This window comes from Nocardia sp. CC213A (assembly GCF_030766805.1).
GTDB classification, from domain to species: Bacteria; Actinomycetota; Actinomycetes; order Mycobacteriales; family Mycobacteriaceae; genus Nocardia; species Nocardia otitidiscaviarum.
In genome coordinates this window covers 284331-342001 of sequence record NZ_JASFXA010000008.1, presented here as the reverse complement: position 1 = coordinate 342001, position 57671 = coordinate 284331, and the positions used below count along the sequence as shown (strand labels likewise).

General features: G+C 69.3%; 54 protein-coding genes (1 of these 54 only partly in view). 35 read left to right on the top strand and 19 right to left on the bottom strand.

Annotation, left to right across the window (positions count from 1 at the left end):
* Positions 1-167: 167 nt before the first annotated feature.
* Complete coding sequence (gene glp, locus QJS31_RS17750) at positions 168-1373, bottom strand: gephyrin-like molybdotransferase Glp (RefSeq protein WP_306357192.1); 1206 nt, start codon at positions 1371-1373, stop codon at positions 168-170.
* Positions 1374-1460: 87 nt separating this feature from the next.
* Here glp and moaA point away from each other — a divergent pair, with 87 nt between their 5' ends.
* Both moaA and QJS31_RS17740 read left to right on the top strand, forming a co-directional pair.
* Positions 1461-2522, top strand: coding sequence for a GTP 3',8-cyclase MoaA (gene moaA / locus QJS31_RS17745; RefSeq protein WP_282785244.1), 1062 nt, complete (start codon positions 1461-1463; stop codon positions 2520-2522).
* Positions 2515-2757 carry a MoaD/ThiS family protein gene (locus QJS31_RS17740; RefSeq protein WP_306357191.1) on the top strand — a complete coding sequence of 81 codons (243 nt, stop codon included), beginning with the start codon at positions 2515-2517 and terminating at the stop codon, positions 2755-2757. The genes moaA and QJS31_RS17740 overlap by 8 nt, the downstream gene beginning before the upstream one ends.
* An 18-nt stretch (positions 2758-2775) precedes the next feature.
* Here the strand turns inward: QJS31_RS17740 and nadE are convergent, their stop codons facing one another.
* Both nadE and QJS31_RS17730 read right to left on the bottom strand, forming a co-directional pair.
* Positions 2776-3615, bottom strand: coding sequence for an ammonia-dependent NAD(+) synthetase (gene nadE, locus QJS31_RS17735; RefSeq protein ID WP_306357190.1), 840 nt, complete (start codon positions 3613-3615; stop codon positions 2776-2778).
* 10 nt (positions 3616-3625) lie between these two features.
* On the bottom strand, positions 3626-4339 hold the full coding sequence (locus QJS31_RS17730; protein WP_282785246.1) for a TetR/AcrR family transcriptional regulator: 714 nt from the start codon (positions 4337-4339) through the stop codon (positions 3626-3628).
* A gap of 101 nt (positions 4340-4440) precedes the next feature.
* Here QJS31_RS17730 and QJS31_RS17725 point away from each other — a divergent pair, with 101 nt between their 5' ends.
* From QJS31_RS17725 to QJS31_RS17705, 5 genes are all read left to right on the top strand, one after another.
* Complete coding sequence (locus QJS31_RS17725; RefSeq protein ID WP_306357189.1) at positions 4441-5010, top strand: NAD(P)H-dependent oxidoreductase; 570 nt, start codon at positions 4441-4443, stop codon at positions 5008-5010.
* Between the two features lie 509 nt (positions 5011-5519).
* Positions 5520-5753: a redoxin NrdH gene (locus QJS31_RS17720; RefSeq protein WP_029927314.1), complete on the top strand. Its 234-nt coding sequence runs from the start codon at positions 5520-5522 to the stop codon at positions 5751-5753.
* Positions 5754-5828: 75 nt separating this feature from the next.
* The gene (gene nrdI, locus QJS31_RS17715; protein WP_282785248.1) at positions 5829-6290 is read left to right on the top strand and encodes a class Ib ribonucleoside-diphosphate reductase assembly flavoprotein NrdI; all 462 of its coding nucleotides are present in this window, start codon (positions 5829-5831) and stop codon (positions 6288-6290) included.
* A 62-nt stretch (positions 6291-6352) separates the two neighbouring features.
* Positions 6353-8434, top strand: a complete 2082-nt coding sequence (nrdE, locus tag QJS31_RS17710) for a class 1b ribonucleoside-diphosphate reductase subunit alpha (protein WP_228814853.1) — start codon at positions 6353-6355, stop codon at positions 8432-8434.
* A gap of 97 nt (positions 8435-8531) precedes the next feature.
* Entirely contained in the window at positions 8532-9230 is a 699-nt protein-coding gene (locus QJS31_RS17705) for a DJ-1/PfpI family protein (RefSeq protein WP_306357188.1), read from the top strand.
* A gap of 21 nt (positions 9231-9251) precedes the next feature.
* Here QJS31_RS17705 and QJS31_RS17700 read toward each other — a convergent pair whose 3' ends face one another.
* Positions 9252-9767, bottom strand: a complete 516-nt coding sequence (locus tag QJS31_RS17700) for a nuclear transport factor 2 family protein (protein ID WP_282785762.1) — start codon at positions 9765-9767, stop codon at positions 9252-9254.
* A 213-nt stretch (positions 9768-9980) separates the two neighbouring features.
* On the opposite strand from QJS31_RS17700, the gene QJS31_RS17695 reads away from it, so the two are divergent.
* From QJS31_RS17695 to nrdF, 3 genes are all read left to right on the top strand, one after another.
* Positions 9981-10424, top strand: coding sequence for a MarR family winged helix-turn-helix transcriptional regulator (locus QJS31_RS17695; RefSeq protein WP_195147209.1), 444 nt, complete (start codon positions 9981-9983; stop codon positions 10422-10424).
* 585 nt (positions 10425-11009) lie between these two features.
* The gene (mgtE, locus tag QJS31_RS17690; RefSeq protein ID WP_306357187.1) at positions 11010-12818 is read left to right on the top strand and encodes a magnesium transporter; all 1809 of its coding nucleotides are present in this window, start codon (positions 11010-11012) and stop codon (positions 12816-12818) included.
* A gap of 296 nt (positions 12819-13114) precedes the next feature.
* Complete coding sequence (nrdF, locus tag QJS31_RS17685; protein WP_372341783.1) at positions 13115-14080, top strand: class 1b ribonucleoside-diphosphate reductase subunit beta; 966 nt, start codon at positions 13115-13117, stop codon at positions 14078-14080.
* 72 nt (positions 14081-14152) lie between these two features.
* On the opposite strand, the gene QJS31_RS17680 is transcribed toward nrdF, so the two are convergent.
* Positions 14153-15262, bottom strand: coding sequence for an iron-siderophore ABC transporter substrate-binding protein (locus QJS31_RS17680; protein WP_306357185.1), 1110 nt, complete (start codon positions 15260-15262; stop codon positions 14153-14155).
* Between the two features lie 270 nt (positions 15263-15532).
* Between QJS31_RS17680 and ctaD the strand changes: the two genes are divergently transcribed.
* Positions 15533-17263 (top strand): cytochrome c oxidase subunit I, encoded by a 1731-nt coding sequence (gene ctaD / locus QJS31_RS17675; RefSeq protein WP_280357651.1) that lies wholly within the window; start codon positions 15533-15535, stop codon positions 17261-17263.
* Positions 17264-17426: 163 nt separating this feature from the next.
* Here ctaD and QJS31_RS17670 read toward each other — a convergent pair whose 3' ends face one another.
* Positions 17427-17864 carry a nitroreductase family protein gene (locus tag QJS31_RS17670; RefSeq protein WP_306357184.1) on the bottom strand — a complete coding sequence of 146 codons (438 nt, stop codon included), beginning with the start codon at positions 17862-17864 and terminating at the stop codon, positions 17427-17429.
* A complete protein-coding gene (locus QJS31_RS17665; protein ID WP_306357183.1) occupies positions 17855-18052 on the bottom strand; it encodes a nitroreductase family protein in 198 nt (65 codons plus the stop codon). Before QJS31_RS17665 ends, QJS31_RS17670 begins: the two co-directional genes overlap by 10 nt.
* 143 nt (positions 18053-18195) lie before the next feature.
* On the opposite strand from QJS31_RS17665, the gene serB reads away from it, so the two are divergent.
* The 10 genes from serB (at position 18196) to QJS31_RS17615 (ending at position 27816) form a co-directional block, all read left to right on the top strand.
* The gene (serB, locus tag QJS31_RS17660; RefSeq protein WP_306357182.1) at positions 18196-19497 is read left to right on the top strand and encodes a phosphoserine phosphatase SerB; all 1302 of its coding nucleotides are present in this window, start codon (positions 18196-18198) and stop codon (positions 19495-19497) included.
* Positions 19498-19575: 78 nt separating this feature from the next.
* A complete protein-coding gene (locus QJS31_RS17655) occupies positions 19576-20058 on the top strand; it encodes a protease inhibitor I42 family protein (protein WP_306357181.1) in 483 nt (160 codons plus the stop codon).
* A gap of 93 nt (positions 20059-20151) precedes the next feature.
* Positions 20152-20916 carry a peptidyl-tRNA hydrolase gene (locus QJS31_RS17650; protein WP_282785338.1) on the top strand — a complete coding sequence of 255 codons (765 nt, stop codon included), beginning with the start codon at positions 20152-20154 and terminating at the stop codon, positions 20914-20916.
* Positions 20917-21086: 170 nt separating this feature from the next.
* Positions 21087-21293 carry a hypothetical protein gene (locus QJS31_RS17645; protein ID WP_282785337.1) on the top strand — a complete coding sequence of 69 codons (207 nt, stop codon included), beginning with the start codon at positions 21087-21089 and terminating at the stop codon, positions 21291-21293.
* Positions 21294-21347: 54 nt separating this feature from the next.
* Entirely contained in the window at positions 21348-22181 is an 834-nt protein-coding gene (locus QJS31_RS17640) for an ABC transporter ATP-binding protein (protein WP_282785336.1), read from the top strand.
* 372 nt (positions 22182-22553) lie between these two features.
* Positions 22554-23393 carry an NUDIX hydrolase gene (locus QJS31_RS17635; RefSeq protein WP_372341782.1) on the top strand — a complete coding sequence of 280 codons (840 nt, stop codon included), beginning with the start codon at positions 22554-22556 and terminating at the stop codon, positions 23391-23393.
* Positions 23394-23553: 160 nt separating this feature from the next.
* A complete protein-coding gene (locus QJS31_RS17630; protein ID WP_306357180.1) occupies positions 23554-24519 on the top strand; it encodes a DUF5996 family protein in 966 nt (321 codons plus the stop codon).
* A gap of 277 nt (positions 24520-24796) precedes the next feature.
* Positions 24797-25564: an enoyl-CoA hydratase-related protein gene (locus QJS31_RS17625; RefSeq protein WP_306357179.1), complete on the top strand. Its 768-nt coding sequence runs from the start codon at positions 24797-24799 to the stop codon at positions 25562-25564.
* Positions 25565-25611: 47 nt separating this feature from the next.
* Positions 25612-26586: a class I SAM-dependent methyltransferase gene (locus tag QJS31_RS17620; RefSeq protein ID WP_282785233.1), complete on the top strand. Its 975-nt coding sequence runs from the start codon at positions 25612-25614 to the stop codon at positions 26584-26586.
* 3 nt (positions 26587-26589) lie between these two features.
* The gene (locus QJS31_RS17615; RefSeq protein WP_306357178.1) at positions 26590-27816 is read left to right on the top strand and encodes a class I SAM-dependent methyltransferase; all 1227 of its coding nucleotides are present in this window, start codon (positions 26590-26592) and stop codon (positions 27814-27816) included.
* Positions 27817-27846: 30 nt separating this feature from the next.
* Here QJS31_RS17615 and QJS31_RS17610 read toward each other — a convergent pair whose 3' ends face one another.
* Positions 27847-29208 (bottom strand): PQQ-binding-like beta-propeller repeat protein, encoded by a 1362-nt coding sequence (locus tag QJS31_RS17610; protein WP_282785235.1) that lies wholly within the window; start codon positions 29206-29208, stop codon positions 27847-27849.
* A gap of 161 nt (positions 29209-29369) precedes the next feature.
* Here QJS31_RS17610 and QJS31_RS17605 point away from each other — a divergent pair, with 161 nt between their 5' ends.
* The 4 genes from QJS31_RS17605 (at position 29370) to QJS31_RS17590 (ending at position 33301) form a co-directional block, all read left to right on the top strand.
* Positions 29370-30116: an acyltransferase gene (locus QJS31_RS17605; protein WP_282785236.1), complete on the top strand. Its 747-nt coding sequence runs from the start codon at positions 29370-29372 to the stop codon at positions 30114-30116.
* A 30-nt stretch (positions 30117-30146) separates the two neighbouring features.
* Positions 30147-30686 carry a DUF1697 domain-containing protein gene (locus QJS31_RS17600; RefSeq protein WP_306357177.1) on the top strand — a complete coding sequence of 180 codons (540 nt, stop codon included), beginning with the start codon at positions 30147-30149 and terminating at the stop codon, positions 30684-30686.
* A gap of 122 nt (positions 30687-30808) precedes the next feature.
* Positions 30809-32983 carry a hypothetical protein gene (locus QJS31_RS17595; protein ID WP_306357176.1) on the top strand — a complete coding sequence of 725 codons (2175 nt, stop codon included), beginning with the start codon at positions 30809-30811 and terminating at the stop codon, positions 32981-32983.
* Positions 32984-33133: 150 nt separating this feature from the next.
* On the top strand, positions 33134-33301 hold the full coding sequence (locus QJS31_RS17590; RefSeq protein WP_282782270.1) for a hypothetical protein: 168 nt from the start codon (positions 33134-33136) through the stop codon (positions 33299-33301).
* Positions 33302-33334: 33 nt separating this feature from the next.
* Here the strand turns inward: QJS31_RS17590 and QJS31_RS17585 are convergent, their stop codons facing one another.
* Genes QJS31_RS17585 through QJS31_RS17575 form a run of 3 tightly spaced genes read right to left on the bottom strand, consistent with a single transcriptional unit; the run spans position 33335 to position 36920 of the window.
* Positions 33335-34597, bottom strand: a complete 1263-nt coding sequence (locus QJS31_RS17585; protein ID WP_282782272.1) for a glycosyltransferase family 4 protein — start codon at positions 34595-34597, stop codon at positions 33335-33337.
* A complete protein-coding gene (locus tag QJS31_RS17580; protein ID WP_282782274.1) occupies positions 34597-36126 on the bottom strand; it encodes a glycoside hydrolase family 57 protein in 1530 nt (509 codons plus the stop codon). Before QJS31_RS17580 ends, QJS31_RS17585 begins: the two co-directional genes overlap by 1 nt.
* A complete protein-coding gene (locus QJS31_RS17575; protein WP_282782276.1) occupies positions 36123-36920 on the bottom strand; it encodes a bifunctional 2-polyprenyl-6-hydroxyphenol methylase/3-demethylubiquinol 3-O-methyltransferase UbiG in 798 nt (265 codons plus the stop codon). Before QJS31_RS17575 ends, QJS31_RS17580 begins: the two co-directional genes overlap by 4 nt.
* A 184-nt stretch (positions 36921-37104) precedes the next feature.
* Between QJS31_RS17575 and QJS31_RS17570 the strand changes: the two genes are divergently transcribed.
* The 3 genes from QJS31_RS17570 (at position 37105) to QJS31_RS17560 (ending at position 39513) form a co-directional block, all read left to right on the top strand.
* A complete protein-coding gene (locus tag QJS31_RS17570) occupies positions 37105-37890 on the top strand; it encodes an electron transfer flavoprotein subunit beta/FixA family protein (RefSeq protein WP_282782278.1) in 786 nt (261 codons plus the stop codon).
* 38 nt (positions 37891-37928) lie between these two features.
* The gene (locus tag QJS31_RS17565; protein WP_029927372.1) at positions 37929-38888 is read left to right on the top strand and encodes an electron transfer flavoprotein subunit alpha/FixB family protein; all 960 of its coding nucleotides are present in this window, start codon (positions 37929-37931) and stop codon (positions 38886-38888) included.
* 316 nt (positions 38889-39204) lie between these two features.
* Positions 39205-39513: a hypothetical protein gene (locus tag QJS31_RS17560; RefSeq protein ID WP_306357175.1), complete on the top strand. Its 309-nt coding sequence runs from the start codon at positions 39205-39207 to the stop codon at positions 39511-39513.
* Positions 39514-39562: 49 nt separating this feature from the next.
* Here QJS31_RS17560 and QJS31_RS17555 read toward each other — a convergent pair whose 3' ends face one another.
* Both QJS31_RS17555 and QJS31_RS17550 read right to left on the bottom strand, forming a co-directional pair.
* Complete coding sequence (locus QJS31_RS17555) at positions 39563-40441, bottom strand: dioxygenase (protein ID WP_306357174.1); 879 nt, start codon at positions 40439-40441, stop codon at positions 39563-39565.
* A gap of 96 nt (positions 40442-40537) precedes the next feature.
* Complete coding sequence (locus QJS31_RS17550) at positions 40538-40945, bottom strand: DUF1707 domain-containing protein (protein ID WP_282782285.1); 408 nt, start codon at positions 40943-40945, stop codon at positions 40538-40540.
* Between the two features lie 56 nt (positions 40946-41001).
* On the opposite strand from QJS31_RS17550, the gene QJS31_RS17545 reads away from it, so the two are divergent.
* Complete coding sequence (locus tag QJS31_RS17545; RefSeq protein WP_282782287.1) at positions 41002-41940, top strand: aminoglycoside phosphotransferase family protein; 939 nt, start codon at positions 41002-41004, stop codon at positions 41938-41940.
* A 65-nt stretch (positions 41941-42005) separates the two neighbouring features.
* Here the strand turns inward: QJS31_RS17545 and QJS31_RS17540 are convergent, their stop codons facing one another.
* Positions 42006-42863 carry a LysR family transcriptional regulator gene (locus tag QJS31_RS17540; RefSeq protein ID WP_306357173.1) on the bottom strand — a complete coding sequence of 286 codons (858 nt, stop codon included), beginning with the start codon at positions 42861-42863 and terminating at the stop codon, positions 42006-42008.
* Positions 42864-42976: 113 nt separating this feature from the next.
* Between QJS31_RS17540 and QJS31_RS17535 the strand changes: the two genes are divergently transcribed.
* The 3 genes from QJS31_RS17535 to QJS31_RS17525 all read left to right on the top strand — a co-directional run bounded on the left by QJS31_RS17535 (position 42977) and on the right by QJS31_RS17525 (position 46625).
* Positions 42977-44269 (top strand): NAD(P)/FAD-dependent oxidoreductase, encoded by a 1293-nt coding sequence (locus tag QJS31_RS17535; RefSeq protein ID WP_282782290.1) that lies wholly within the window; start codon positions 42977-42979, stop codon positions 44267-44269.
* A 439-nt stretch (positions 44270-44708) separates the two neighbouring features.
* Positions 44709-45557, top strand: a complete 849-nt coding sequence (locus tag QJS31_RS17530; protein WP_282782291.1) for a GNAT family N-acetyltransferase — start codon at positions 44709-44711, stop codon at positions 45555-45557.
* Between the two features lie 6 nt (positions 45558-45563).
* Positions 45564-46625 (top strand): 1-acyl-sn-glycerol-3-phosphate acyltransferase, encoded by a 1062-nt coding sequence (locus QJS31_RS17525; RefSeq protein WP_306357172.1) that lies wholly within the window; start codon positions 45564-45566, stop codon positions 46623-46625.
* Positions 46626-46723: 98 nt separating this feature from the next.
* Here QJS31_RS17525 and QJS31_RS17520 read toward each other — a convergent pair whose 3' ends face one another.
* Both QJS31_RS17520 and QJS31_RS17515 read right to left on the bottom strand, forming a co-directional pair.
* Positions 46724-47134, bottom strand: coding sequence for a PRC-barrel domain-containing protein (locus QJS31_RS17520; protein WP_282778485.1), 411 nt, complete (start codon positions 47132-47134; stop codon positions 46724-46726).
* Between the two features lie 143 nt (positions 47135-47277).
* Positions 47278-50241, bottom strand: a complete 2964-nt coding sequence (locus tag QJS31_RS17515; RefSeq protein ID WP_282778520.1) for an FAD-binding and (Fe-S)-binding domain-containing protein — start codon at positions 50239-50241, stop codon at positions 47278-47280.
* Positions 50242-50400: 159 nt separating this feature from the next.
* On the opposite strand from QJS31_RS17515, the gene QJS31_RS17510 reads away from it, so the two are divergent.
* Entirely contained in the window at positions 50401-52182 is a 1782-nt protein-coding gene (locus tag QJS31_RS17510) for a thiamine pyrophosphate-requiring protein (RefSeq protein WP_282778487.1), read from the top strand.
* A 53-nt stretch (positions 52183-52235) separates the two neighbouring features.
* Here QJS31_RS17510 and QJS31_RS17505 read toward each other — a convergent pair whose 3' ends face one another.
* The 3 genes from QJS31_RS17505 to QJS31_RS17495 all read right to left on the bottom strand — a co-directional run bounded on the left by QJS31_RS17505 (position 52236) and on the right by QJS31_RS17495 (position 56097).
* Positions 52236-53645, bottom strand: coding sequence for a glycoside hydrolase family 15 protein (locus QJS31_RS17505; RefSeq protein ID WP_282778488.1), 1410 nt, complete (start codon positions 53643-53645; stop codon positions 52236-52238).
* A gap of 68 nt (positions 53646-53713) precedes the next feature.
* On the bottom strand, positions 53714-54733 hold the full coding sequence (locus QJS31_RS17500; RefSeq protein ID WP_282778489.1) for an SDR family oxidoreductase: 1020 nt from the start codon (positions 54731-54733) through the stop codon (positions 53714-53716).
* Positions 54734-54996: 263 nt separating this feature from the next.
* Positions 54997-56097: an enolase C-terminal domain-like protein gene (locus QJS31_RS17495; RefSeq protein WP_282778491.1), complete on the bottom strand. Its 1101-nt coding sequence runs from the start codon at positions 56095-56097 to the stop codon at positions 54997-54999.
* A gap of 151 nt (positions 56098-56248) precedes the next feature.
* Here QJS31_RS17495 and QJS31_RS17490 point away from each other — a divergent pair, with 151 nt between their 5' ends.
* Both QJS31_RS17490 and mnmA read left to right on the top strand, forming a co-directional pair.
* Entirely contained in the window at positions 56249-57487 is a 1239-nt protein-coding gene (locus QJS31_RS17490) for a cysteine desulfurase family protein (protein WP_282778493.1), read from the top strand.
* Positions 57488-57489: 2 nt separating this feature from the next.
* Positions 57490-57671, top strand: partial view of a tRNA 2-thiouridine(34) synthase MnmA gene (mnmA, locus tag QJS31_RS17485; RefSeq protein WP_282778495.1) — the 5' end (the start) only. The gene runs 943 nt beyond the window's last position; only the first 182 of its 1125 coding nucleotides appear in the window; it begins with the start codon at positions 57490-57492; its stop codon lies beyond the right edge, outside the window.

Below are 57671 nucleotides of genomic sequence, written 5' to 3'. Positions count from 1 at the left end.
ACCGCGCGCGGCGCGGACGGCCAGCACATTCGCGGCGACTGTGTCCCACAAGATCCGCATCGGCGGTCGGCCCTGGCGAGGCCGGTACCGACGACACGCGTCGAGGTCGGCCAACGGCCCTGAGGTGTCGAGCGTGGCCGAGCTGTGGTTTCTCGGGGGCGGCAGGGTCAGAGGTGCCGCACTCGCACCGGCGTCCCCGCGGGCAGTTCGGTGACCTCGGCCGGAATGTCGATGAGCACATCGGCGGCGGCCATGGAGGCGATCAGGTGTGAGCCCGGACCGGCGACCAGGGCCACGCCGCCGTCGGTGCGGCGGCCGCGCAGGAACTGGCGGCGACCGGCGGGGGAGCGGACCGATTCCAGCAAGGCCAGCTCCGTGGTGTCGACCGGTGGCAGTCCGGCCAACTCCCGCAGGATCGGGCGGGCGAAGACCTCGAACGAGACGGCGGTCGACACCGGATTGCCGGGAAAGCTCACCACCGTCACCCCGTCCACCACCGTCACGCCCTGCGGTCCGCCGGGTTGCACCGCGACGGAACCGAATTCGCCGCCCAGCTCGGCGAGCACATCCTTCACCACCTCGAAGTCCCCCTTGGACACGCCGCCGGAGGTGAACACCACGTCGGCGGCGGCCGCGGCGGCGGTCACCAGCGCGTGGAACTCGGTCGGATCGTCGGAGCTGTGCCCGACCGACACCACCTCGACATCGTTGTCCGCCAACGCCGTTGCCAGTGTGAGCCCGTTGGAGTCGTAGATCTGACCCGGCCGCAGCGCGCTGCCCGCGGGCATGAGTTCGTCACCGGTGGTGAGCACCGCGGCCCGCACCCGCCGTGCGACCGGGACCTCGGCCAGTCCGACCGCCGCCAGCGCCGCCACGTGCCGGGGCGCGAGCCGGGTGCCCGCCGCGACCAGCAGTGCCCCGGCCCGCACGTCGGTGCCCGGTTCGCGCACGAAATCGCCTGCGGCGCGCCCCTTCTCGATGGTCACGGTGGAGCCGTCGGCGCGGGTGTCCTCGACCGGCACCACACAGTCCGCGCCCGGCGGCAGCGGTGCGCCGGTCATGATCTTCACGGCCGTCCCGGTGGGCAGTTCCGCGTCACCGGCCATCCCGGCCGCCACCACACCGGCGAGCGGCAGCGTCACCGGTACCGTCGCCACCGATTCGGCCCGCACCGCGTACCCGTCCATGGACGAGTTCCGAAAGACCGGCAGATCCAGGGGGGAGTGCAGATCCTCGGCCAGCCGCCGTCCGAGCGCGCGCGCCATCGGAATCCGCTCGGTCTCCCGGTCTGCCAGCGGACGCAGCAGACTTTCGATGCGTTGCCGGTGGTCGTCGACGGACCGGGCCTGCATCCGAACTGGCCGAGAAGTCATGCGGGTCAGCCTATACGCGCGCCGCGGCGGGGCCGCTCGGCACGACAGGCCGAGCGGGGGACTGGACATACCCGTAATAATGGTCGGGTGACCGTGGTCGTGATGGGAATTCCCGCCGTACGAGCCGGGCGACCCTCTCTCGACGGTCGCCCCGATACCCCGTTCCTGGTGGACCGCTACGGTCGCACCGCCCGTGACCTGCGGGTATCCATTACCGAGAAGTGCTCGCTGCGGTGTACCTACTGCATGCCGGAGGAGGGCCTGCCGCCCATTCCGGCCGATGAACTGCTCACCACCGACGAGATCGTGCGCCTGGTCACGCTGGCCGTGCACGAACTCGGCGTGCACGAGGTGCGCTTCACCGGCGGTGAACCGCTCATGCGCCGCGACCTGGAGCAGATCATCGCCGGGTGTCGCGCCGCGCTGCCGGATACGCCGCTGGCCATGACCAGCAATGGCGTCGGTCTCGAACACCGCGCCCGCAAGCTGGCCGAAGCCGGGCTGAACCGCGTCAATGTCTCCCTCGACACCGTCGACCGCGACGGTTTCGCCCGGCTCACCCGCCGCGACCGCCTCGAGTCGGTGCTCTCCGGCATCCGCGCCGCCCAGCGCGAGGGGCTGGCCCCGGTCAAGGTGAACGCCGTGCTCATGCGCGAAACCCTGTCCGGCGCGGCGGATCTGCTGCAATGGTGTATCGACGAGGGCTGCGAGCTGCGCTTCATCGAGGAGATGCCGCTCGACGCCGACCACGAGTGGGCGCGGGCCAATATGATCACCGCCGCCGAACTCCTCGACGTGCTGGGCGAGCGCTTCACTCTCACCGAGATCGGCCGCCCCGACGACCCGTCCGCCCCCGCCGAGAACTGGTTGGTCGACGGCGGCCCCGGCACCGTCGGCATCATCGCCTCGGTGACCCGCACATTCTGCGGCGACTGCGACCGCACCCGCCTCACCGCCGACGGCCGCATCCGGTCCTGCCTGTTCAGCGATCAGGAATACGATGTGCGCGCGCCCCTGCGCTCCGGCGCCTCCGACGCGGAGATCGCCACCCTGTGGCGCGGCGCCATGTGGAACAAGTGGGCGGGGCACGGCATCGACGCCGCCGACTTCCAGCCCCCCGAGCGAACGATGGGAGCCATCGGTGGTTGAGGTCCGCTATTTCGCCGCCATCGCCGACGCGGTGGGCAAGGGCAAGGAGACCCTGGACCTCCCCGCCGGAGCCACGGTCGCCGACCTGCGCCACACCCTCGCCACCACCTACGGCCCCGACCTGGACCCCATGCTCCGCGTCTGCGCCTACCTCGTCGGCGACGAACTCACCAGGGACGCGGCGACTCCCCTCACCGCACGGGTGGACGTCCTCCCGCCCTTCGCGGGCGGCTGATCACCCGGGTGGTCGCGGCTACTTCCACCAGGTGTCGAGCGGGGTCACCGGGACGGTGCGCTTGTGGCGGGTGTTGCGGTAGATCGTTTCGAGGCGTTGTGTCACCTCCGGGGCGACGTCCTTGCCCTCGAGGTAGTCGTCGATCTGGGCGTAGGTCAGGCCCAGGGCCTCCTCGTCGGGGAGGGCGGGGCGGTCGTCCTCGAGGTCGGCGGTCGGGACCTTCTGCCAGACGCTGGGCGGGGCGCCGAGTTCCTGGAGCAGGGCCGCGCCCTGGCGTTTGGTGAGGCCGGTGAGCGGGGTGATGTCCACGCCGCCGTCGCCGTATTTGGTGAAGAAGCCGGTGACGGCCTCGGCCGCGTGGTCGGTGCCGACCACCAGGAGATTCAGCTGACCGGCGATGGCGTACTGGATGACCATGCGCTCGCGGGCCTTGATATTGCCGCGCACGAAATCCCGCAGCCGGGCCTCGGTGCCGAGCAGCCCCGCCACGCCGAGCGCGACCTCCTCGCCCGCGGCATCGGCGCTCGGCTTGACATTCACCGCCACCGAGCGGTCCGGCCGGATGAACCGCAGCGCGATCTGCGCGTCCTCCTCGTCGGCCTGCACCCCGTAGGGCAGCCGCACCGCCACGAAGGTGGCCTCGGTGCCCTCGGCCCGCAGTTCCTCGGCGGCGAGCTGGCACAGCCGCCCGGTCAGCGTGGAGTCCTGGCCGCCGCTGACGCCGAGCACGAATCCCGCGGCGGGGGTGGCGCGCAGATAGTCCTTGAGGAAGTCGATGCGCTGCCGCACTTCGAGTTTCGGTTCGATGGTCGGTGCCACGCCCAGTTCGGCGATGATCTCGTCACGCAGGTTCCCCATTGCGCACACTCTACTGCGCGGTCGGGGCGGTGACGCGGCGGACGAGCGTCTCCCAGTAGTCGCCGATCTGCGCCAGCGTGTACCCGAGCACGCGGGTCTGGTGCAGCACCAGGCCCGCGTCCAGCGCGGCCAGCAGCGTATCCGCCAGCAGCCAGCCGCCGCTGGCCACGTCGGCCTGCCGAAGCAGCAGAGCCACATGGGATCTGGTCACGTTGTAGGGGGCGCTGGCATAGCGGTCGGCATCGAAGGCCGCCTCCCGGCGTACGTCGCCCTCCACCTCGATTCCGGCCAGCCGTGCCCGACCGAAGGCGATGAGCCGCTCCACCGGCGGTGCGCCCGGTCCCAGCGGCGGCGGGCCGAACATGTAGGCCGCCTGCAATTTCTTCTCCGACTGGTCCAGCAGCGCGTGCATGAGTCCGGATCGATTGCCGAAGCGCCGGAACACCGTGCCCTTGCCGACCCCGGCCCGCTTGGCCACCGCGTCCATGGTGACGGCCTCCGCGCCCTGTTCGCGCACCAGCGCCTCGGCGGCGTCGAGCAGCAGTTGGCGGTTGCGGGCGGCGTCGCTGCGTTCGGCGTGCTCGGTGGTCGGCAGCGGGATGCCGCCCGGCAGCGACGGTGGTGTCCGGGGCTCGATCGTCAGCGAGTCGGACGGCAGCGAGTCCGATGACAGCGAGTCGGATGACAGCGACGCGGGCTGCTCCGCCGGGGGCGTGTCACGCATCACGGTGCCCTCCTCGGTACCCGGGAATGAATCCGGACCGTGGTCCGGTTAGTGTCAGGTGAACGTACCACCCACCGACTACAGCTTCAGGAGTGCCCACCATGTCTCAGACCCGTCTGCTCGCTCTCGTCGGAAGCCTGCGTGCTGCCTCCATCAACCGCCGCCTCGCCGAGGCCGCCGCCAAGACGGCGCCCGAGGGCGTGGAGATCACCCTCTACGAGGGTCTCGCGGATATCCCTTTCTACAACGAAGATCTGGATGTCGAGGGCGAAGTGCCCGCCGCCGCGCAGGCGCTGCGTGACGCGATCGCAGCCGCCGACGGCCTGCTGCTGGTCACGCCCGAATACAACGGCACCCTCCCGGCCGTGCTGAAGAACGCCATCGACTGGGCCTCGCGCCCCTACGGCGCCGGTGCCATCAAGGGCAAGCCCACCGCGGTGGTGTCCGCGTCCATCAGCTCGAACGCGGCCAAGTGGGCGCACGGGGACACCGTCAAGGCGCTGGGCGTGGCGGGTGCGACCGTGGTGGAGAATGCCCACCTGCACTTCGGCACCATCGGCAACCGGTTCGTCGACGTTCACCCGGCCGATGACGCCGAGGCGCTGACCCAGCTGGCCGCGACCGTCGTCTCCCTGGCGGAGTCGGCCAACGGCAACCTGGTCAACGCCTGACCGGCGAACTCCGAATCCCCACGAGGCCACGGCTTTCGACGCCGTGGCCTTGTCGTGTGCGGCGGGGCGTGCGCCCCGGCGACACGCCGGGGCGCGTCTCGATTCGGTGTCGGCCGCATGACGGGGCGGTGCTGCGACATCCGCGTACCCGTGGTGTGCGTGTGACCCGCGTGATGGGTGTTATGCCTGATGACGCAGGGTTTGCTGAGAATGTGCTACTTGCCGAAATTGTGATCTCTGCCTCAGTCGTGTCGAGTTGCGAATTGAGTGGCCAGGTACTTACGACACCGGAATTTCACCTTTGTGAGTCGCAACATGTCGTGTTGTATGAATCTGTCGGCCACTAGGTGTAGTGTCTACAGCGCTGGAAAGCCACCCGAGATGAACAGTGGGTCGGATCGGGTGACCAGGGGCTTCGGTTCCGCTTCCAGGGGTTTGCGCAGCTAGTACGTGGATCTTGTTTCAGCCGTGCACTGCATACGGATCGAAGGCGAGGAGAAGGGGACACAATGACCATCACCGTGTACACGAAGCCTGCTTGTGTTCAGTGCAATGCCACCTACAAGGCGCTCGACAAGATCGGCGTCGACTACGACGTCGTCGACATCTCCGAGAACCCCGAAGCCCGCGACTACGTCATGGCCCTGGGCTACCTGCAGGCCCCCGTCGTCGTCGCCGGTGACGACCACTGGTCCGGCTTCCGCCCGGACCGCATCAAGGCGCTCGCCACCGTCGCGGCCTGAGCGGCCCCCAGCGGCGTGCGGGGAAGCTCGCCGCTGGTCGCAGGTTCGCCCGATCGAACTGGGAAGGTGGCCGACATGTCCACCCAGACAGCCAATCTGGTCTACTTCTCGAGTGCGTCGGAGAACACGCACCGCTTCGTGGAGAAGCTGGGTCTCCCGGCGCTCCGCATACCACTGCATACCGCCGACTCGCTTCGCGTCGATGAACCCTACGTGCTGATCGTCCCCACCTACGGGGGTGGTCGGCACGTATTGGGTGGGAACCGATCCGAGAAGGAATTCGTGCCCCGGCAGGTGGCCAAATTCCTCAACGATGCCCACAACCGCGCCCTGCTGCGCGGCGTGATCGCGGCCGGCAATACGAACTTCGGCGATACGTACTGCTTTGCGGGAGAGGTGATCTCGCGCAAAGCGGGAGTGCCGTACCTGTATCGCTTCGAACTCATGGGAACTGCCGAGGACGTCGAGCGCGTCCGAGAGGGATTGGGATTGTTTTGGCAACGACAACAGCACCGGTCGGAAAGACTGCCCGCGTAGAGCGTCCGGTCAGCGGGGACTCCAGCACCACCGAGGGCCTGGACTACCACGCCCTCAATGCCATGCTGAACCTGTACGGTCCGAACGGCGAGATCCAGTTCGACAAGGATCGCGAGGCCGCGCACCAGTACTTCCTGCAGCACGTCAACCAGAACACCGTCTTCTTCCACAACCTCGACGAGAAGCTCGACTACCTCATCGAGGAGAACTACTACGAGACAGAGGTGCTGGAGAAGTACAGCCGCGCCTTCATCAAGCAGCTGTTCCAGCAGGCGTACGCCAAGAAGTTCCGGTTCCCCACCTTCCTCGGCGCGTTCAAGTACTACACCTCGTACACGCTCAAGACCTTCGACGGCAAGCGCTACCTGGAGCGCTTCGAGGATCGCGTGTGCATGGTCGCGCTGACCCTCGCCGACGGTGACGAGATCCTGGCCTCGGAGCTGGTCGAGGAGATCATGGCGGGCCGCTTCCAGCCCGCCACGCCGACCTTCCTCAACTCGGGCAAGAAGCAGCGCGGCGAACCGGTGTCCTGCTTCCTGCTGCGCATCGAGGACAATATGGAGTCCATCGGGCGCTCCATCAACTCCGCCCTGCAGCTGTCCAAGCGCGGTGGCGGAGTCGCGTTGCTGCTCAGCAATATTCGTGAGGCCGGTGCCCCGATCAAGAAGATCGAGAACCAGTCCTCGGGCGTCATTCCGATCATGAAGCTGCTGGAGGACTCGTTCTCCTACGCCAACCAGCTCGGTGCGCGGCAGGGCGCGGGCGCGGTGTACCTGCACGCCCACCACCCCGACATCTACCGCTTCCTCGACACCAAGCGGGAGAACGCGGACGAGAAGATCCGCATCAAGACGCTGTCGCTGGGCGTGGTGATCCCGGACATCACCTTCGAGCTGGCGAAGAAGAACGAGGACATGTACCTGTTCTCGCCGTACGACGTGGAGCGCATCTACGGCGTGCCGTTCGCCGACATCAATGTCACCGAGAAGTACTACGAGATGGTCGACGACAAGCGCATCCGCAAGTCGAAGATCAAGGCGCGCGAGTTCTTCCAGACCATCGCCGAGCTGCAGTTCGAGTCCGGCTACCCGTACATCATGTACGAGGACACGGTGAACCGGTCGAACCCGATCAAGGGCAAGATCACCCACTCCAACCTGTGCTCGGAGATCCTCCAGGTCTCCACGCCCTCGGAGTTCAACGACGATCTCTCGTATTCCAAGGTGGGCAAGGACATCTCCTGCAACCTGGGCTCGCTGAACATCGCCAAGACCATGGACTCACCGGACTTCGGCAAGACCGTGGAGACCGCCATCCGCGCGCTCACCGCGGTCTCGGATCAGACGCACATCTACTCGGTGCCGTCGATCGAGCAGGGCAACAACGAATCCCACGCCATCGGCCTCGGTCAGATGAACCTGCACGGCTACCTGGCGCGTGAGCGCGTCTTCTACGGTTCCGAAGAGGGCGTGGACTTCACGAACATCTACTTCTACACCATCGCCTACCACGCGGTGCGGGCGTCGAATCTCATTGCCAAGGAACGGGGTACGTACTTCGGCGGCTTCCCGGAGTCCAAGTACGCCTCGGGCGAGTACTTCGACAAGTACACCGAGCAGGCGTGGGAGCCCAAGACCGAGCGGGTGCGCCAGATCTTCGCCGACGCGGGCGTGCACATCCCCACCCAGGACGACTGGCGCGAGTTGAAGGCGTCGGTCATGCAGTACGGCATCTACAACCAGAACCTGCAGGCCGTGCCGCCGACCGGTTCCATCTCCTACATCAACCACTCCACCAGCTCGATCCACCCGATCGCCTCCAAGATCGAGATCCGCAAGGAAGGCAAGATCGGCCGCGTCTACTACCCGGCCCCCTACCTCACCAACGACAACCTCGACTACTTCGAGGACGCCTACGACATCGGCTACGAGAAGGTCATCGACACCTACGCCGCCGCCACCCAGCACGTGGACCAGGGCCTGTCGCTGACGCTGTTCTTCAAGGACAGCGCCACCACCCGCGACGTCAACAAGGCCCAGATCTACGCCTGGCGCAAGGGCATCAAAACCCTCTACTACATCCGCATCCGCCAGATGGCCCTGGAGGGCACCGAGGTCGAGGGCTGCGTGAGCTGCATGCTCTGAGCCGGGCAACGGTCGAGGGCGCTTCCGGTAGGCGAACCGGGAGCGCCCTCGGCGTTTCTAACCGGGGAACGGCGTCGGTGCTGACACCATCTCTGCCGTGACCGATGGAACGCGGCGAATTGGGATTCTGCTGTTCAACGGTGTCGAGGAGCTGGATTTCGCGGGGCCCTGGGAGGTCCTCGCCTTCTGGACCACGATGTGTCCGGAGGACGGCTGGGAGGTGTTCACCTTCTCGCGGCACGGGGAGAGCGTGGAATGCGCCAAGGGGCTGAAGGTGATTCCGGACTACGCCCTGGACGACGCGCCGCCCATGGACGCCGTGGTGTTCCCCGGGGGCAAGGGCACCCGGTGGATGCTGCGCGACGACGCCGTACTGGCCTGCGTGCGGCGGTTCCGGGAGAAGATTCCGCTCATCACCAGCGTGTGCACCGGATCGCTGGTGCTGGCCGCCGCCGGACTGCTGCACGGGCGACCGGCGACCACGCACTGGCTGTCGCTCGACGTGCTGGCGCAGCTGGACCCGACCATCGACGTGCGGCGCGATGAACGGTTCGTCGACGACGGCGACATCATCACCGCCGCCGGTGTGTCCGCGGGGATCGACATGGCCCTCTACCTGGTGCAGCGGCTCGTGGGCAAGGACCGCGCCCAGTGGGTGCGCCGCGGCATCCAGTACGACCCCCAACCGCCGACCGGCACCGACTGGCCGGACGGCGCGGAATGGGAGATCGGGTCGGTCGATCCGACCGCCGAATCCCGCGCCGACACCGGCCAACTCGCCCGTCTGGTCCGCTGAGCATCCGGGCCGACAGCGACGTCAGGCGGCGGTCTCGTGTTCGATGCGCCAGACCTGGCGGACCGTGAGGGCGTCGAAACGCCAGCCGTCCTCGGTGCGGACCGCGCCGAAACGGTAGACGCCGCCGATGCGGCGGACCGGTTCCGGATCGTCGGCCCGGCCGAAATAGCCGACCAGATTGGCACGCACCTCGGCGCGGTCGCCGTTCACATCCACCAGAACACCGCTGACGATGTGCTGAAGATTCGGGAAATCGGTGTGATTGCGCGTGGCCTGCGCTATCACCTTGTCGCGGCCGACGGCGGTGCCGCCCGGAGTGGTGGCCGTGGCCTCGGGTGTGAACAGCTGGGGGAGGGCCTGGAAGTCGTGCTCGTCCAGGGCCACGCCGAGGCGGGTGACCAGCCGGCTGATCTCGGCCTCGTCGTCACGGACCGAATCCATCAGGGCCGTGTTGCCGCCCGCCGTGCACGCGGTAGCGGCCGCCGCGAGCAGCGCGAACGTTCCGGTCAGCGCGGCGCGCCGAATCGCCCCGGACAACCTGCGCGCCGGTCGAGGGCCGGCGTGGGGCACTGCGACGGTCGCGTGGCGATGAACGGTGTCATGGGTCGATGTCGCATCGGAGTGGAAGGGGCGGTTCGTGTGCATGGCGAATCCTCGTGTCGGGCAATCCTGTCAGGGATTAATGTTGGTGATGCCAACGAATATATGTTGGCTCGACCAACAATGCAAGCCCTGGTCTAGGCTGAAATCGTGGATCCCCGCACCGCGCCGCGCCGACTGCGCTCGCTGCCGACCTGGCTGCTCGCACAGAGCGCAGCTCAGGGGCACCGGATCGTCGGCGAACGACTGAGCTCCGCCGATATCGCACACCGCTACCACTTCTCGCTGCTGGCGGCGCTCGACGAATCCGGGCCGACCAGTCAGGCCGATCTGGGTCGTCGCATCGGGCTCGACCGCAGTGACGTCACCGCCGCCATCACCGATCTGGAGCGCGGCGGCTACATCGAACGCGCCCCCGACCCCCGCGACCGCCGCCGAAACCTGGTGCACCTCACCGACTCCGGCCGCCGCCACCTCGACACACTCGACACCCTCATCCGCACCGCCCAAGCCGAACTCCTGACCCCCCTCACCGGCGAAGAGCAACGCCACCTCATCCGCCTGCTCCGCGCCATCGTCGACCACCACACCTGACCGCGACGGGGAACTGGTGGCGGCGGGTCCTCGCGCGATGCTGCCACGAATTCCCCTGATCGATCGTCCGGCGGCTAGGTTGCGCCCGCCCCACCGCCGACAGCGTGGAGTCCGCATCCCTTGTCCCGGAACCGAATTCCTCGTCCCCCGCCGCCTGCGCCACCCGCGCCGTCGCATTCCCGACGCTCTCGCCGTGCCGCACCATGGTGAGTGATTCCAACCGCACCCCTCCACCCCAGCGCATCACTGTGCCCGCCGCGCGCACCGAGGGTGGCCGCTGTGGTGGCGTGTCGCTGCCCACATGTGGCCTGTGGGTTAGGCCGGTTTGGCCGTTGGTTGTATCCTGCACGAGGATGATTTTTGCGCTCGCAATATGGCGAGTGATCTCTGACGGTGCACGGCGATGATGGAGGAGGTGGGTTGCATGCGCAGCGAACCCCCCAGTCGAAGGCCGCGCGGCGCCGTCCCCTCGTTCCGCGGATAGGGCAGTAGGACTGCCGCGGCCGGGTCGGTGCCTCGCGGTGTGAAACCAGGTGTTTGCCCTCGTTCACCCCCTTTACTCGCCTGCCCGGCCGAGGTTCCGTCATGACGCAGACAGATCTGCACGTCGCTCCGTCGACGTTGCCCGCATTCACCCCGCTGACCGACCGCGAGGCGGTGACGCCCCCGTGCGCGTCGGCGCTGCCCTACCGCGACGCGGTGTCGACCCACCGCGATCCGGCGCGGCTCGGCCATGAGGCCGCGCTGCCCGATCGCGACGGCGCGCTGCCTGACCGCGACGGCGCGCTGCCCGACCGCGACGGTGCGCTGCCCGACCGCGACGGTGCGCTGCCTGAGCGCGACGGCGCGCTGCCCAACCGTGCGGCCGCGATGTCCGCTCGTAGCGGTGACCTGCCCGAGCGAGGTGGCGCGGAGTCCGGCCACGCACATGCGCGGGACGAGGCGGCGGGCGCGCCGCCCGAGTGTCAGGGCACTCTCCGCGATCGCGCAGCGGGGTCCGAATGCGTTGCTGCGCACGATGTTCCGGCGCAGCCGCCGGTCTCCGCACGCGATGACGACCGCGCGCCCTATGTCCCGCTGCGCGATATCGTCGACCCGCATCACGTCGGTCCCACCCTGGAATGGCTGGACGATCACGCCCCGCACGTGATCGCCGACGAACTCGCCCGCATGGACGCCGTGACCGCCGGGGTGGTGTTCCGGCTGCTCGACAAGGACCGTGCCCTCGATGTCTTCGAGGAGCTGGAACCCGTTGACCAGCAGCAGATTCTGAGCGGGCTGCGGGACGAGCGCTTCCGGGAGCTGGTCGAGGAGATGGATCCCGACGACCGCGCCCGCATGCTGCGCGAGGCTCCGGCCAAGGTCGCCAAGAAGGTGCTGGCCGGACTCAGCCCGCGCGAACGGCGCATGACCGCGCAGCTGCTCGGCTACCCGGAGGGTTCCGTCGGGTACTACATGACGCCGGAAGTCGTTGCGCTGCCGCGCAATCTGCCGGTCGTGCAGGCATTGCAGTGGGTGCGCACCAAGGGCGGCAACGCCGAGACCGTCTACACCCTCCCGGTGGTGGACGGCGGCCGCCGCATCATCGGCGTGGTGGAACTGCGCGATCTGGTGCTCTCCTCCCCGGACGCCATGATCGCCGATCTGGTGGCGGCCGAACCGGTGTTCGTGCGCGCCACCGATTCGGCGGAGAAGGCCGCCCGGCTCATGCAGGGGGCCAACCTGATCAACCTGCCGGTGGTGGACAGCGAGGACCGCCTCGTCGGCCTGCTCACCATCGACGACGCCATCGAGGTCATCGAGGCCGCCGACTCCGAGGATGTGGCCCGTCAGGCCGGTGCCGCGCCGTGGGAGGGGCACTACATGGCGGCGGGTGTCTTCCAGCTGGCGCGCTACCGCGCCATGTGGTTGACGCTGCTGCTGGTGGCGGCCACCCTGACGGTCTCGGTCACCGACCTGTTCGAGGGCACCCTCGAACAGGCCGCGCATCTGGCCCTGTTCATTCCGCTGATCATCGGCGCGGGCGGCAATGCCGGCGCGCAGGCCGCCACCTCCTGTGTGCGCGCCGTGGCGGTGGGCGAGGTGCGCGGCTCGGATCTGTTCCGGGTGGTGTGGCGCGAATGCCGGGTGGGCCTGCTGCTGGGCACCATGCTGGCGTTGATCGGTGTGGTGATCGGCGGATTGTTCGTCGGCATGGAAATCGCCGCGGTGGTGGGGATTACGCTGGTGCTCATCTGCGCGTGGGCGGCCACCATCGGCGGCACCATGCCGCTGCTGGCCAAGAAGCTGCGCATCGATCCGGCGGTGATCTCGGCCCCCATGGTCACCACCCTGGTCGACGCCACCGGGCTGATCATCTACTTCACGACCGCCAAGCTGGTGCTGGGTATCTGAGTGTCGTGGGCATCTGAGCGTCGGCACTCGATCGGCAAACCTTCGGGCGGTCCCCGCCGATAGCCGCCCGAAGGTGCTGTGACAGAGTGCACGGCGGCGCGTCCGCGCCGCGCGGGGTGTCTCCGCCCACCTTTTCGCTGGCCGCTCGGCCATCGCCCCAGGACACCGAACGACACAACACCTTGTGTTGTAAAACTTTGTCCGCCACTAGTAGTAGTGTCCAGGGCAAGAGAATCCGGTGAGCTGGGAAGGGTGAGTGAACGGGCGTGACCTCTGAGACGCATACGACGATGCGTGTGACCAAAGTGATCGATCGGGTGTCGGCGATCAACTGGAACCGCGTACCCGACGACAAGGACGCGGAGGTCTGGGACCGGCTGACGGGCAACTTCTGGCTGCCCGAGAAGGTACCCGTCTCCAATGACATTCCGTCGTGGAACACGCTGACCCCCCACGAGAAGCAGCTGACCATGCGGGTCTTCACCGGCCTCACCCTGCTCGACACCATCCAGGGCACGGTCGGCGCGGTGAGCCTCATCCCGGACGCGCTCACCCCGCACGAGGAGGCGGTGCTCACCAATATCGCCTTCATGGAGTCGGTGCACGCCAAGAGCTACAGCTCCATCTTCTCCACGCTGTGCTCCACCCGCGAGATCGACGACGCCTTCCGCTGGTCGGAGGAGAACCCCAATCTCCAGCGCAAGGCGCAGATCGTCATGGACTACTACCAGGGCGACGATCCGCTCAAGCGCAAGGTGGCCTCCACCCTGCTGGAGAGCTTCCTGTTCTACTCCGGCTTCTACCTGCCCATGTACTGGTCCTCGCGGGCCAAGCTCACCAACACCGCGGACCTGATCCGCCTCATCATCCGCGACGAGGCCGTCCACGGGTACTACATCGGCTACAAGTACCAGAAGGGGCTGGAGCAGGTCTCCCAGGCCGAGCAGGACGAGCTCAAGTCCTACACCTTCGAGCTGCTGTTCGAGTTGTACGAGAACGAGGTCGAGTACACCCAGGACCTCTACGACGAGGTCGGCCTGACCGAGGACGTCAAGAAGTTCCTGCGCTACAACGCCAACAAGGCGCTGATGAACCTCGGCTACGAGGGTCTGTTCCCCAAGGACGAGTGCGATGTGAACCCGGCGATCCTGTCGGCGCTGTCGCCCAATGCCGACGAGAACCATGACTTCTTCTCGGGCTCGGGTTCGAGCTACGTGATCGGCAAGGCCGTCAACACCGAGGACGAGGACTGGGAGTTCTAGGAGTGTTGAAAGGTGCGGGCCGGTAACCGTATTCGGTTACCGGCCCGCACACTTCCGAGGTATACGCGAGGATCAGTCGGTCACATAGCCGTTGAGGGTGTTGCGGATGTCCTCCAGCAGGGCCCGCGCCGCGGTCACGCCGCTGCCGTGCCAGATCACGTCCTCGACGGCGAAATTGCGCTTGTCGCCGACCGCGGCGAGTTCCTTCCAGTCGTCGCCGCGCATGAGCGATTCGCCGAAATCGCGGCCCTCGGGCCCGTCGAACATGACGTAGATGAGGTCGCCCTCCACCTTGTCCCGATTCTCCTGGGACGACACATCCGCCAGTTCGAAGCTCGCGCCGCGCTGCGCGGTCGGCCGCTGCACCCCGACATCGCCCAGCACCTGCCCGGCGAAGCTGTCCCCGCCCAGCACCTGGAGGTCGTCGGCGCGGAAGCGCACCACCGACGCCTGGGTCAGGTTGGCGGCCACCGCGTTTCCGGTGTCGCGGGCCGCGGTGCGGTAGTCGGCGAGCACCTGATCGGCGGCCCGCTCCCGGCCCAGCGCCGTGGCGATAGCGGAGAACTGTCGCTGCCAGCCGCCGTCGCCGGAGACCAGCACGGTGGGCGCGATACCGCGCAGCGCCTCGTAGCTCGCGCCGTCGGTCGCGCCGCCGATGATCACGTCCGGGTCCAGGGCGGCGATCTGCGCGGGGTCGGGCGTGCCGACCATACCGACCGCCGGGATCTCGGAGATGCCGGTGCCCAGATAGGCGGGCTGCGGGGTGGGACCGGCGACGGTGGCCGCGCCGACCACGCGCTCCCACAGGCCGAGCGCGCAGATCGCGTCCAGGGCCGGGGTCGAGATCACCACGATGCGTTGCGGATCGGCGGGCACCTCGACGGTCCCGGTGGTGGCGTCGACGGAGCGGGTCGCGCCCGCGGCCGGATCGGCGGTGGTGGGCAGCGCGCACGCGGTGCGGGTGTCACGTTCCAGACCGACCACGCCCGCGCCCGCGATATTCGTGGTGGTGCGCACGATGGCGCTGGCGGCGTCGTCGGCCGGTTCGGCACAGCCTGCCAGCAGACCCGTCGGTAGCACCGCGGCGGCGGCCAATGCCACCCCCCAGGTGCGCACACGCCGCGCGGAACCGGGGGAGGGGGCGTACGGGGTTCGGGTGGAAGCGGACTCGCGCACCGACATGCGGAGGAGCGTACAGGCGCGAGTCCGGACACCCAATCGCGACGCTCGGAGATCGGCCGGATCGGCGGCCCGGGAACTTCGCGACCACGGTCCCCGGCAGTCCGTTACCAAGGCCAATTACGACAGAGAGTAGGACCGGCCGCGACCGCTGCGGCAGCACGGTTTACGATTCACAACAGCGCAAGCCACCCGTCGTTCGCGTGTGCGTGAAAACGCCGACGCCGGAAGCAACCGCGACGAACGACCAGAAGGCACCTGTCAGGAGGTTCAGTGACTGCCGTAGAGCCACGCCCAGTCCGTGAAGTGGAAGCGGCTCGGCCATACCCGCCCCGTGTGGGTCCCAAGGGTTCGTTCATCTACAAGATGGTCACCACGACAGACCCGAAGACCCTCGGCGTCATGTACCTGGTGACGGCGATGTCCTTCTTCCTCATCGGCGGCCTGATGGCGCTGCTGATGCGCGCCGAGCTCGCCCGTCCGGGCCTGCAATTCCTGTCGCCGGAACAGTTCAACCAGCTGTTCACCATGCACGGCACCATCATGCTGCTGTTCTACGCGACCGCGATCGTGTTCGGCTTCGCCAACATCATCCTGCCGCTGCAGATCGGCGCACCCGACGTCGCCTTCCCGCGCCTGAACTCGTTCAGCTACTGGCTGTACCTGTTCGGCGGCACCATGGCGACCGCGGGCTTCATCACCCCCGGTGGCGCGGCCGACTTCGGCTGGACCGCCTACACCCCGCTCTCGGACATCGTGCACTCGCCCGGCGTCGGCGCGGACCTGTGGATTCTCGGCCTGGCCGTATCCGGTCTGGGCACCATCCTCGGCGGCGTCAACATGATCACCACGGTGGTCTGCCTGCGCTGCCCGGGCATGACCCTGTTCCGCATGCCGATCTTCACCTGGAACATCCTGGTGACCGCCGTGCTGGTGCTGCTGGCCTTCCCGCTGCTGACCGCCGCGCTCATGGCGCTGGCCTACGACCGGCATCTGGGCGGGCACATCTACGACCCGGCCTCCGGCGGCACGCTGCTCTACCAGCACCTGTTCTGGTTCTTCGGCCACCCCGAGGTGTACATCATCGCGCTGCCGTTCTTCGGCATCGTCTCGGAGATCTTCCCGGTCTTCAGCCGCAAGCCGATCTTCGGTTACACCACGCTGGTGTACGCGACGCTGGGTATCGCCGCGCTGTCCATCGCGGTGTGGGCGCACCACATGTACGCCACCGGCGCGGTGCTGCTGCCGTTCTTCTCGTTCATGACCTTCCTCATCGCGGTGCCGACCGGCGTGAAGTTCTTCAACTGGATCGGCACCATGTGGCGGGGTCAGCTGACCTTCGAATCACCCATGCTGTTCTCGGTCGGCTTCCTGGTCACCTTCCTCTTCGGTGGTCTGTCGGGCGTCCTGCTCGCCAGCCCGCCGCTGGACTTCCACGTGTCCGACACGTATTTCGTGGTGGCGCACTTCCACTACGTGCTCTTCGGCACCATCGTGTTCGCCACCTACGCGGGCATCTACTTCTGGTTCCCGAAGATGACCGGCCGCATGCTGGACGAGCGCCTGGCGAAGTGGCACTTCTGGGCCACCTTCGTCGGCTTCCACACCACGTTCCTGGTGCAGCACTGGCTGGGTAACGAGGGTATGCCGCGCCGCTACGCGGACTACCTGCCCACCGACGGGTTCACCACGCTGAACACCATCTCCACCATCGGCGCCTTCATCCTGGGCGCGTCGATGCTGCCGTTCATCTGGAACGTCTTCAAGTCCTACCGCTACGGCGAGGTCGTGACGGTGGACGATCCGTGGGGCTACGGCAATTCGCTGGAGTGGGCGACCGCGTGCCCGCCGCCGCGGCACAACTTCTACGAGTTGCCGCGCATCCGCTCCGAGCGTCCGGCGTTCGAGCTGCACTACCCGCACATGATCGACCGCATGCGCGCCGAGGCGCACGTGGGCTGGGGTGGCAAGGCGCACACCGTCAAGGAGACGGCGAAGGTCTGACCCGCAGCCAGCGAGACCGTAACGCGGCGGCCTTCCTCGGACGGCCGCCGCGTTCGCGTTGGCGGCGACGACCGGGCGCGGCGTCCGGGCCGGGCGCGGATACGGCGTTGGAACCGGGTGCCGCGGGCGAGCCGGGTGTGGGCGCGGAGTCCGGGCCGCGGTCTCACTCTCGCCGTACCGCCGCCCGCCCGACCGCGAGCAGTCCGCGTAGCCGGTGATTCGCCGGTGCCAGTTCCGGATGGGTTGCCATGAGGCGCGTCTCGTCGAATCCGCCGACGAAGACCGCGCCGAGGTCCAGCGCCGTCGCCTGTAGGCACATGTTCTGCACGGCGTGTCCGACCTCCATGTCGGCGTACCGTTCCCCGCGCCGCCCCGTCGGCGGCTGCTCGGCGAAATGCGCTCGCACCCGGTCGATGTCGACCGTCACCGCCACCACCAGCGCGGCATCGCGCAACCAGGGCTGGGGGCCGAACGCGGCCTCGGCCAGCACGGCCCGCACCTCGCGGTCACCGGTGCGGACGAGGGCGTGCGACTGCGGCCGGTACTCGTAGACGCCGGGGTCCAGGCCGTCCACCCGGTGCACGGCCACGCTCAGCGCCACCGGATACAGCGCCCCGCCGACGGCACCGTGCGGCCCTGTCCCGAAACGCCCTGCCCGGACCACAGCAGGCTCGCCAGCGCCGCCCGCTCGACCGATTCCGGGGCGAACTCGCGCACCGTCCGCCGCCGCGCGAGGATATCCGGCAGCGATCCCGGTGCGCCGGGATCGGGATCGGGCAATCTCCACATCGGGCGATCGTATTCCGGGCGCCGCGTGCGTGATACCCACCACCGGGGCCGTGGTCGGCGCGGGTGGTCGGAGAGGGACCTGGAAGAATGAGCGGGCCCGTCGCCTGCCGACGGCCGGGTCACACGCGAGAACGGAGTTTCGATTGAGCACGTCTGACACGACGGTTCTGGTCACGGTCACCGGACCCGACAAGCCGGGCGTGACGTCGGTGCTGCTCGCGGCACTGGCGAACAACTCCGTGAGCCTGCTGGATGTGGAGCAGGTCGTCATCCGCGGCCGCCTGACCCTGGGCGTGCTGGTGACCTGTCCCAGCGATCCGGAGGCCCTGCAGGATCAGCTCGAGGACGCCATGGCCACCGTCGGCATGCATGTCGACGTGGAGATCGGCGCGAACAGCGTCTCGGGCGCGAAACTGTCCACCCACGCCGTGGTGGTGCTCGGCAGCCCGGTCACCGCGCGCGCCTTCGGGGCCATCTCGCGGGAACTGGCCGGGCAGGGCGTCAATATCGACTCCATTCGCGGTATCGCCGACTATCCGGTGACCGGGCTGGAGCTCATGGTCACGGTGCCGTCCGCGCCCGCGGTCGCGGTGCCGATCGGCGACGCGGGCCGCCCCGAGGTGGTCGAGACGGCGTCCGCCGCGGTCGATACCGGCATGGCGGAGACGCGGCTGCGCACCGGCTTGGCCGAGGTGGCCGTGAAGGCGGGCGTGGACGTGGCGGTCGAGCGTGCGGGCCTGGCGCGCCGCTCCAAGCGCCTCGTCGTCTTCGACGTGGACTCCACCCTCATCCAGGGCGAGGTCATCGAGATGCTGGCCGCGCACGCGGGCGTGGAGGACGAGGTCCGCCAGGTCACCGAGGCCGCCATGCGCGGCGAGATCGACTTCGCGGAATCGCTGCGGCAGCGGGTGGCGACGCTGGCCGGGCTGGACGCCTCGGTGATCGACGAGGTCGCCGACCGCATCGAACTCACCCCCGGTGCGCGCACCACCATTCGCACGCTGCGCCGCCTCGGCTTCCGCTGCGGTGTGGTGTCCGGCGGGTTCCGACAGGTCATCGAACCGCTCGCGCATGAGCTGGAACTCGATTTCGTGCAGGCCAATACGCTCGAGATCGTCGACGGCAAGCTCACCGGCAAGGTGGTGGGCGAGATCGTCGACCGCGCCGCCAAGGCGGTGGCGCTGCGGCGGTTCGCCGCCGAGGCCGGTGTGGCCATGGAGCAGACCGTCGCGGTGGGCGACGGCGCCAACGACATCGACATGCTCAATGCCGCCGGGCTGGGCATCGCCTTCCAGGCCAAGCCCGCGTTGCGCGAGGTGGCGGACGCGGCGCTGTCGCATCCGTACCTGGACGCGATCCTGTTCATTCTCGGCGTCACCCGCGACGAGGTGGAGGCGGCCGACGCCCGCGACGGAATGCTGCGCCGGGTACCGCTCAACAGCTGACTCGCCCGCGTCGGTTCAGCAATTGACGCGCCCGCGTCGGTCGGCGGTATGCCAGGGATTCGCCAGTAGGCTCGCGTCATGCGTAGCCTCCTGCCGGTAGTGGCGCTCGGCCTGGTGCTCGTCGGCTGTTCCACCGATTCCGGCGACTCCGACCCGGCATCGACCACGGCGCAGCCCACCACCGCGTCGAGCACCGCCCCGACCACGAACCCGTCGACCACCGCGCCCGAGTCGGGTCCGGTCACCGTCGACCAGTCCGCGAACGGCACCGAACTGGACCTGCCGACCGGGCAGCGACTGCTGGTGCGGCTGCCGTCCAACCCATCCACCGGTGCGTCCTGGGCGATGGTGCGACTCGACCAGGACATCCTGCGTCAGGACGGCGATCCGGACTATCAGGCGGATCCGGGCCCCGCCATGCCGGGCAAGGGCGGCACCGAGACGTGGGCGTTCCGCGCGGAACAGCCGGGGACCGCCACCCTCGAACTGGTCTATTCCCGGCCGTGGGAGGAACCCGCCGATACGGATCGGCGTTTCACCCTCACCGTGCGCGTCGCGTAGTTCCGTTCCGGTGTGCCGACAATGCACGCGACGGAAATGCCTTCGACGGATGGCGAGTTGGCGGTGCCCGGTCTTCTCGAGCAGAGTGGATCGGTGACCGAAGGTGTGTGCGATATCGAATCAGCATCCGGATTGGTGGAATTCGCGGTACGGCACGCGGAATTGGCGCGCGGATACGGTGGCGCGGGCGATCCCGACGATCCGGCGCTGGTCCAGGCCATGCAACTGGTCCTGCATATTCCGAAGTCCGATCCGCCCCGCCGTGACGCGGTGCTGGCCGCTGCCGCCGCCGCGTCGGTCGCCCTGTGTCTCGACGAACGGGTGGGTCCGGGCGGGCCGTGGGCGGACCGGTACCTGGCGTGGCAGCGGTCGCGGATCCGCAAGGTCGCCCGCCGGGCCCGTGGGGCACACTGGCTGGCCGCCCAGGAGGTGGACGGGGTGACCGTGGAACTCGACGGGGCGCAGGCGCGGGCCCTGGTGCCCGGACCGGTCGGGTCGGTCGACGCGCGGATCAAGCGCCTGCAGATCGGCGGCACCGAACTACCTCTCGATGAACCAGGCGATCTCGACGAGAGGTATCCGGTGCTATGGGTGAACGCCGAATTGGGTATGTCCGTGGGTAAGGCTGCCGCACAGGTGGGACACGCGAGCATGCTGCTCGCCGGGGCCCTGCCCGTGCAGCAGGTGTATGCCTGGTCCGAGAGTGGCTACCGTTGTGCCGTGGCGGATGCCGATCCCGGTCGCTGGGCACGGCTGCGACAACGCGTGGCCGAGGGCGGTGCGATCGCCGTCCGGGATGCCGGATTCACCGAGGTGGCTCCGGGGTCGATGACGGTGATCGCGGTGCCGGGACGGTGACGGAGCATCGCCGCGTCCAGGGACGTTGAATTGTTGCGCGATTGCCGCGCCGATGTCCCCGTGATGAACCGAACGGTCTCCACACTGGCCTATGTGCGCTGCGGGTATCGACTTCGCCGTACCGCTGGGCAAGGATCGGGGCACGAGTTTCCGCGGGAGGAAACACGGAGATGACTACTCTGCTGGTGATTCTTATCGTGTGGGTGCTGCTGTCCATTCCGGCGGCGCTGATTCTGGCACGCATGTTCCGCCGGCCGCGCGTCGAGCGGCGGCCGTCGGAATTCGACAACCTAGAAATGCGGGAGCGTGCGCGACGCTGGGAATTCGACCGTCCGGCCGACGAATTCGGCCGCGATCGGCGGCCCAGCGGACTGTGACACACGCCCGTGATCGCACACCACGTTGACGCGTGTCCTGGGGCGTGAGACAAGATGGAGCCCGTGCCGCAACCGGATCCCGATCTGCTCATCGACTTCAACGACGTCACCGTCCGACGTTCCGGTCACACCCTCGTCGGGCCGGTCACCTGGCAGGTGGAACTCGACGAACGCTGGGTGGTGCTCGGCCCCAACGGCGCCGGGAAGACCTCATTGCTCCGCATGGCCGCCGCCGAGATGTATCCCACCTCGGGGACGGCGAACCTGCTGGGGGAGGTGCTCGGCCGGGTCGACATCAGCGAGCTGCGCCCCCGCATCGGACTCTCCTCGGCGGCCGTGGCCAGTCGGGTTCCGCTCGACGAGAAGGTCTCCGACCTGGTGGTCTCGGCCGGATACGCGGTCATGGGCCGCTGGCGGGAGCGCTATGACGACATGGATACCGACCGCGCCGTCGACGTGCTGGAAAGTCTGGGCGCCGAACACCTTTCCGACCGCGCCTACGGCACCCTCTCCGAGGGTGAACGCAAGCGGGTGCTCATCGCCCGCGCGCTCATGGCCGATCCGGAACTGCTCCTGCTCGACGAACCCGCCGCCGGGCTGGACCTGGGCGGCCGGGAGGAGTTGGTGGAACGCCTGGGCGATCTGGCCGCCGACCCCGACGCGCCCGCCACCGTGCTGGTCACCCACCACGTCGAGGAGATCCCGCCGGGCTTCACCCACGGCATGCTGCTCAACGAGGGCGCGGTGATCGCGCAGGGGCTGCTCGAGGATGTGCTCACCGCCGACAATCTCAGCGAGGCGTTCCGCCAGTCCATCACCCTCGACCGCATCGACGGCCGCTATTTCGCGCGCCGCAGCCAGCGCTTCGGTCGGCACCGCACCCGCTGATCCGGCGGCGGGTGGCGCTTCTGCGTCGGTGGGCGGCGCTTCGAGGCCGATCCACGTCGGCGGGAGCCGGATACGCGCGCGCCTCACATGAGCGTTTCACTTGCTCCGATTCGGTTACGCGGCTGGTGAATCGGTGTCATGCTCACCGCGTTCGGGGCATTCGTCCGATTCGGTGACGAGTGTTCGTTGCGTCGCGAACCGACAGGCGGGCAAACTGTCCGCAACATGGTTGGGGTGCATCGAACAGGATGGACGGCGCGGGTAATGCCGCTTTCCCTCCCGAGCCGCTTGGGACCCGCGCGACCGGTTGGTCCGGTGTCCGGACCGGCGCTGCCCTGTCGCGCCGACCTAGCAAACGTTAGGGTGCGGAGTGTGAGCGAGACAGTTGCGCGTGGCGAGCAGCCGACCGCGGTGCCGGTTCGGGACGCCTCCACGGTCATGCTGGTGCGGGACGGTGTGAACGGGCCCGAGGTGTTCCTGCAGCGCCGCGTGAACGCCATGGCGTTCGCGGCCGGGATGACCGTCTTCCCGGGCGGCGGGGTGGATGCCACCGACGCCGCCGTGGCGCTGGACTGGGCCGGACCCGAACCCGCCTGGTGGGCGGCGCGTTTCGGTGGCACCGACGCGGCGCGGGCGCAGGCGCTGGTCTGCGCCGCAGTGCGCGAGACCTTCGAGGAGTGCGGGGTGCTGCTGGCCGGGCCGACCGCCGACACCGTGGTCGCCGACACCGGCGTCTACGCCGAGGTCCGGGGTCGGCTGGAGCGTCGTGAACTGTCTTTCGCCGAATTCCTCACCCGCGAGCGACTGGTGCTGCGCGCCGATCTGCTGCGCCCGTGGGCGAACTGGATCACCCCCGAGGTGGAGTCGCGTCGCTACGACACCCACTTCTTCGTGGCGGTGCTGCCCGAGGGGCAGCAGGCCGACGACGCCACCTCCGAGGCCGAGGTCGTCACCTGGTCCACCCCCGCCGAGGCCATCGAACGCTGGCGGTCGGGACTGGACGTGCTGCTCCCGCCCACCTGGTCGCAGCTGGTCGCCCTCGGCGAATTCGGCTCCACCGCCGATATTCTCGCCGCCACCCCCGCGATCGAACCGATCATGCCGGTCTACGACCCGGAATCGGGCGGCCCCACCCTGGCCTTCCCGAACGCCGCACGCTACTTCTCGGACCTGCCCGACGGCACCCGCCTCCGCGGCTCCCAGCGGCCCTGAGCACGGCGGGGACTTCGGCGGCCTCCGCATAACCCCTGGCGGCGTGGGCCGAGCGGTGTCCCGATCGGTCGTGCGCCCGGAGACCACCGTGGCCCGGAGTTACCCTGGGTTTGCTGATTTCGTGCATATCCGGCGAACGCCCGACGAAAGGTGCGTACCGATGGCGATGACCGACCCGCTGCCCGCGATCCCGCTGGAATCCTGGCGGCCCACCAAGGAGACCCTGCACCGCTACCTCCAGATCGTCGGCAAGGTGGCGCTGGAGCGCGGGATCCGCCGAAACCACTGGTGGCATATGACATTCCGACCCACCGCGCGCGGCTGGACCACGGTCCCGCTCGGCTCGGCCCGCACCGGACCGGTCTTCACCTGCGCCTTCGACTTCTTCGACCACGAACTGCGGATCGAGACCGCTCACGGCCGGCGCGGCGCGGTACCGCTGGCGGGCCAGTCGGTGGCGAGCTTCTACACCGATGTGATGGCGGCCCTGCGCGCCTCCGGCATCGATTGCACGCTGCCGAATCCGACCCCCTTCGACCTGCCCGACCACGGCCGTCCCTTCGACGAGGACACCGAGCACGCCGACTACGACCCGGAGCGGGCGCGGGACGCTTTCCTGGTGTACAGCCAGGTCGGCCGCATTCTGGAGGAGTTCAGCGCGGCCTTCTCCGGGAAGATCAGTCCGGTGCAGGTCTTCTGGCACACCTTCGACATCGCGGTGCAGCGCTTCGCGCCCCGGCACATCGAGATGCCCGCGAGCGTGGATCCCGTGACCCGCGAGGCGTATTCGCGCGAGGTGATCAGCGCCGGATTCTGGTTCGGCGACGACAAGGTCCCCGAACCCACCTTCTACTCCTACGTCGCCCCCGAGCCCGACGGGCTGACCGACGCCGAACCGCGCCCCGCCAAGGCCCGCTGGGTGCCCTCGGGCTCGGCCCACGCCGCCTACTACGCCTACGACGAGGCCCGCGCCACCGCCGACCCGGTCGGCGCGGCCCTCGAGTTCTACCAGTTCGTCTACGCCCGCGGCTCCGAACTGGCGGGCTGGGACGCTCCCGCCCTGTCCTGCTGGGGCGGCATCACCGACCCGGTGCTGCGCGAACAGGGCCCCCGCTGGGCCGACTGACCACCGGCCGGCGCTCGGCGGCCGGGCGCGCGGACCGGGGCGGCTCGGCGCGTCTCGGGACGGCTCGGAGTGGCTCAGGCGTCTCGGAGCGGCGTGGCTCGGCAGGGCGCGGCGCGGGGCGGGGCGGCGCGTCTCGGAGCGGCTCGGGGGGCTCGGCGCGGCGTGGCTCGCCGCGTCTCGGCGCGGGACGGCGCGGCCCCGGGCGGTGTTCGTGGAGTACCCGCACCGCCGCATCCGGGATGGGGTGCGGTGTCGCGCGGCAGTACGCTTGCCCGCTGTGGCCGAATTCGTAACCGTGGACCGGGGTGTGGCGGAGGGGATCGCCGTCATCCGGATCGCACGTCCGCCGATGAATCTGATCGATCTCCAGGTCGCGCTGGAGGTGGCGAGTGCCGCGGACGGGCTCGCGGTGGACGAGAGCGTGCGGGCGGTGGTGCTCTACGGCGATGAGCGGGTGTTCTCGGCGGGGGACGAGCTGACCGAACTGGCCGGGCTCTCCGCCGCACAGGCGACGGCCATGGCCGCGGACTTCCAGCGGGCGCTGGGCGCGCTGGCGCGGCTGCCGCAGCCGACGGTCGCCGCCATCAGCGGGTACGCGCTGGGGGCGGGGCTGGAATTGGCGCTGGGCGCGGATCGGCGGATCATCGGCGACAATGTGAAGATCGGCCTGCCGCAGATCAAGGCGGGGCTGATCCCGCTGGCGGGGATCCGGCGGCTGAGCCTGCTCATCGGCCCGGCGGCGGCCAAGGACCTGGTCTACACCGGCCGTTTCGTCGATCCGGAGGAGGCGGCGTCGCTCGGCCTCGTCGACGAGGTCGTCGCCCCCGACGATGTGTTCGAGGCCGCGCTGCGCTGGGCGCGGCGGTTCACCTCGGGTCCGGCCAAGGCCCTCGCGGCCGCCAAGCGGGTCTTCGAGGCGGGTACGCACGGGCACGATCGCGCCCGCGCGGAATGGGCGGAGCTGTTCGACACCGAAGATCAGCAGATAGGAACACGTTCCTATCTGGCGGCCGGTCCGGACGCGGCCCGCTTCGTGGGCCGATGACCGGGCCGATCAGCGGGCTCGCCTGGTGATTCATTAGGCTGCCCTGCATGACTGCTCGTCCTGACGATCCAGCGCCGAACCCGCACGCCACCGAGGCCGAGGTCCAGGCCGCGCTGACCGACAACAAGCTCGCCCAGGTGCTGTATCACGACTGGGAAGCCGAGACGTACGACGACAAGTGGTCCATCTCCTACGACGAGCGCTGCATCGAGTACGCGCGCGGCCGTTTCGACGCCGTGGTCCCGGACGCTCCGCTGCCGTACGACCGGGCGCTCGAGCTCGGCTGCGGTACCGGTTTCTTCCTGCTGAACCTGATGCAGTCCGGGATCGCGAAGTCCGGTTCGGTCACCGACCTGTCGCCCGGCATGGTGAAGGTCGCGACGCGCAACGGCCGCAATCTCGGCCTGGACGTGGACGGCCGGGTCGCCGACGCCGAGACCATCCCGTACGAGGACGACACCTTCGATCTGGTGGTGGGTCACGCGGTGCTGCACCACATTCCGGATGTGGAGCTGGCGCTCAAGGAGTGCCTGCGCGTGCTGAAGCCGGGCGGTCGTTTCGTCTTCGCCGGTGAGCCGACCACCATCGGCAACCTCTACGCCCGCAAGCTGGGCCAGGTCACCTGGAAGCTCACCACCGAGGTGACCAAGCTGCCGTTCCTGCGGGACTGGCGGCGTCCGCAGGAGGAACTGGACGAGTCCTCCCGCGCGGCCGCCCTGGAAGCCGTGGTCGATCTGCACACCTTCGATCCGACCGATCTGGAGAGCATCGCCCGGCGTGCGGGCGCGGTGGACGTGCAGGCCAAGACAGAGGAGTTCGCCGCCGCCCTGTGGGGTTGGCCGGTGCGCACCTTCGAGGCCGCCGTGCCCGCCGAGAAGCTGACCTGGCGCTACCGCATGGCGCAGTACCGGGCGTGGCTGGGACTGTCCAAGCTGGACGAGAAGGTGCTGCGCCACGTGGTGCCGCGGCAGTTCTTCTACAACGTCATGATCACCGGCGTGAAGCCCGGCGGCTCCAAGTAGCCGGTGGGCTACGTCTTCACTCGCGACGATGTCGCCCAGCTCGGCAGTGCGGCCGGTGCGGCCGCGCTCGCCGAGGCCGACCGGCTCCCGCTGACCGCCGCGACCCTGCTGCGCGATCTGGAGCGGCTGCGCCGGGACTTCGGCGACCGCGCGGCGGCGCTCGTCGAAACGGTGCGCCTGCGCCGCCGTGCCGCCACCAAACTGGACGGTGCCGAGCACTGGTTGCTCACCGACGACGCCCTCCAGCAGGCGACCCCGACGGCGGTGGCCCGGCACCGGGCGCGACGGCTGGCCGGACGAACCGTCCACGACGTCACCTGCTCGATCGGCGCGGAACTGGTCGAGCTGTCCCGCGTCTGCCCGGCGGTCATCGGCAGCGACCTGGACGCGGTGCGCCTCGATATGGCGGCGCAGAACCTGAATGCTGTTCGCCTGGATCCGGTTTCGCGCGGTCTCTCCCAGAGCTGCGACACCGTTCCGCGAAACGTGTTGCTGGCCAAGGCCGATGCGCTGGTGCCGTGCAGCGCCGCCGAGGTGGTGATCGCCGACCCGGCGCGGCGAGCCGACGGGCGGCGCACCCACGATCCGGCGAAGCTGCAACCGCCGCTACCCGATCTGCTGGCGGCGTACGCGGGTCGGGATCTGGTCGTGAAGTGCGCTCCCGGACTGGATTTCGATCGGCTCGACTGGTCCGGTGAGGTCGAGGTGATGTCGCTCGACGGCGCGGTGCGCGAGGCGTGCCTGTGGTCGGCGGGCCTGGCGGAGGCGGGGGTGACCCGGCGCGCCACCGTGCTGTCCGCGAACGGCACCGCGTGGAGCCTTACCGACGCGGCACCCGACGACATACCCGAGCGCGAGCCGGGGGAGTGGATCGTCGATCCCGACGGCGCGGTGGTGCGCGCGGGCCTGGTCCGCCACTACGCCGCGAAACACGGCCTCTGGCAACTCGATCCGCGCATCGCCTATCTGACCGGCGACAGCGTCCCCGAGGGCGTGCGCGGTTTCCGCATCCTGCACCGAATGGACTTCAAGGAGAAGCCGTTGCGCGCCGAACTGCACCGCCGGGACTGCGGCCCGCTCGAAATCCTCACGCGCGGTGTGAATATCGACCCCGATGCGTTGCGCGGCCGGTTGAAGCCGCGCGGCACCCGGCCGCACACCCTGGTCATCACCCGGATCGGCCGCACGCCGACCGTCTTCCTGTGCGAGACCCCGGCCCCGGTTGCCTGAACACTGTGGTCGCCCCGCGCCGCGCGACGGCTACGCCTCCGGCTTGAACACGAACAGTTCGCCGATCTTGGAGGCCACCACGACCTCGCCCTCCGCGCCCACCGAGATGCTCTCCGTGGTTCCCTGTGCGCCGGGCAGCTCGTCGGAGTCGACGGTCCCGCCGGTTTCGGTGTCGAAGGTGATCAGGGTCAGTGCCCCGCCGAGGGTGGACACCGCGTAACCGGTACCGCCCGCGGTCTGCACCGGCCGCCCGCGCAGCGCCAGATCCTTGCGCTCCCAGGCGATCTCGGAGCTGTCGCCGTTGTCGCGCACCGCCATCAGATGGCCGTCGTCGCCGGACGGCACCAGTAGGCCGTCCGCGACGGAGATCGACCCGCGCAGCGGGAAGCCCACGTCCCGTGACCATGCGGTGCGGCCGTCGGCGGTGTCGACGGCGATCAGCCGGCCGGAGTTGTCGCCTACGTAGACGGTGGAGCCGTCGGCGGACAGCGCCGGGCTGGTGGCGCTGCCGCCGGTGAGCATGGCCGCCCGCCAGTCCTCACGCACCGCCTTGTCGCCGTAGGTCAGTGCCACGAGTTCGGCGGTGCCCTCGCCGGGGCGCCATACGGTCGCGTAGAAGCGTCCGGTCTCCCGGTCCACGGCCGACACGTTCGCCACCGGGCACTGGGGGCCGCCCGTGGCGCAGTCCTCGAGGCCCTGCCCGTCCGGCGGGCGGTTCAGGCCCGGATTCTCCAGCGGGTCGGGCTCGCCCAGCAGCTGATAGGTGGAGATCACGCGCTCGCCGGTCTGGCGGCTGAGCACGTCGACCTGGCCGCTCTGGGTCACCGACAGCACATTGCTGTCGCCGGTGAACTGCACCGATACCGGTACCCCGGCGACCGGCGTGCGCCAGCGCGGCTGGCCCAGCGCGTTGAACGAGTTCATGCCGCCGTCGTCGCCGACATAGATGTTGGTGCCGCCGTCCACCGCGCTCGCGGCTGCGATCGCGCTGGGGCCCAGGGGATTGCAGAAGCGTTTGCGCCCGGTGCCCATCTGGAAGGAGAACAGCGTGCAGGGCGAGTCGGTGCGGGTGGTGACGAACAGCTGTCCGTCCGGCCCCACGGTGACGGGTGCGGCGATCGGTCCGCCCACGGGGCGTGTCCAGTCCAGCCCCAGCGCCCGCGACCCGGTGACGGGAGTGGTGCCGCTGTTGCGGGCGTCGTGGAAGGCGACCGGCCAGCCCTTGCCCGGCCCCGCGGTGATGTCGTCGACATCGGTACCGCAGGCGGTGAGGGCGAACAGTCCGGTGACGCCGAGCGCCACCGCCGCGCGCCAGGGCGCGACGCGCTGTCGGGTCCGGTCGGGGCGTAGGTGTCGCTCACTGCGTCCGGTGTGCCGCCTGCCGCTTCGCACCTGCTGGTGTCCCTTCTGCCAGTACCGAAACTCCGGGTTCTTCGTCGGGGCTGATGCAGCCGGAGCACAGCCTACTTTCGCGCCCGTCGGCGGGTACCGATACCCTCGTCTAAACGATCCAGCTGCCGATCCGGCGGCGTCAGGAAACACAGGAGCAGTTCGTGACGAGCATGTGGGGCGCACCGTTGCGCTCGCGGTGGCGGGGGTCGCGGCGCCGGGATCCGGAGCAGGCGCGTTTTCTGACCATGGCATCGCTCAAGTGGGTGCTCGCCAATCGCGCGTACACGCCCTGGTATCTGGTGCGGTACTACCGCTTGTTCAAGTTCAAGCTGGCCAATCCGCACATCGTGTTGCGCGGAATGGTGTTTCTCGGCCGCAATGTGGAAATCCACGCGACGCCGGAGCTGGGCCGCATGGAGATCGGCCGCTGGGTGCATATCGGCGACGGCAACGCGTTGCGCTGCCACGAGGGTTCGCTGCGCATCGGCGACAAGGTGGTGTTCGGCAAGGACAATGTCGTCAACACCTACCTGGATATCGAGATCGGCGAATCCACCCTGGTCGCGGACTGGTGCTACATCTGCGACTTCGACCACCGCATGGACGATATCGGCATGCCCATCAAGGACCAGGGCATCGTGAAGAGCCCGGTCCGCATCGGCCCCGACACCTGGATCGCCGCCAAGGTCACCGTGCTGCGCGAGACCCGAGTGGGCCGCGGCTGTGTGCTGGGCGCGCATGCCGTGGTCAAGGGCGATATCCCGGATTACAGCATTGCCGTGGGCGCACCCGCCAGGGCGGTCAAGAACCGCAAGGAGGCGTGGGACGCCGCGGCCGAGGCTCGCGCGGCGCGGCAGGCCGCGCTGGCCGATATCGAGCGCAAGAAGAACGGCGTCGCCGCCTCCTGAGTGTCGGTGCGCCCCGGTAGGTTCGGCGGCATGAATCGCTATGCCGCCTTCCTGCGCGGGATCATGCCGAGCAACCCGAATATGCGCAATGAGAAGTTGCGCGGGGTATTCGAGGGTCTCGGCTTCGAGGGCGTCGCCTCGGTGCTCTCCAGCGGCAATATCGTCTTTCGCAGTGCGGAGACCGATGTGGCCGCCCTGGAATCCCGCATCCAGGAGGCGTTGCGCGATGAGCTCGGCATCGGTGGCGGCACGCTGCTGCGCGAGTACGGGGAGTTGCGGACGCTGGTCGACGCCGATCCCTTCGAGGGATTGACGCACTGTCGCGAGACCTATCTGACCGTCACCTTCCTGCGCGGCGACACCCCGCCGCCGCCTGCGCCCGGTGATCTCGACGCGACCGTCCGGGTCGTCGGCTACGATGCGGCGGCGCGGGCGGTGCTGTGGGTGGTGGACAACAGCGCGCCGAACGGCGCGGGGTTCATGGCGTGGCTGGAGCGGCAGTACGGCAAGGATGTCACCACGCGCACATTTCTCACGGTGCAGCGCGTGCTGAAGAAATTGGATTCCTGACCAATTCGAAAAGGGTTGATTTACAACGCAACCCTGCCGTTGCGCCGACGCAAACTATGGCATGCTGTCGCGCAGCAGTGCGGCGTGCGTAGGGGTGATCGTCCGAGCAAGGGGGTAGATCCTTGTTGGTTCGCTGGGCCGAGGACCTGGCCCGAGCGGTGCGAGAGCGGGAACGGGAGAATCTGACCCTGCTCTGGATGTCGCGCGCCGAATTCGACCGAAGTGTCGAATATGACCGAATTCGCTTCGAAAGTTGGGCTCCCGAAGCCGAATACGAGGATCCGGCCATTCGCACCGTGCGGCGCATCGGCGAATACTATCCGCGGCGCACCGGTGGCCGCCTGGTGATTCTGGGTGAGCCGGGCGCGGGCAAGGCCGTCACCCTGCTCGGTCTGCTGCTCGCCCTGCACGCCGAACGCGACGGCCTTCCGGTCGCGGACCGCGGCCCGATCCCGGTGCGGGTGGACGCCTCCACCTGGAACCCGTTGACGCGCAGCCTGACCGGCTGGCTCGCCGAGCGCATCGCCCGCGACTACGGACTGCGCACGATGGTCGTGCGGCGACTGGTGGAGGGCGGTGCGATCCTGCCGCTGCTGGAACGCGCCGACGCCATGGATGTGCCGGGGCGCGAACCGATTCGGCTGCGCCGCGCGATCGAACAGCTCGACGGTGACGAATGGGCGGACCGCCCGGTGGTGCTCGGCTGCGACGCCGACGTCTATCAGCGGCTGCGCGCCGACCGTACGGCGCTGAGTGCGGCGACGGTGATCGAACTCCAGCCCATCGGCACCCAGACGGTGCTGGAGCGGCTCAACGAGATGCGGGTCGATCCCAGCTACGACAGCGATACCTGGAAGCCGGTGGTGTGGCGGCTGGTGGAGAGCCCGGACGGCCCACTGGCCCGATCCCTGCGCACCCCACTGCGTTTCACCCTCGCCGTCAGCTACCTGCGGCGCACCGATGCCGACGACATCGTGCGGCTGGCCTGTGCGGGCAGCGAGGCCGAGGTGTCGTCGCTGCTGCATTCCGCGGTGCTGGGCGCGGCGGTCGACACCACCGCGCGCGCGGACGGTGACAATGCCTATTCCGAAGCGCACGTGCATCGTTGGCTGCACAGCCTCGCGCGCTACCTGGGCACGCGACCGCGCTCCGGTCGGCTCGACACCGTATTCGGCCGCGACGACATCTGGGAGCTGGTCGGCAGGCGCTCGCGCCTGCTGCACGCCACGCTCGCCGCGGTGCTCGGCTTCGTTCTGCTCGGCTACGCCTACGGCATCCTGACCACGCGCTACGCCTGCCTGCCCACCTCCTCCGGTGCGGGCCTGTTCGGCCTGTTCGGATGGTCGTGCGCGGCACCGGCTTTCGAACTCGATCCGCTGTTGATCCCGCTGGCCCTGCTGTGCGGGGTGGTGAGTGCGGCGCCGACCTGGACCCGGCAGTCGTGGTCGCCGGTGGCGAGCGTGCCCGCCCGGGTGGGTGCGACGGCCCTGTTCGCCGGGCTGGTGGTGGCCCTGGCGGTCGATATCGCCTGGTGGAACTACCGGCCCATGGAGTCGGCCCGCACTCTCGCCATCGGCTTGGCCGTTTCCGCCATCGCCGCGGCGGCGGTGGCGGCGCGCGGCTGGTCGGGCAGCACCTCCCGCCTGGTCGAGCGTGCGACGCGGTTCGCCGCAACGGGTTTCGTGGTCGGCCTGGCGGTCACCGTGGCCCAGGCCGCCGCCATCGCCGCCGACGCGCCCACGCACTGGCTGCACGACCGGGTGATCCTGCTGGTCGGCCACGGCATGGCCGGGGTGGCGGGAGTCTGGCCGATAGCCGCGCTGCTCGCCGCCCTCCTGGCCTTCCTCGGCCCGGTCCTGGAGAGCCGCTTCCTCGCCCCCGCCGCCGACTACCGCTGGTTGTTCCGGTGGGGCCGGACCGGCTGGGTGCTGCTGCTGACCGCCGCGGCCCTGCTGGTGACCGGCTATCTCGCCTGGGTGATCGCGACCCAGCGCTCCGGCCTGCACCTGGCCCTGTTCACCGTCGTGGTCGCGGCCCTGGTGGTGGGCGGCGGCAGCACCGTGGTCCGCCGCGTCCGCTACCTGTGCGCCTGCCTGGTCCTACTCGGCAGCGACCGGTTCAGTGCCCGCCCCACCGAATTCCTGAACTGGGCCCACCGCGCCGGCCTGCTCCGCGCCGGCGGCGGCCACTACCAGTTCAACGACGAATCCTTCCGCCGCTGGCTGCTGGCCAACCCGGTGCCGCACGCCGAACTCGATCCAGGGGCGGCGGCCGGGTTGGAGCTTGCCAGGACGTAGCGGGGCGGACTCACCGCCGCCCGCGCGGCCGGTGTGGTGCGCTGAGGCCGCCCGCGCCGGGGCCGTCGATGGCTGATGTGGTGTCGGACCGCTCGGACCGGGTAGTCGAGTGACTGACTACCGAAAACCGAGCGGAAGCGAGGTGCGGGGTTGCGAATACCGGATCGACGGCCGACGGCGGTCGAATGGATCGCGTTCGCGGTGGCGCTGATCGTCGGGATCGGCGTGGCCGCCTATTTCGGGAATCTCATCGCGGCTGTCGGCGTGGGGCTCGCCTTGTTCATCGCCGGGATCGGGCTCACCTATTCGCGACGATGACCCGTGGTGCGCGATCGGCGCGCACCGCCGGAGTCAGTACGGCTGGTTCGGATCGCGTTCCGGGAGGGGGCGTTCCACGATCGCCGGGCGCGCTAGCGGGGTGCGGACGCGGCGTTTGGCGGCCTGGTAGACCAGGGCGGTTTCGGCGGCGACCACGTCCCAGGCGAAGTCGGCGGTGAGGCGTTCGCGGGCGGCCCAGGCGCGGTCCTGGGCGGCGAGCTGGTCGTCCAGAACGGAGACCACCGCGTCGACCAGGCCGTTGACGTCGGCGGGAGCGAAGGACGCGCCGGTGACGCCGTCGGTCACCAGTTCGCCGAGGCCGCCCGCGGTGGAGGTCACCAGCGGGGTGCCGGCGGCGGCCGCCTCCAGCGCGACGATGCCGAAGGGCTCGTAGCGGCTGGGCAGCACGATTGCGTCGGCGCTGTGCAGCCAGCCCAGCAGATCGGTGTGGTCCAGGCGTCCGGCGAAGTTGACGGCGCGGGCCACCCGGTGCGCCCGGGCGCGCTCGCGCAGCCAGTCGAACTGGGTGCCGACCCCGGCGATGGTCAACGTCGTTCCGGGATGCGCCTTCCGGATGCGGGGCAGGGCGGCGATGGCGTCCTGCACGCCCTTCTCGTATTCCAGGCGGCCGACGTACAGCAGACGCGGCGGACCCGAGCGGGGTGCGCGTTCCCGGAAAGTCCACGCGCCCACGTCGATACCGTTGCGGATGACGGTGAGCGGGGTGCGCTCCGGGTTGTAGAGGCGCTCCACCTCCTCCCGCATGGAGGCCGAACAGGTGATGAGCGCGTCGGATTCGTGCGCCAGCCACCATTCCACCGAATGCACCTGCCGGTTGACCCGGCCCGACACCCAGCCGCTGTGCCGCCCGGCCTCAGTGGCGTGAATGGTGGAAACCAGTGGCACATCGTAGAACTCGGCCAGCGCGACGGCCGGATGCGCGACCAGCCAGTCGTGGGCGTGCACCACATCCGGCGCCCAGCCCTCGCCGATGCCGGGCTTGGTGAGCGCCACCCCGGCCCGCACCATGGCGTGCCCCATGGCCAGCGTCCAGGCCAGCATGTCCTCGCCGAAGTCGAAGCACGGCGGATCCTCGGCCACCGCCACCACCAGGACGCCGTCCTCCACGAAAGAGTGGGTGGGGTGGGTGCTCGCGTCGGTGCCCATGGGCCGACGGGCCAGCACCACCACCTCGTGTCCGGCGGCGGCGAGTTCGGTGGCCAGGTGGTGGACGTGGCGGCCCAGCCCGCCGACTACGACGGGTGGGTACTCCCACGACACCATCAAGATCTTCATCAATGTCCTTCTAGGGCGGCAGGGCCGAGTCGGCGCGCGTCCAGCGCCGGGAAGAGTCCGTCGGCCGCGCTCCATCCTGCCGCCAACTGCCCGGCTTTGGCGAGTTGCCCGGCCGAAACGGCGGCCGCGATCTCGCGGACGGCGTGGGCGTGCTGATGGGCGCGGTCGCGGGCGTATCCGGCGGCCGAATCCTTCGACACCATGAACGCCCAGTCGCTGGAGACGGTGAGAATGGCCTCGCGCAGCAGCTGATCGGCAACCGGATCGCGGAGGCCGTCCTGATCGGTGCGCATCTTGTCCAGGGTGTCCAGGGCCAGCCGCACGATCTCGGCGTTGAGGTCGACCAGATCGCGCACCTGATCCCCGGCCCAGACCCGCCAGTCCTTGCCCGAACCCCACGACGAGTCGGCCAGTTCGACGCGTTCGCCCACGTAACCACGGTCGCGGGCGTCGGTGAGGGTGCCGACGGTGACCCCGGCCTCGGGCAGCGCGCGCAGCACTTTCTCCAGCCACTGCGGCCCCTCGTGCCACCAGTGGCCGAACAGTTCGGTGTCGAAGGCGGCCACCACGAGGGCGGGGCGGCCGATGCGCTCGGACTCCGCGATCAGGCGTTCGCGCACCGTCTCCACGAAGTCCGCCACGTCGCGGTCGACGGCCGCGGCGGCGAGTTCCGGATCGTAGGGAGCCTTGTCCGGCCCGGCCACGGTCTTGCCCGTGACCCGCGCGGGCTTGAGCCCGGTGGCGTGATCGTAGTGATGGAAATCACGGTAGTAGGGCTGACCCGGGTAGCCGGACTTCGGCGACCACACGCGGTACGACACGTGCAGATCGCGGCCGAACACCACCACGTCGGAGTCCCACACCGGCCGCCCGAGGGTGGTGTCACCGCGCAGCGCGGGTCCGTCGCACAGGAAATGCGAGATCCCGGCCGCCGCGTAGTCCCGCTCCATGCCGGGGGTGAATCCGCATTCGGGAGCCCAGATGCCCGCGGGCGTATGCCCCCAGCGCTGCCGCGCGTCGGCGAGACCCTCGCTGAGCTGATAGGCGCGCAGCCGCTGGTCCAGCAGCGGCTGGAAGGGATGGGCCAGCGGCCCGCCCAGCAGTTCGATGGCGTCGGCGTCGATGAGTTCGCGCCACACCGGTGACGCCCCGTGCCGCCAGCGCGTCTCGAAGTCCGCGAGCGCCGCGGTGGCGAGCCGGTGTTCGTGCGCGCCGAGTGCGGTATTCCCACTCATGGCGGCTTCGTCGGCGCGCAGCCGCCAGTTGCCCAGCCAGTGGTGCATGCCGGACAGGCAGTGCGGGTCGTCCAGCTGCGCCGCCAGCACCGGCGTGATGCCCAGGCTCAGCAGATGCGAACGGCCTTCGGCGGCAAGGTTTCTCAACACCTGGGCCACCGGCAGGTAGGAGGCGGCCCAGGACTGGTACAGCCACTCCTCGCCGACCGGCCACCGCCCGTGATGGGCCAGCCAGGGCAGATGTGAGTGCAGGACCAGCGTGAACTGGCCCGGAACCGTGGACTTCCCGCTCACGGCTTCACCGCGATGGCGACCAGGTCGAGGCTGGCGTCGATATCGGAGTCGGCGTCGGTGAGCAGGTCGAAGTCGTCGACGGACACCGCCGCCACGTCGGCCGCCAGGTCGGCTGGCCACGGCTGCCCGGCGAGCGCCCGCTCGATCTGCGCGTCGATGATCGACCCGCCCCACTTCCGGTCCAGCGCGGCCAGCGTCGCGCCGTGGAATACGCCGCTCATGACATCGACCCGGAAACCGGCCTCGACAAGCAGTTCGGTGAGTTCGGCCGCGTTGAGTTCCCGGGTGTGGAAAGGATTGAGCGGCGTGTCGCGCCCCGGGGAGAAGGTGATGCGGTTGGGGGTGCTGATCAGCAGTTCGCCGCCGGGCCGCAGCACCCGCAGGCATTCGCGCACGAATTGCGCCTGGTCCCACAGGTGTTCGATGACCTGGAAGTTCACCACCACGTCGACGGAGGCGTCTTCGAGCGGCAGGTCGGCCAGATTGCCCTGGATCATCTCCACCCGCGGGTATTTGGCCCGCACGTGCGCGACCGCGGAGTCGTCATAGTCCAGCCCGATGACACGCGCGGCCACATCGGCGATCATGTTGGCCCCGTAGCCTTCTCCGCTTCCGGCTTCGAGCACGGTCTTTCCGGCGCAGCGCGACAGCAGTCGGGCGTAAGCGATTTCGTGGCGACGGAACCAGTAGTTCTCCTCGGCGATGCCGGGCACCGTCCGCTCGCCGGTCAGCGGCAGGGGATCGGCGTGGCCTTCGGGGGATGCATCTTCGGGGGATATCACGGCATCGCTCACCCGTCCGACGTTAGCGGTTGCCTGTATCACACTCGGCGTCGGAGGGGGGTCATGCAAAACATCACAGCCTAAGTTACCCACGAGTAACTTAACGTAGGGTAATGTCCTGGCCGAGCTACACATGTGGGCAGTCGTGCGACCGCCACACCCCAGTGCCACCAGAACAGGAGGTCGACGAAGACCAATGCCGAACATCGTCGTACTGATCAAGCAGGTTCCCGACACCTGGTCCGAGCGCAAGCTGACCGACGGTGACTACACCCTCGACCGCGAGGCCGCCGACGCCATCCTCGACGAGATCAACGAGCGCGCCGTCGAGGAGGCGCTGCTGATCAAGGAGGCGCAGGGCGGCGAGGTCACCGTCCTGGCCGCGGGTCCGGCGCGCGCCACCGAGGCCATCCGCAAGGCGCTGTCCATGGGCGCCGACAAGGCCATCCACATCTCCGATGACGCCATCCACGGCTCCGACGCCGTGCAGACCGCCTACATCCTCGCCGCCGCGCTGGGCCAGATCGAGGGTGTCGAGCTGGTCATCGCCGGTAACGAGTCCACCGATGGTCGCGCCGGCGCCGTCCCGGCCATCGTCGCCGAGTACCTGGGTCTGCCGCAGCTGACCCACCTGCGCAAGCTGACCGTCGACGGCGACAAGGTCACCGGCGAGCGCGAGACCGACGAGGGCGTGTTCAAGCTGGAGGCCAGCCTCCCGGCCATCGTCTCGGTCAACGAGAAGATCAACGAGCCGCGCTTCCCGTCCTTCAAGGGCATCATGGCCGCCAAGAAGAAGGAAGTGCAGACCTTCACCCTGGCCGACCTGGGCGTGGACCCGGAGACCGTGGGCGTTGCGAACGCCGGCACCCAGGTGACCGGTGTGACCCCGAAGCCGCCGCGCACGGCGGGCGAGAAGATCGTCGACGAGGGTGAGGGCGGCAACCAGATCGCCACCTACCTGGTCGGCCAGAAGATCATCTAAAGCCCCCGAGCACAACGAACTTCAGGAGAGTAAAGACAATGGCAGAAGTACTCGTGCTCGTGGAGCACGCCGAAGGTGCCCCCAAGAAGGTCACCACCGAACTCCTCACCGCGGCCCGCTCGCTGGGCACCCCGGCCGCCGTCGTGGTCGCCGCCCCCGGCACCGCCGACAAGCTGGGTGACGCCCTGGCCGCCGCCGGCGCCGAGAAGATCTACGTCGCCGAGTCCGACGACGCCGAGGGCTTCCTGGTGACCCCGAAGGTCGACGTGCTGGCCGGGCTGTCCGAGTCCGCCTCGCCGGCCGCGATCCTGGTCGCCGCCACCGCCGAGGGCAAGGAGGTGTCGGGCCGCCTCGCCGCCCGCATCGGCTCCGGCCTGCTGGTCGACGTCATCGCCGTGAACGGTGACGGCTCGGCCGTGCACTCCATCTTCGGTGGCGCGTTCACCGTCGACGCCAAGGCCACCGGCGACGTGCCGGTGATCTCGGTGCGCCCGGGCGCCATCGAGGCCGCCCCGCAGAACGGCGCCGGCGAGAAGGTCGCCGTCGAGGTGCCCGCGCAGGAAGAGGGCGTCGTCAAGGTCACCGCTCGCGAGCCGATCGTCGGCGGTGACCGTCCGGAGCTCACCGAGGCCGCCATCGTGGTCTCCGGTGGCCGCGGCGTCGGTTCGGCCGACAACTTCGGCAAGGTCGTCGAGCCGCTCGCCGACGCCCTCGGTGCCGCCGTCGGCGCGTCCCGCGCGGCCGTCGACTCCGGCTACTACCCGGGCCAGTTCCAGGTGGGCCAGACCGGTAAGACGGTCTCCCCGCAGCTGTACGTCGCCCTCGGCATCTCCGGCGCCATCCAGCACCGCGCCGGCATGCAGACCTCGAAGACCATCGTGGCCGTCAACAAGGACGAAGAGGCCCCGATCTTCGAGATCAGCGATTACGGCATCGTCGGCGACCTGTTCAATGTCGCCCCGCAGCTGACCGAGGCGGTCAAGGCCCACAAGGGCTAGTCCACCTCTCCGTGTCTCACGTGGGCGGGTCGGCGGCGTGATGTGTCGTGTCGCCGACCCGCCCGCGGGCCGGGTCAGCCGGTACCCGATGAGTTACCCTCTACTCGCCAAATCAGTTGTCGCGTAAGCGGTCTGATTTGGCGAGTCGTGCTTTCAGGGGGAATGGTGCGTGGTCGATTCGATCCTCGGCGTAGGAAGGCCGAGGCGATGGCCGATGAAAACCGCGATATGGCAATCGGACTCGATCTGTCCGAGGTGGTCGCGGGCCTGCACTGGGATCTGGCCGAGTGGCTCGGGGGGTGATGCGCCGCCCAAGGTGTTCGATCGGATCTCCGCCGCCCTGGACGAGGGCTTCACCTCGGTGGTGACGACCGGGCAGCTCGTGGATCGGGGGACGCTGCTGTCCGGGCTGTGGTCGGCGCGCAATGCCCAGCCGGGCTTGCGGATCGAGGTGTCCGAGGTGGGGGAGATCGCGCAGCGGCCGGGGTTGGTGGTGGTGCGGTTCATCGCCGCGAACACGGTGGGGGAGCTGACGACGCGGCGGTGGGTGACCGCCGTGCTGACCACCGACGGCCAGCGGTACCTGTGGCGTTCGGTGCACGAGACGCCGATCGCCGGAACCTGATCGGGCACGGCTCGGGTGCGTACCGCCGGGAATCATCCGAGCGATTCGGCTATCCGGTCGGCCTCGACCCGTCGGGACCCCCTCGAGCGTCGGTTGCGCCGGTTGCGCCGGTGGTGGCCGATGCCTCGCCGACGCCGATGGTGAGCGCGATCGTCATCCCATTCGCGGGCGTGCCGGTGACGGTGGCCAATTCGGCGTCCCAGCCGTCACCGAAGACATTGTCCGAGGACAGCGAGACGCGAGACAGGTTGGACGGGCTGGAGCTGTAGGCCGAATCGTAGGCGTAGACCTGCTCGCAGGCATCCTGCGGCAAGGCGATCTGGGAGGTCAGACGGGCGTTCGAGCCCGCGACGGCGGTGGCGAGCGAGTCGTACACCTCGAAGTGGATATGCGGCCAGCGCCCGTCGTAACAGGCGGGGAAGATCGAGGTGAACCGGATCCTGCCGTCGCCGTCGGCGACCTGCACGCCGCGCAGGAAGTTCTCCTCCTCGACACCGCTGCTGTACAGCGAATACCGACCCTCGCGATCGCAGTGCCACAGGTAGACGGCCATATCCGCACCGGGCGCGCTGGCCACCAGGTCGACCAGAGTCAGTTCGATCGTGACCGGAACACCCTCGGCCACACCGGAGTACGCGCCGAAACTGGTGGTCAGATCCTGGCGCACCACACCGGATTCGATGAGCACGTTCGGCCCGTTCGACCCGTCGCCGGGATAGGGTCCGGCGGTTTCCTGCGGTGCGGCGGCCAGCGTGCTCGTCGTGGTCATGGTGCCGGTGGTTTCGGTGGTGCCGCCGGTGGTCTCGCCGTTCGCGCATCCGGTGAGCAGCGCCGCCCCCGCCGCTCCGAACCACCGCAGCGCCCGCCGCCTGCCCATCACCCGCAGGTCGTGTGCCAGCCCCAGGTCGTGCTCGTGGCGGTCGTCCATGATCGCTCCTGTCGTCGGAATCATCGTTCGACGCAGACGCTAGCCAGCGCGGCTCCCGGCTTCCTGGATGTCGGCGGTGAGGTTGCCGTGAGCGCCCTATCCGGCGCGGCGGCGCTGGTCGCGGGCGGTTGTGATGCCGATGGTGGTGGGAATGAGCAGGGCCAGGCCCCAGGGGACCATTACCCAGAAGGGCCAGAAGTAGCCGAGGCCGGTCGCCAGCCAGATCACCATGCACAGCAGGTTCACGAAGACCCAGGGCGTCCACATGATCTTGATCCAGGTGGGGATGCCGGTATCGGCCGGGCGGGTGCCGCGTTGGGGTCGCTGTGCGGGCAGGTCCGAGGTCAGTGGGACCAGTTCGCCGTGCGTCTTGGCGGCGTAGACCTGTTGCAGCCGTTCGTCGAATTCGTGGAGGCTGAGGCGGCCCTCGTCCATGGCCAGCCGCAGCCGGTTGACGATCTTCTCGCGGTCCGCGTCGGACGCCCGCAGATTCTCGGAGCTCACGAAGCCAGGGTATGCCGATCGGCCGGTCCGTGTCGGCCGGATGCGAGGCTGGTGCGGTGACCTTGCCCGTGGACGTCGCCGAGACGATTCGTGAGAGTTTCGAAGAGCATGGTGAGCGCTGGTTGGCGGCCCTGCCCGCCGTGATCGAAGAGCGCTGTGCCGCATGGGAACTGGAGGTGATCGGCGACGCCTTCGGCGGTGGCACCCACTCGTGGGTCGCGCCCGTGCGCCGCGCCGACGGCGGCCCGGCGGTGCTCAAGATCCCGGTGGTCGACCCGGAGAACATCGGCGAAGCCGCCGGATTGCACTGCTACCGGGGTGACGGAGCGGTGCGACTCCACGAGTTCGACCCGAATTCCGGTGCCATGCTGCTGGAATGGGCCCGCCCCGGCACTCCGCTGCTGGAGCAGCCCGGATTCCCGAGCCTCGAGGGCAGGCCCGAACACGTCGACAAGATCGAGCTGGCCTGCGCGCTGTACCGGCGACTGCGCCGCACGCCCACCGGCCTTCCCGGCCACTTCCCGCCCCTCCCCGAGGCGACCGGCATGGTGACGGAATGGGTCGAGATGTTCACCGATCCCGAACCCGAGGTGGCGCAGGTGATTCCGGCGCGACTGCGGCGGTCGGCACTGGACTGGTGCGAACGCCTGGCGGTCCCGGACGGGCCGCTGCTGGTGGTCAATCGCGACACCCACCTCGGCAATATCGTGGCGGCCGAACGCGAACCGTGGCTGCTCATCGACCCCAAGGCGTATCTGGGCGAGGCCGCCTTCGACGCGGGCTTCCTGATCATGATCCAAGTGCAGTGCGACCCCACCCCCGCGCACGCCCGCGAGGCCGTCGCGCGCACGGCGGCGGGCCTGGACATCGACCCGGAGCGCGCCCGCGGCTGGGCGTTCCTGCGCGCCATGGAGGAGATCGTCTGGGCCGTCGAGGACGAGGAGCCGGACGATCTGCGCCTGCACCTGGCCGTGGCGCGGGCACTCCACCGCTGACGCGGCCCAGCCACTCCACCGCTGACACGGCTCAGGCACTCCACCGCTGACGCGGCCGGGCGCGGTCACGCGCTGTGCAGGGCCGCCAGCAGCGTGGTCAGGATGGGGGAGCGGCGCACATCGCTGCGGGTCACCGCCGAGACCGGCACCCGCAGCGGCCGCCCCGCCAGCCGCAGTGTCGCGATGCCCTCGGTCTGGCTGTCGGCGTACAGGATGGTCCAGGCGTCGGGGCGATTGATGAGTTCCATGGTGGCGGTGTGGTCCGGCGGGATGGGCGGCCCGTACGCGGGTCCGGTGGGCAGGTCGGCGAAGGCGGCGCGCACCACGTTGTGCAGCAGCACCTGCTCGGATTCCGGCGGCAGCAGCAGCGGGTACGAGCCGAGTTCGGCGAAGGTGACGTCCTCGCGCCCGGCCAGTGGATGAGCGGTGGAGGTGGCGATGACCAGATCCTCCACCCAGAGTTTCTCGACGGTCAGTCCGGGCTGGTCCACGCTGCCGCGGATGAGCGCGAGATCGCAGTCCCCGTCCGCCACCGCCTGGATGCGCTGTCGGAACGGCTTGATGACGAACTCGATCTCGGCCCCCGGATGCGCGGCGCGTGCTCCCGCGATCGCCGACAGTGATCTTGTTGCGAAAGACATGTTCGCCGCCAAGCGAATGCGCGGCCCGGAAGCCCGTACAGCTGCGCGAATGGCCGATTCCAGGCTCAACATTTGTTTTGCAAGAGGAAGTAGCCGAGTGGTCGCGTCGGTGGGCACCACCGAGCGGGTCGAGCGTTCGAAGAGGGTCACGCCGAGGTCACGCTCGAGTCGAGCGATCTGGTGGCTGATGGCCGACTGGGAGATGAAGCAGCGCGTCGCCGCGCGACTGAAACTCAGCTCCTCGCAGACGGCGACGAAGTACGCCAGCTGTCGCAGCTCCACTCGATGATCTCCATTCATGATCAACCTAGATAAGAGTCATCTACATTATGCGCCCTGACCCCTGGAACAATCACGTTCCGAATCACGGTTAGTCATGACAGAAGGGAGCTGTCATGCAGTACTTGGATTCGGGGATCGAAGCCACTGATGTCGTCATCGTCGGATCGGGCTTCGGTGGCTTGGCCGCCGCCAAGCAGTTGAACAAGTCGGGGATCGATTACGTTCTCATCTCGGCCACTCCGGAGCATCTGTTCCAGCCGCTGCTCTACCAGGTAGCGACGGGTGTGCTGGCCTCCGATGAGATCGCGCCGCCCATCAAGAACATCATTCGTCACCACAAGCACGGTGAGGCCCGGCTGGGCACGGTCGTCGGAATCGACGCCGAGGACGCCGTCCTCACCTACGAGACGCCCGAGGGCCTGCGGCGCATCCGCTACAACAAGCTCATCGCGGCGACCGGTGCCAGCCAGTCCTACTTCGGCCGTGACGATTTCGCCGACAAGACCTTCTCGCTCAAGACCATCGACGATGCCAAGCGCCTGCGCGCCCAGATCGAGCACGTCTTCGCGATGGCCGAGAACGCCGATCCGGCCACCCGTGAGCGCCTGTTGAGCTTCGTGGTGGTGGGCGCGGGCGCGACCGGCGTCGAGGTCGCGGGGCAGCTGAAGGAGCTGTCGAAGCGGCACTACCACCAGGAGGTGTCGGTCACCCTGGTCGAGGGCGCCGGTGCGGTGCTGCCGCCCTTCGGCGGCACTCTGTCGGAGTACGCGAAGCGCTCGCTCACCGACAGCGGCGTCGAGGTGCTGCTGGACACCTTCGTGACCGATATCGAACTCGGCAAGGTGACCGTCAAGAGCAAGGACGGCGTGGAGCGCGGTATCGCCGCCGAGACCGTGGTGTGGTCTGCCGGTGTGCAGGCGGGTGGGTTCGCGCGCCTGCTGGCCGAGGCCACCGGCTGCGAAACCGACCGTGCCGGACGACTATTGGTCAATCCCGACCTCACCGTGGGCGGACACGCCGACATCTACGCCATCGGCGATATGACCTCGCTCAACGGCTACCCGGGCCAGTCGCCGGTGGCCATGCAGGAGGGTCGCCACGTCGCCGACATCATCCGCCACAAGAAGCAGGTCGCGACCCCGTTCGTGTACTGGGACAAGGGCAGCATGGCGGTGATCAGCCGATTCAGCGCGGTCACCAAGGTCAACGACAAGATCAAGTTCACCGGTACCGTGGCCTGGGTCGCCTGGCTGGCGGTGCACCTGTTCTACCTGGTCGGCTTCCGCAACCGGTTCGCCGCCGTGTTCTCCTGGCTGGTGGCCTTCATCGGCACCGGGCGGCCCGGCTTCGACGAGGTGGAAAAGCCCGCCGCGCCGGAGATCACCGAGCAACGTCGCGCGGCCTGATCCGCATCGCACCGCTTCGCGGGCATCCGGCACCGTTTCGCGGGATTCCGGCACCGTTTCGCGGCATACCGCACCGCCCGGCGTACTCGCCGGGCGGTCGTCGTTAGCCGCCCGGTCCGGGACCCGGGACCTGGGAGCTGGGACCCGGGCCAGGCATTGGGATCACCATGCCGCTGTCGTGCGGGAACCGCGCGGGGGTGGCCGACCGGCCGCGGTCGCGGTGACGTAGGCTGTCACTTCTCGCGCACTTCGCGTCGAGGCTCCGCATCCTCACCGTCAGCGGAAAGCCGCCTCGGAAACCAGTATTCGTCCTGGTGGGGAACGGTCGGCGACCGTCGGATGAACTCCGTGTGCGGTCCAGATCACGTTCACTCGACCGGCATCGGCTCGCCATCCCGAGGTTGCCCCGGCGCAGTGTGCGCCTGGCTTGATCATCGTTATGACCCCCAAGGCAGCGTCGAATCCAGCCCTGCTCTCCGCCGCCCCCTGTTCCACCCCGGAACCGATTCGCTCCCAGGGCCGTGCCCGGTACTCCCTGGTCGTCGAATCCGATGCCGCCCATCGTGAGGTGGCCCAGCGGCTGCGCTACCGGGTGTTCGCGGGTGAGCCCGGATTCACCATCGCCGACGACGGCACCGGTCGCGACCACGACCGCTTCGACGAGCACTGCGATCACCTGCTGGTCCGCGACAACCACAGCGACGAGTTCGTCGGCTGCTACCGGATGCTGCCGCCGCACAAAGTGTCCGCCGCGGGCGGCTACTACACCGCCACCGAATTCGACCTCACCGGCCTGGATCCGGAAGGGCAGCGCATCGTCGAGATGGGCCGCGCCTGCGTGGTGCCCGAACACCGCAACGGTTCGGTGCTCAGCCTCATGTGGGCGGGCATCCTGCACTACATCGAGATCACCGGCTACGACTGGGTGATGGGCTGCGTCTCGGTGCCCATGCGGCTGACACCCGAGGACGAGCCCGGCGTGAACGTGCGCGGGGTGCGGGACATGCTGCTCGCCCGCCACGCGGTGACGCCGGAGCGTTTCGTGCACCCGTACCGCCCGGTGGAGGTGGACGGCCGCACCCTCGACGAGCTGGAACCGCCCGCCCGCGCGAAGGTGCCGCCGCTGCTCAACGGCTATCTGCGCCTGGGCGCGCAGATCTGCGGCGAGCCCGCCCACGACCCCGATTTCGGTGTCGCCGACTTCGTGGCGCTGCTCGGCTTCGCCACCGTGAACACCCGTTACCTGGATCGGTTGCGCAGCGCCGCGGCCACGTTCGATGCCCGGTGAGCCGCCATGATGCCCGCCTTCCTGTCCCCGGGTTCGGCACCGCTGTCGTGCCCGCCCGCCGCGCCCGTGCACGCCTGGATGCCGTCGAGCCCCTGCGGTCCCGACTGCGTCGAGTCCGCCGTTGAGTCCGGAACCCTGCGGGTCGCCGGACGCATCCTGTCCTTCGCGGCCGTGCTGTCCACCTTCCCGGCCGCCTATCTGGCCACGCCGCGTCGTTGGCGGCCCGCCATGCAGCGCGGTTACGCGCGAACCCTGCTGTCGTGCTGCGGGATTCGGGTCCGTGTCGTAGACCGGCGCGGCGACGAACCGGTGGGTGCCGCGAACGGCGACGGGACATCGCGCACCGACACCGTGACCCGGATCGAGGACGGCCACGTCGGCCGCGGGCTACTGGTGGTCGCCGACCATGTGGGCTGGACCGATATCGTGGTGCTGAGCGCCGTGCAGCCCATGAGTTTCGTGGCCCGCGCCGATCTGGTGAACTGGCCGCTGCTCGGCGACGTGGCCCGCCTGGTGCGCGTCATCCCCATCGAGCGCGAGCATCTACGCACCCTGCCCGCCGTGGTGACGACCATGGTGGAGCGTCTGAAATCTGGTGAGCGCGTGGGAGTTTTCCCCGAGGGCACCACCTGGTGCGGGCGCGGGCGCGGTCGCATGCGCCCCGCGCTGTTCCAGGCGGCCATCGACGCCGAGGTGCCCGTGCAGCCGATCCGCGTGCGCTATCTGGACCGCGCGGGTGAACTCTCCACGGTTCCGGGTTTCGTCGGCACCGACACCCTGATGGATTCCATTCGCCGGGTGCTGCGCTCCCGGGGTGTCGTGGCCGAGGTGGTGTTGCAGCCGCTGGAACCGCCCGGCACCGACCGCCGCGACCTCGCGCTGCGCTGCGAACGAGCCCTACACGACGACCACCCCAACCAGGCCATCGCCGCCGGCCTGATCCACGAACTCCAGGCGGAACTGGCACAGGCGCAGTCGCCCGCCGCGCAACTCACCGCCGCGCACGACGCGCCGGTGCGGCGACCCGAAGCGGTGGCACCGGCCGCGATGAGCGTGGCGTACGGCTGAATTCGGCTGAAGTACCGCCCGGCACCGTCGTGCCGCGCATCCCATCGACGCGATCGTGGCCGCGACGACCGCCGCGTGAGCGGTGGGTGCGGCGCGGGTCACGGGGTGGGGTAGCGCCCCATCCCCGCCGCCCAGAACGGTGTGTACCCGTACTGTCCGTACAGCGCCTCGTAGAAGGTGGGGGCGTCGACGAGCGGCGGATCGTACGGCTGGCTGTCGGTGACCTGCTGTCGGGTCCGGTCGATGTGCACCGACTTCCCCTCGATCCCGACGATCGCCTCCACCGGCACCAGCCGCTTGGTCTGCCCGAATCCGAGCACCCCGCCGGATGCGATCCGAATGAACCGCACCCGCCGCTCGTTCTCGTCGATGATGAGCCCGTCGACCTCCCCGACCTCGTTCTCCTGCGGATCGATGACGGTGCGATTGCGGATGTCGTAGGTCGGATTCCGCAGGGTCAGATCGGTGTCGTCCAGATCGATGAGCGTGGGCAGCCGCTGCTCGGCCATGACTGTGCTCCTTTCCGGCCCGGCATGCGCCCGGTGCACGAAACACCGGATCACGACCCGGACGCGTCGACGCTGAGCAAGTGTCCTGTTCCGGACATGCCCGCCGGATCGCCCGGCAAACGCCCCCACCAGCTTGTTCTCGGTTACGGCACGACGGGACCGGTGTCCCGGTCCGGTGCGTCCGCGGTGCTCGACCGGTCGAGGCCGTGGGCCAGCAGCTGTGCGGAGTGCACGGGCGCGGTGTCCGGGGCCAGTTCGCGGATCTGGGTGCGGCAGCTGAAACCGTCGGCGGTGACGAGGGTGCCGGGAGGCTGGGCGCGGACGGCGGGCATGAGTTTGTCCTCGGCGCAGGCCACGGAGACGTCGTAGTGGCCGCGTTCGAAGCCGAAATTGCCCGCCAGACCGCAGCATCCGGCATCGAGCACATCGGCGTGGAGACCGCAGCGGCCGAGCAGTTCACGATCCGGGTCGAAGCCGAGGATGGCGTGGTGGTGGCAGTGGGGTTGCACGACCGTATGGGAATCCAGTTGGGGCGGTTGCCAATCGGGGGCACGGTCGGCGAGCAGTTCGGCGAGGGTGCGGGTCTGCGCGGCCAGCCGACGGGCGTCCTCGTCGCCGTGCAGCAGTTCGGGCAGGTCGGAGCGGAAGACGGCGGCGCAACTGGGTTCCAGCACCACCACCGGGGTGCCCGCGCGCAGCTCGGGTCGCAGGGCCCGCAGCGTGCGACGCAGCACGCACTTCGCGGTGGCGAGTTGGCCGGTGGAGATCCAGGTCAGGCCGCAGCAGACGGCCCGGGTGGGAATCCGGACGGTGAATCCGGCCGCGTTCAGGACGCGGACGGCGGCGCGGGCCACCTCGGGCTCGAAATTGTTGGTGAAGGTGTCGGGCCACAGCAACACGCTGCCGCGCTCGGCGCTCGAATGCTGCTCCAGCCCAGGGAAGGTCGTGGTGAAGCGGGTGTCCGCGAAGCGCGGCATACCGCGCTGCGGAGCCAGGCCGCCCGCGCGTTTGACGAACTGCCCCAGCGTCCGGTGCTGGACCACCGCATTGGCGAATCCGCTCATCCCCGTGGCCAGTCGCGCCCACAGCGGTATCCAGCCCATCGAATAGTGCGCCATGGGCCGAATCCGGTTGTGGTGGTAGTGCGAGAGGAATTCGGCCTTGTAGGTCGCCATATCCACGTCGACCGGGCAGTCACTGCGACATCCCTTGCAGGCCAGGCACAGATCGAGCGCGTCGTGCACCTCCTCGGAGCGCCAGCCGTCGGTGATCACGTCGCCGTTGAGCATCTCGAACAGCAGCCGCGCCCGACCGCGCGTGGAGTGCTCCTCCTCGCGGGTCACCCGGTAGCTGGGGCACATCACCCCGCCCTGGTGGCCGCGACACTTGCCGACTCCCACGCAGCGGCCCGCGGCCACGCTGAACCGGTGGTCGTCGTGTGGAAAGGCGAAGTGGGTATCGGGTTCCCAGGGGCGGTAGTCCACGCCCTGGCGCAGGTCCTGGTCGAGGCGCCGGGGGTGCACGACCTTGCCGGGATTCATCCGGTCGCGGGGGTCGAAGACGTCCTCGAGTTCGCCGAACGCGTGGATCAGCCGGTCCCCGAACATGATCGGCAGCAGTTCGCCCCTCGACTGGCCGTCACCGTGCTCGCCGGACAGTGATCCGCCGTAGTCGGTGACCAGACGTGCCGCACGTTCCACGAATCGGCGATAGCGCGCGATCCCGTCGGCGGTGCGCAGCCCGAAGGGAATGCGGGTGTGCACGCAACCGTGTCCGAAATGGCCGTACAGCGAGGAGGATTGGTAGCCGAACTCCCGCAACAGGTCCTCGAAGTCGCGCAGGTAGTCGCCGAGCCGGTCGGGCGGCACCGCGGCGTCCTCCCAGCCCTCGTGGGTTTCCGGTCCGTCCGGCGGATAGGCGGTGGCGCCGAGACCGGCCTCGCGCGCGGCCCACACCTCGGCCTGGTGGTGTGGATCGTCGAGCAGCACGGCGGTGGCGCCGGTGCGGTCGCACACGCCCGCCATCATGGCCTGCGCCGCGCGGTCCGCCGCGTCCTGATCGGCGCCCTGGAACTGCGCCATGAGCCAGCCGTGTCCGTCGGGCAGCTGCCGTATGGCCTGGTCGGCCAGGTGGCGGGTGCTCTCCAGATTCACCAGCCGATCGTCGATCGCCTCCAGCGCCGACGGCTCGTGGGTCAGGACGTGCGGCACCGCGTCGGCGGCGGTGACGATATCGGGATAGCCCAGTACCGCGAGTGCGACCGCTCCGGGCCGGGGCACCAGCTCGATCTCGGCCCGCAACACCGTCACCAGGGTGCTCTCACTGCCCACCAGCAGCCGCGCCAGGTGGAAGCCCCGCTCCGGCAGCAACGCGTCCAGGTTGTAGCCGGACACCCGGCGCGGAATATCGGGATAGCGGGCCCGGATGTCCTCGGCGTAGCGGTCGCGGATGTCGCGCAGCCGCCGCACGATCTCACCCAGCTTCCCGCCGTGTTCGACCAGCTCCGCGTACTGCGCGTCGCTGGTCGCGCCCACCCAGGCGCGGGTTCCGTCGTAGGTGAGGATTTCCAGCCGCCGCACCGAGTCGGCCATCTTTCCGTACTCCTGCGCGGTGGATCCGCAGGAGTTGTTGCCGATCATGCCGCCGATGGTGCAGCTGACATGCGTCGACGGGCGTGGACCCACCATCAGGTCGTACTCAGCCAGCCGGTCGTTGAGCACGTCCAGCGCGATACCCGGTTCGACCACGGCGGTGCGCGCCTCGGGGTCCACCGTGAGCACCCGGTCACAGAATTTGCTCCAGTCCAGCACGACACCGGCATTGCAGCACTGACCGGCCAGGCTGGTGCCGCCGCCACGCGACAGCACCGGCGCGTCGTGGGCCCGGCACACCGCCACCGCGGCCACGGCGTCCTCGGGCGTACGCGGCAGCACCACCCCCAGCGGCACCCGCCGGTAGTTCGAGGCGTCGGTGGAATACGTTGCCCGGGAGCCGGAATCGAAGCGCACCTCACCCTGTACGGCCGCCCGCAGATCGCGTTCCAGCGCCCACAGGTCGATCGCGGGCGCATCCGAGCGATCCCGCGCGCCGTCGCTGCCGCCGTCCATCCCTGTCATCTGGACTCCTCCTCCCGTAGCTGCTCCACGCGGGCCGGTTACCCGCTGTGCGGCGTCGCACACGGAGCCGCATCGGCCGCCCGCGATTGATCGGCTCCACAGCGGGTAGCACGCCGACAGCGGCGGGATACACGACGACGAGGAGGAGCCATGTCCATGGAGGTTTCGGATTACGTACTACAGCGGTTGCGGGAATGGGGCGTCGAGACCGTGTTCGGCTACCCGGGCGACGGCATCAACGGGCTGGTCGCAGCCTTCGGCCGGGCCGATAACCAGCCGCGCTTCGTGCAGGCCCGGCACGAGGAGATGTCCGCCTTCGAGGCCACCGGGTACGCCAAATTCAGCGGCCGGGTGGGTGTGTGCGTGGCGACCTCCGGACCGGGCGCGATCCATCTGCTCAACGGCCTCTACGACGCCAAACTCGACCATGTGCCGGTGGTCGCCATCGTCGGGCAGACCGCGCGCAGCGCCATGGGCGGCAGCTACCAGCAGGAGGTGGACCTGCAATCGCTGTTCAAGGATGTTGCCTCGGAGTATCTGGTCGAGGTGAATGTGTCCAGCCAGCTGCCCAATGCGCTGGATCGCGCCTTCCGCACCGCGCTCACCCGCCGCGCGCCGACGGCGGTGATCATCCCCGCCGATCTGCAGGAGGAGACCTATGAGCCGCCGCAGCACGAGTTCAAGCAGGTGCCGTCGAGCCCGCCGGGCCGGATGGCGGCGGTCGTCACCCCGGCGCGTGCGGAGATCGAGCGCGCAGCCGAGGTGCTCAACGCGGGGGAGAAGGTGGCCCTGCTGATCGGTCAGGGTGCGCGGGACGCGGCGACGGAGGTGCTCGAGGTCGCCGACATCACCGGGGCCGGGGTGGCCAAGGCGCTGCTGGGCAAGGATGTGCTGCCCGATGATCTGCCTTTCGTCACCGGTCCGATCGGACTGCTGGGCAGCAGGCCGAGCTACGAGCTGATGCGCGACTGCGACACGCTGCTCATCGTCGGCTCGAACTTCCCCTACACCCAGTTCATGCCCGAGTTCGGGCAGGCCCGCGGGGTGCAGATCGATGTGGACGGCACCCTGATCGGCATGCGTTATCCGACCGAGGTGAATCTGGTCGGTGATGCGAAAGCCACACTGCGGGAGCTGATTCCGCTGCTGCGCCGCCAACAGGACCGGTCCTGGCGGGAGACCGTGGAGAACAATGTCGCCGACTGGTGGCGCACCGTGGAACACCAGTCCATGCTCGAGGCCAAACCAGTGAACCCCATGCGGGTGGTGTGGGAACTGTCGCAACGCATTCCGGACAATGCCATCGTCACCGCCGACTCCGGTTCGTCGACCAACTGGTACGCGCGTTGCCTGCGCTTCCGCGGCCAGATGCGCGGATCGCTGTCGGGCACCCTGGCCACCATGGGGCCGGGGGTGCCGTACGCCATCGGCGCGAAGTTTGCCCATCCGGACCGCCCCGTCGTCGCGCTCGTCGGTGACGGGGCCATGCAGATGAACGGGTTGGCCGAACTGCTCACCATCGCCCGCTACCGGCAGGAGTGGTCCGATCCCCGCCTGGTCGTGTGCGTCTTCCACAACAATGACCTCAACCAGGTCACCTGGGAGTTGCGCGCCATGGGCGGTGCGCCGAAATTCGAGGAGTCCCAGACCATTCCGGAGGTCTCCTACGCCGATCTGGCCCGCTGCATGGGTCTCGGCGCGGTGGCGGTGGACGACCCCGACGAACTCGCCGGAGCCTGGGAGAGCGCCCTGGCCGCCGACCGGCCCACCGTGATCGACGTGCGCTGCGATCCGGAGGTGCCGCCCATTCCGCCACATGCGACCTTCGAGCAGATGAAGGATACGGCGGCGGCCATCCTGCGCGGCGATCCGGGGGCGTGGCATCTCATGTGGCAGGGGGCGAAGACCAAGGCGCAGGAGATGCGACCCTGAGCCGGCACTGAGCCGGTGCTGATCCGACCGGGCGACCGGAGCGGCCGCCCGGCTCAGGTGTGCGCGCGGTCGCCGAGATGCTGTTCGTGGTGCGCGGCGGAGGTTTCCACCGAGGAGCCGGTGAGTTCGCGGGCGGTATTGACCAAGCCCACCATGCTGAACGCCTGCGGGGTGTTGCCCAGGTGGCGGCCGGTGGCCGGATCGTATTCCTCACTGAGCAGGCCGACGTCATTGCGCAGGTCGAGCAGGCGGCCGAACAGTTCGCGCGCCTGCTCGGCGCGGCCGATGCCGTGCAGGGCGTCGGCCAGCCAGAAACTACAGGCCAGGAAGACCCCCTCACCGCCGGGCAGACCGTCCACCCCGCCGTCCGCATACGGGTCGTAGCGCCGGACGAATCCGTTCTCGCACAGCTCTTTCCGCACCGCGTCCACGGTGCCGTGCACGCGCGGGTCATGCCAGGGCAGGAAGCCGACGCGGGGGAGCAGCAGCAGCGCCGCGTCCACCCCTCGGGAACCGTAGAACTGGGTGAAGGTGTTGCGTTCGGGGTCGTACCCGTGCGCGCACACCTCCCGGTGGATGCGGTCGCGCACCGCCCGCCAATGGTCGACCGGACCGTCGAGGCCGTGTGCGGTGACGGTGTGCACGGCGCGGTCCAGACCGGCCCATGCCATCACCTTGGAATGTACGAAATGCCTACGCGGACCGCGCATTTCCCACAGGCCGTTGTCCGGGTCGGTCCAATGGCCCTCCAGATAGTCCAGCAGCGCCCGCTGCACATCCCAGGCCACGTCGGTGGCCGGGAGTCCGGCGTCGCGGGCCAGGTGCAGGCCGTCGAGGACCTCGCCCCACACGTCCAGCTGCTTCTGGTGCACCGCGGCATTGCCGATCCGCACCGGCGCCGAACCCTCGTATCCGGACAGCCAGGGCAGCCGCTGCTCCGGCAGCCGCCGACTGCCGTCCAAGCCGTACATGATCTGTAGTTCCCCCGGATCGCCCGCGACCGCCCGCACCAGCCATTCCCGCCACGCCCGCGCCTCGTCCACGAATCCGGTGCCCAGCAGCGCCTGGAGGGTGAAGGCGGCGTCGCGCAGCCAGCAGTCGAAGCGCAACCGCAGATCCATGCGCATGGGCACCCGGCCCGAAACCCCCTCGACGACCCGCACCACATCGATGGCCGATCCGCGCGGCGGCATACAGTCCACCACCCGCACCACCCCGTCCGGGGTGTGCCATTCGCTGTCCAGCACCAACGAATCATCGCGATACGAGCGCCGGGTGGCGCTGCCGCCCGCGGCGGGGGCCAACTGCCAGCGGCCCGCCTCCGGAGTGTCCAACAGCGCCGCGAAACAGGCCGGAGAGTCGAATCGCGGCACGCACAGCCAGTCGATACTGCCGTCCTTGGCCACCAGCGCGGCCGTCTGCAAATCGCCGAGCAGCGCGTAGTCCTCGATGGGTGAGGGCAAGCCCGCCTCCTTCCGGTCGTCACTCGCGGGGGGATTGCCGTCGAGGGCAACCCGGTCGCGCCGCGGGCTCACCGACGGGCCAGACCCCAGGCGAGCGCGCCGATACCGGCGGTGGCGGTCAGTGCCGCGGCCGCGAGGGAGCGGTGGTGCCGGGAGAACCACACCTGCGGGCTGTCGTCGTGGGAGCAGCGGTCGAATCGGCCGTGCGCGCCGTAATCCTCGCCGTTCTCGTCGTCCAGTGGCTCCCACAGATTCGCGCGCCGGTCCGGGTTCTCGGGCTCGGAGGTCTGCTGGGAGGCGTAGCCGGTGCGGCCGAGGTAGCGGTCCAGCAGGCCGGGAATGATCTTGTTGCCCAGCAGGGTGCCCACGGTGCTCGCGCCGACCCAGTACTCGCGTCGGCCCGGATGGTCGGCGGCGTGGACGATGGCGTCGGCCGCCACTTCCGGCTGGTAGATGGGCGGCACCGGCTGCGCCTTGCGCGGCATGCGGGTCAGGCCCCAATCGAACTGCGGGGTATTGAGCGCCGGGAGCTGCACCATGGTCACGTGTACCGGGCTGCCCTGGTGCAGCAGTTCGCAGCGCAGTGATTCGTTGAAGCCCTGAATGGCGTGCTTGGCCCCGCAGTAGGCCGATTGCAGCGGAATCCCCCGATAGGCCAGCGCCGAGCCGACCTGGACGATCGTCCCCCGGCCGCGCTGCTGCATGCGCGCCAGCGCGGAGCGGGTGCCGTAGACGTAGCCCAGATAGGTGACCTCGGTGACCCGGCGGAACTCCGCGGGCGAGATCTGCTCGAAGGGTGCGAACAGGGCGGCGAAGGCATTGTTGACCCAGATGTCGATCGGCCCGAGTTCGGATTCCACCCGCTCCGCCGCCACCTCGACGGCATCGGGATCGGCCACGTCGACCGGTACGGTCAGCGGGGTGCCGCCCCGGGCGCGCACCTCCTCCGCCGCGGCGGCGAGCCCGCGCTCACCTCGAGCGAGCAGTGCCACCTTGTCGCCACGCGCACCGAAGGCGCGGGCGCAGGCACGCCCCACTCCGGCGCTGGCACCGGTGATCACCACGACGCGAGAACGCTTGTCGTTCATGGGGTCTCCTCCTCGGGATCGGGATGTCTCGGCCGACGACGCACAGCCCCACAGTCCGGGCAGCGCGTGCCCGCACGGTCCGGCAGCGCCGTGGGGCGCACCGGCTCGCGCCCGCGTAGGTCTCGGGCGCTGCGGTGCGCGTCCGCCCATATGTCGGCGCTCCACGCGCGTCGACCATGCATCGGGCATTCCGGTCATTCGGGTGCGCGAGCCTCACCGCCGAGATGCCCGGCGGTCGCGGAGTCAAACGCCGGGTGCGGCAGTCACCGCAGCCGGTAGTCGGCCGCCGCCGCGGCGATCCGCATGCCGTGGCCGGGCTCGTCCAGGGGTACCGCCAGTTCGCCGTCCGACACCTCGGGCACGCCGTCCACCAGCAGCGGTTCCAGACGGACGTGGTCGATGAACCACTCGATATGACGCAGGTCGGTCACGGCCCCCGCGATCGGGGCGTGCAGCGACGGCGCGCAGTGCGCCGACACATCCAATCCGTGCGCGCCCGCCACGGCCGCACCGCGCAGGAAGCCGGTGTAGCCACCGCAGCGGGTGACATCGAGTTGCAGGCAGTCCACCGCGTCCACCAGCGCGGCCGCGTCGTAGCCGTCGTAGACGTACTCACCGGCGGCCACATCGCACTGGACCGCGTCCCGCACCGCCGCGAGACCGGTGCGGTCGTCGCTGGTCACCGGCTCCTCGAACCACACCACGCCGAGCCGGTCCAGTTCCTGGCCCACGCGCCGCGCCTGGCCCCGGGTGTAGCCGCCGTTGGCGTCGACCATGATGCGCACGTCGGGGCCGGTCAGCTTGCGTACCTGCTGCACCCGTTCCAGATCGCGCTCGATACAGTCGCCGCGTCCCGCACCGATCTTGATCTTGACGGCCCGGCAGCCCGCCGCCAGCCACCCGCCGACCTGTTCGCTCAGTTGATCCTCGTGCAGATTGACGAATCCGCCCGACCCGTACACCGGCACCCGTTCCCGCGTCGCACCGAGCAGCGCGGCCAGCGGGACCTCCAGCAGCCGGGCCTTCAGGTCCCACAGCGCGATGTCGACCGCGCTGATCGCCAGCGCGGCGATCCCCTTCGACCCGATATTGCGGCAGGCGCGGTGCATGGTCGCCCAGCAGCCGGCGATGTCGAACGGCGATTCGTTGCCGAGGTGCGGGGCCAGATGCACCGACACGACCTCCGCGGTAGCGGGCGACCCATAGGTCCAACCCAGCCCGAACTCACCGCCCGCGCCGACCCGCACCACCACCGCGGTGGTCCAATCCCACTCCAGCGTCCCATCGGCCTCGATCTGCTCGGTCGGGAACCGGTACACCGCCACCGCGATGTCCTCGTCGATCCGCACAGTCCTGGTATCCATTGACTCGTCCCCGTTCGGTTGGACTTGATGTCGCGATGGGCGCGACGGCGGGCCCTCATCTGGCCGATACCCACCTTGCGGTCCGCTTATCACCGCCGGGCGGCGACGCCGGGAATATCGGCGTGCGGTCGACGGCTATCCTTGTTTGGTCATGAAGTCGGCTTTCCCGGGTCCGGTCGGTGCCCAGACGGTCTACCTCGATCACGCGGCCACGACACCCATGTTCCCGGTCGCCGTCGAGGCGATGACGGCTGTCCTGGGAACGGCGGGGAACGCGTCGTCGCTGCACGGGTCCGGGCGGGCGGCGCGGCGACTGCTGGAGGAGGCGCGGGAGTCGATCGCGGCGAATCTGGGGGCGCGGCCCTCGGAGGTGATCTTCACCTCCGGGGGGACCGAGAGCGACAATCTCGCCGTCAAAGGGATCTACCGGGCACGGCGTGACGCCGAGCCACGGCGCAACCGGATTCTGGTGAGCGCCGTCGAACACCATGCCGTGTTGGACGCCGTCGAATGGCTGGAGCAGCACGAGGGCGCGGAGGTGACGTGGCTGGAGGTGGACGCCGACGGAGTCGTCTCGCCGCGCACGCTGCGCGCCGCGCTGGAAGCCTACGCCGACGACGCGGCGCTGGTCAGCGTCATGTGGGCCAACAACGAGGTCGGCACCATCCAGCCGATCGCCGAACTGTCCGCGGTGGCACAGGAATTCGACGTTCCCATGCACAGCGACGCGGTGCAGGCCGCGGCGCAGCTGCCGGTGGACTTCGCGGCCAGCGGGCTGTCGGCGGCCAGTGTCGCCGGCCACAAGGTCGGCGGGCCGCACGGCGTCGGCGTGCTGCTGCTGGGCCGCACCGTGCCGTGCGTGCCGATCGTGCACGGCGGCGGCCACGAACGCGATCTGCGCTCGGGAACCTCGGATGTGCCCGCGGCCGTCGGCCTGGCCGCCGCACTGCGCGAGACCGTGCGCGGGATGGCCTCGCGCACCGTCGAATTGACGCGGCTGAGCGATCGTCTCATCGCCGGTGTGCGGGAGCTGGTCCCCGATGCGGTGCTCAACGGCGCGACGGGGGAGCGGCGGCTGCCCGGCAATGTGCACTTCACCTTCCCCGGCTGCGAGGGTGATTCACTGTTGATGCTGTTGGACGCGGCCGGAATCGAATGCTCGACCGGGTCGGCCTGCAACGCGGGCGTGGCCGGACCGAGCCACGTGCTGCTCGCCATGGGCGTGGAACCGGCGCTGGCGCGCGGTTCGCTGCGCTTCTCGCTGGGCCACGACTCGACCGATACCGATGTGGACGCCGTATTGGCGGCGCTGCCGCAGGTGGTGGAGCGGGCCAAGGCCGCCGGACTGGCGAGCGTCGGTTCCACCCCGCATGCGAAGGGAGGCTACTAGCAATGCGTGTACTGGCCGCCATGAGCGGTGGCGTGGACTCGGCGGTGGCCGCCGCCCGCGCCGTCGACGCCGGACACGAGGTCGTGGGCGTGCACCTGGCGCTGTCGACCGCACCGGGGACGCTGCGCACCGGATCGCGCGGCTGCTGCTCCAAGGAGGACGCCGGGGATGCGCGCCGCGCCGC

Coding starts and splice junctions, on each gene's coding strand:
- nadE (WP_306357190.1), bottom strand. CDS start 3,615: ATGGGGAACCTGCGTGACGAGATCATCGCCGAACTGGGCGTGGCACCG.
- QJS31_RS17535 (WP_282782290.1), top strand. CDS start 42,977: ATGCAGTACTTGGATTCGGGGATCGAAGCCACTGATGTCGTCATCGTC.
- QJS31_RS17565 (WP_029927372.1), top strand. CDS start 37,929: ATGGCAGAAGTACTCGTGCTCGTGGAGCACGCCGAAGGTGCCCCCAAG.
- QJS31_RS17655 (WP_306357181.1), top strand. CDS start 19,576: ATGCGTAGCCTCCTGCCGGTAGTGGCGCTCGGCCTGGTGCTCGTCGGC.
- QJS31_RS17630 (WP_306357180.1), top strand. CDS start 23,554: ATGGCGATGACCGACCCGCTGCCCGCGATCCCGCTGGAATCCTGGCGG.
- QJS31_RS17600 (WP_306357177.1), top strand. CDS start 30,147: ATGAATCGCTATGCCGCCTTCCTGCGCGGGATCATGCCGAGCAACCCG.
- QJS31_RS17640 (WP_282785336.1), top strand. CDS start 21,348: ATGGAGCCCGTGCCGCAACCGGATCCCGATCTGCTCATCGACTTCAAC.
- QJS31_RS17495 (WP_282778491.1), bottom strand. CDS start 56,097: ATGGATACCAGGACTGTGCGGATCGACGAGGACATCGCGGTGGCGGTG.
- nrdE (WP_228814853.1), top strand. CDS start 6,353: ATGCTGAACCTGTACGGTCCGAACGGCGAGATCCAGTTCGACAAGGAT.
- QJS31_RS17620 (WP_282785233.1), top strand. CDS start 25,612: ATGACTGCTCGTCCTGACGATCCAGCGCCGAACCCGCACGCCACCGAG.
- glp (WP_306357192.1), bottom strand. CDS start 1,373: ATGACTTCTCGGCCAGTTCGGATGCAGGCCCGGTCCGTCGACGACCAC.
- QJS31_RS17510 (WP_282778487.1), top strand. CDS start 50,401: ATGTCCATGGAGGTTTCGGATTACGTACTACAGCGGTTGCGGGAATGG.
- QJS31_RS17490 (WP_282778493.1), top strand. CDS start 56,249: ATGAAGTCGGCTTTCCCGGGTCCGGTCGGTGCCCAGACGGTCTACCTC.
- QJS31_RS17530 (WP_282782291.1), top strand. CDS start 44,709: ATGACCCCCAAGGCAGCGTCGAATCCAGCCCTGCTCTCCGCCGCCCCC.
- QJS31_RS17725 (WP_306357189.1), top strand. CDS start 4,441: ATGTCTCAGACCCGTCTGCTCGCTCTCGTCGGAAGCCTGCGTGCTGCC.
- QJS31_RS17555 (WP_306357174.1), bottom strand. CDS start 40,441: ATGGACGACCGCCACGAGCACGACCTGGGGCTGGCACACGACCTGCGG.
- QJS31_RS17730 (WP_282785246.1), bottom strand. CDS start 4,339: ATGCGTGACACGCCCCCGGCGGAGCAGCCCGCGTCGCTGTCATCCGAC.
- nrdI (WP_282785248.1), top strand. CDS start 5,829: ATGTCCACCCAGACAGCCAATCTGGTCTACTTCTCGAGTGCGTCGGAG.
- QJS31_RS17585 (WP_282782272.1), bottom strand. CDS start 34,597: ATGAAGATCTTGATGGTGTCGTGGGAGTACCCACCCGTCGTAGTCGGC.
- QJS31_RS17680 (WP_306357185.1), bottom strand. CDS start 15,262: ATGTCGGTGCGCGAGTCCGCTTCCACCCGAACCCCGTACGCCCCCTCC.
- QJS31_RS17645 (WP_282785337.1), top strand. CDS start 21,087: ATGACTACTCTGCTGGTGATTCTTATCGTGTGGGTGCTGCTGTCCATT.
- QJS31_RS17665 (WP_306357183.1), bottom strand. CDS start 18,052: ATGTGGAGATTGCCCGATCCCGATCCCGGCGCACCGGGATCGCTGCCG.
- mgtE (WP_306357187.1), top strand. CDS start 11,010: ATGACGCAGACAGATCTGCACGTCGCTCCGTCGACGTTGCCCGCATTC.
- QJS31_RS17500 (WP_282778489.1), bottom strand. CDS start 54,733: ATGAACGACAAGCGTTCTCGCGTCGTGGTGATCACCGGTGCCAGCGCC.
- QJS31_RS17525 (WP_306357172.1), top strand. CDS start 45,564: ATGATGCCCGCCTTCCTGTCCCCGGGTTCGGCACCGCTGTCGTGCCCG.
- QJS31_RS17570 (WP_282782278.1), top strand. CDS start 37,105: ATGCCGAACATCGTCGTACTGATCAAGCAGGTTCCCGACACCTGGTCC.
- QJS31_RS17720 (WP_029927314.1), top strand. CDS start 5,520: ATGACCATCACCGTGTACACGAAGCCTGCTTGTGTTCAGTGCAATGCC.
- QJS31_RS17515 (WP_282778520.1), bottom strand. CDS start 50,241: ATGGACGGCGGCAGCGACGGCGCGCGGGATCGCTCGGATGCGCCCGCG.
- QJS31_RS17520 (WP_282778485.1), bottom strand. CDS start 47,134: ATGGCCGAGCAGCGGCTGCCCACGCTCATCGATCTGGACGACACCGAT.